Origin of the sequence: Cystobacter fuscus, assembly GCF_044360685.1 — a bacterium.
GTDB lineage: Bacteria > Myxococcota > Myxococcia > Myxococcales > Myxococcaceae > Cystobacter > Cystobacter fuscus_C.
In genome coordinates this window covers 7,992,310-8,049,664 of record NZ_CP043491.1, presented here as the reverse complement: position 1 = coordinate 8,049,664, position 57,355 = coordinate 7,992,310, and the positions used below count along the sequence as shown (strand labels likewise).

General features: G+C 69.1%; 47 protein-coding genes and 1 tRNA gene (2 of these 48 running past the window's edge). 23 read left to right on the top strand and 25 right to left on the bottom strand.

What is annotated here, in order from left to right:
- The 3 genes from serC to F0U63_RS32785 form a co-directional block, all read left to right on the top strand.
- On the top strand, positions 1-664 hold the 3' portion of the coding sequence (gene serC / locus F0U63_RS32795) for a 3-phosphoserine/phosphohydroxythreonine transaminase (protein WP_395836013.1). It extends 425 nt beyond the left edge of the window; 664 of the gene's 1,089 nt are visible here — the last part of the coding sequence; its start codon lies off the left edge, out of view; it ends in the stop codon at positions 662-664.
- Positions 665-696: 32 nt separating this feature from the next.
- Positions 697-1,257 carry a chalcone isomerase family protein gene (locus F0U63_RS32790; RefSeq protein ID WP_395836011.1) on the top strand — a complete coding sequence of 187 codons (561 nt, stop codon included), beginning with the start codon at positions 697-699 and terminating at the stop codon, positions 1,255-1,257.
- A 125-nt stretch (positions 1,258-1,382) separates the two neighbouring features.
- Positions 1,383-3,443: a M13 family metallopeptidase gene (locus F0U63_RS32785; protein WP_395836009.1), complete on the top strand. Its 2,061-nt coding sequence runs from the start codon at positions 1,383-1,385 to the stop codon at positions 3,441-3,443.
- A gap of 21 nt (positions 3,444-3,464) precedes the next feature.
- On the opposite strand, the gene F0U63_RS32780 is transcribed toward F0U63_RS32785, so the two are convergent.
- The 7 genes from F0U63_RS32780 to prfA form a co-directional block, all read right to left on the bottom strand.
- Positions 3,465-4,502 carry a PA0069 family radical SAM protein gene (locus F0U63_RS32780; protein ID WP_395836007.1) on the bottom strand — a complete coding sequence of 346 codons (1,038 nt, stop codon included), beginning with the start codon at positions 4,500-4,502 and terminating at the stop codon, positions 3,465-3,467.
- Positions 4,503-4,611: 109 nt separating this feature from the next.
- A tRNA-Gly gene (locus tag F0U63_RS32775) sits at positions 4,612-4,684 on the bottom strand.
- Positions 4,685-4,750: 66 nt separating this feature from the next.
- Positions 4,751-6,655, bottom strand: coding sequence for an ABC transporter substrate-binding protein (locus tag F0U63_RS32770; RefSeq protein ID WP_395836005.1), 1,905 nt, complete (start codon positions 6,653-6,655; stop codon positions 4,751-4,753).
- Positions 6,656-6,846: 191 nt separating this feature from the next.
- Positions 6,847-7,236 (bottom strand): zf-TFIIB domain-containing protein, encoded by a 390-nt coding sequence (locus F0U63_RS32765; RefSeq protein ID WP_002624025.1) that lies wholly within the window; start codon positions 7,234-7,236, stop codon positions 6,847-6,849.
- 168 nt (positions 7,237-7,404) lie between these two features.
- Positions 7,405-8,670 (bottom strand): UDP-N-acetylglucosamine 1-carboxyvinyltransferase, encoded by a 1,266-nt coding sequence (gene murA, locus F0U63_RS32760; protein WP_395836003.1) that lies wholly within the window; start codon positions 8,668-8,670, stop codon positions 7,405-7,407.
- Between the two features lie 12 nt (positions 8,671-8,682).
- Positions 8,683-9,564, bottom strand: coding sequence for a peptide chain release factor N(5)-glutamine methyltransferase (prmC, locus tag F0U63_RS32755; protein WP_395836001.1), 882 nt, complete (start codon positions 9,562-9,564; stop codon positions 8,683-8,685).
- Positions 9,561-10,652: a peptide chain release factor 1 gene (prfA, locus tag F0U63_RS32750; RefSeq protein WP_395835999.1), complete on the bottom strand. Its 1,092-nt coding sequence runs from the start codon at positions 10,650-10,652 to the stop codon at positions 9,561-9,563. The genes prmC and prfA overlap by 4 nt, the downstream gene beginning before the upstream one ends.
- Positions 10,653-11,096: 444 nt before the next feature.
- On the opposite strand from prfA, the gene F0U63_RS32745 reads away from it, so the two are divergent.
- The 3 genes from F0U63_RS32745 to smc all read left to right on the top strand — a co-directional run bounded on the left by F0U63_RS32745 (position 11,097) and on the right by smc (position 17,272).
- Positions 11,097-11,912 (top strand): tetratricopeptide repeat protein, encoded by an 816-nt coding sequence (locus F0U63_RS32745; protein WP_395835997.1) that lies wholly within the window; start codon positions 11,097-11,099, stop codon positions 11,910-11,912.
- 53 nt (positions 11,913-11,965) lie between these two features.
- Complete coding sequence (locus F0U63_RS32740) at positions 11,966-13,306, top strand: hemolysin family protein (RefSeq protein WP_395835995.1); 1,341 nt, start codon at positions 11,966-11,968, stop codon at positions 13,304-13,306.
- A 366-nt stretch (positions 13,307-13,672) separates the two neighbouring features.
- On the top strand, positions 13,673-17,272 hold the full coding sequence (smc, locus tag F0U63_RS32735; protein ID WP_395835993.1) for a chromosome segregation protein SMC: 3,600 nt from the start codon (positions 13,673-13,675) through the stop codon (positions 17,270-17,272).
- A gap of 102 nt (positions 17,273-17,374) precedes the next feature.
- Here the strand turns inward: smc and F0U63_RS32730 are convergent, their stop codons facing one another.
- From F0U63_RS32730 to groES, 6 genes are all read right to left on the bottom strand, one after another.
- Positions 17,375-18,595 carry a hypothetical protein gene (locus F0U63_RS32730; RefSeq protein ID WP_395835991.1) on the bottom strand — a complete coding sequence of 407 codons (1,221 nt, stop codon included), beginning with the start codon at positions 18,593-18,595 and terminating at the stop codon, positions 17,375-17,377.
- Between the two features lie 36 nt (positions 18,596-18,631).
- Positions 18,632-20,011, bottom strand: a complete 1,380-nt coding sequence (locus tag F0U63_RS32725; protein WP_395835989.1) for a sigma 54-interacting transcriptional regulator — start codon at positions 20,009-20,011, stop codon at positions 18,632-18,634.
- A gap of 262 nt (positions 20,012-20,273) precedes the next feature.
- The gene (locus F0U63_RS32720; RefSeq protein ID WP_395835987.1) at positions 20,274-20,678 is read right to left on the bottom strand and encodes a hypothetical protein; all 405 of its coding nucleotides are present in this window, start codon (positions 20,676-20,678) and stop codon (positions 20,274-20,276) included.
- A 110-nt stretch (positions 20,679-20,788) separates the two neighbouring features.
- Entirely contained in the window at positions 20,789-21,046 is a 258-nt protein-coding gene (grxC, locus tag F0U63_RS32715) for a glutaredoxin 3 (protein ID WP_395835985.1), read from the bottom strand.
- 183 nt (positions 21,047-21,229) lie between these two features.
- Positions 21,230-22,885 carry a chaperonin GroEL gene (groL, locus tag F0U63_RS32710; RefSeq protein WP_395835983.1) on the bottom strand — a complete coding sequence of 552 codons (1,656 nt, stop codon included), beginning with the start codon at positions 22,883-22,885 and terminating at the stop codon, positions 21,230-21,232.
- 39 nt (positions 22,886-22,924) lie between these two features.
- Positions 22,925-23,215: a co-chaperone GroES gene (gene groES, locus F0U63_RS32705; RefSeq protein WP_002624038.1), complete on the bottom strand. Its 291-nt coding sequence runs from the start codon at positions 23,213-23,215 to the stop codon at positions 22,925-22,927.
- A gap of 404 nt (positions 23,216-23,619) precedes the next feature.
- Between groES and F0U63_RS32700 the strand changes: the two genes are divergently transcribed.
- From F0U63_RS32700 to F0U63_RS32690, 3 genes are read left to right on the top strand one after another with little or no spacing between them, the layout of a single operon-like run.
- Positions 23,620-24,213 (top strand): hypothetical protein, encoded by a 594-nt coding sequence (locus F0U63_RS32700; protein ID WP_095988953.1) that lies wholly within the window; start codon positions 23,620-23,622, stop codon positions 24,211-24,213.
- Positions 24,214-24,229: 16 nt separating this feature from the next.
- Entirely contained in the window at positions 24,230-24,871 is a 642-nt protein-coding gene (locus tag F0U63_RS32695; RefSeq protein WP_395835980.1) for a hypothetical protein, read from the top strand.
- A 33-nt stretch (positions 24,872-24,904) separates the two neighbouring features.
- On the top strand, positions 24,905-25,384 hold the full coding sequence (locus F0U63_RS32690) for an NUDIX hydrolase (protein WP_395835978.1): 480 nt from the start codon (positions 24,905-24,907) through the stop codon (positions 25,382-25,384).
- Here the strand turns inward: F0U63_RS32690 and rpoZ are convergent.
- Positions 25,381-25,620, bottom strand: a complete 240-nt coding sequence (gene rpoZ / locus F0U63_RS32685) for a DNA-directed RNA polymerase subunit omega (protein WP_395835976.1) — start codon at positions 25,618-25,620, stop codon at positions 25,381-25,383. The genes F0U63_RS32690 and rpoZ overlap by 4 nt on opposite strands.
- A gap of 157 nt (positions 25,621-25,777) precedes the next feature.
- Between rpoZ and F0U63_RS32680 the strand changes: the two genes are divergently transcribed.
- A complete protein-coding gene (locus F0U63_RS32680; protein ID WP_395835974.1) occupies positions 25,778-27,148 on the top strand; it encodes a sensor histidine kinase in 1,371 nt (456 codons plus the stop codon).
- Between the two features lie 58 nt (positions 27,149-27,206).
- Positions 27,207-28,610: a sugar porter family MFS transporter gene (locus F0U63_RS32675; protein ID WP_395835972.1), complete on the top strand. Its 1,404-nt coding sequence runs from the start codon at positions 27,207-27,209 to the stop codon at positions 28,608-28,610.
- 9 nt (positions 28,611-28,619) lie between these two features.
- Here the strand turns inward: F0U63_RS32675 and F0U63_RS32670 are convergent, their stop codons facing one another.
- From F0U63_RS32670 to F0U63_RS32655, 4 genes are read right to left on the bottom strand one after another with little or no spacing between them, the layout of a single operon-like run.
- On the bottom strand, positions 28,620-29,594 hold the full coding sequence (locus tag F0U63_RS32670; RefSeq protein WP_395835970.1) for a hypothetical protein: 975 nt from the start codon (positions 29,592-29,594) through the stop codon (positions 28,620-28,622).
- Positions 29,595-29,608: 14 nt separating this feature from the next.
- The gene (locus F0U63_RS32665; RefSeq protein ID WP_395835968.1) at positions 29,609-31,210 is read right to left on the bottom strand and encodes a caspase family protein; all 1,602 of its coding nucleotides are present in this window, start codon (positions 31,208-31,210) and stop codon (positions 29,609-29,611) included.
- Positions 31,207-31,962, bottom strand: a complete 756-nt coding sequence (locus F0U63_RS32660) for an ACP synthase (RefSeq protein ID WP_395835966.1) — start codon at positions 31,960-31,962, stop codon at positions 31,207-31,209. Before F0U63_RS32660 ends, F0U63_RS32665 begins: the two co-directional genes overlap by 4 nt.
- Positions 31,959-32,492, bottom strand: a complete 534-nt coding sequence (locus F0U63_RS32655) for an RNA polymerase sigma factor (protein ID WP_395848465.1) — start codon at positions 32,490-32,492, stop codon at positions 31,959-31,961. Before F0U63_RS32655 ends, F0U63_RS32660 begins: the two co-directional genes overlap by 4 nt.
- 400 nt (positions 32,493-32,892) lie before the next feature.
- On the opposite strand from F0U63_RS32655, the gene F0U63_RS32650 reads away from it, so the two are divergent.
- The gene (locus F0U63_RS32650; protein ID WP_395835964.1) at positions 32,893-33,717 is read left to right on the top strand and encodes a hypothetical protein; all 825 of its coding nucleotides are present in this window, start codon (positions 32,893-32,895) and stop codon (positions 33,715-33,717) included.
- A complete protein-coding gene (locus F0U63_RS32645; protein ID WP_395835962.1) occupies positions 33,701-34,405 on the top strand; it encodes a metallophosphoesterase in 705 nt (234 codons plus the stop codon). The genes F0U63_RS32650 and F0U63_RS32645 overlap by 17 nt, the downstream gene beginning before the upstream one ends.
- Positions 34,406-34,421: 16 nt before the next feature.
- Here F0U63_RS32645 and F0U63_RS32640 read toward each other — a convergent pair whose 3' ends face one another.
- From F0U63_RS32640 to F0U63_RS32625, 4 genes are read right to left on the bottom strand one after another with little or no spacing between them, the layout of a single operon-like run.
- Positions 34,422-35,918: a DUF4340 domain-containing protein gene (locus tag F0U63_RS32640; RefSeq protein ID WP_395835960.1), complete on the bottom strand. Its 1,497-nt coding sequence runs from the start codon at positions 35,916-35,918 to the stop codon at positions 34,422-34,424.
- Positions 35,915-37,498: a GldG family protein gene (locus F0U63_RS32635; protein WP_395835958.1), complete on the bottom strand. Its 1,584-nt coding sequence runs from the start codon at positions 37,496-37,498 to the stop codon at positions 35,915-35,917. The genes F0U63_RS32640 and F0U63_RS32635 overlap by 4 nt, the downstream gene beginning before the upstream one ends.
- Positions 37,499-37,522: 24 nt before the next feature.
- Positions 37,523-38,317, bottom strand: a complete 795-nt coding sequence (locus F0U63_RS32630; RefSeq protein WP_395835956.1) for an ABC transporter permease — start codon at positions 38,315-38,317, stop codon at positions 37,523-37,525.
- Between the two features lie 55 nt (positions 38,318-38,372).
- Positions 38,373-39,104, bottom strand: coding sequence for an ABC transporter ATP-binding protein (locus F0U63_RS32625; RefSeq protein ID WP_395835954.1), 732 nt, complete (start codon positions 39,102-39,104; stop codon positions 38,373-38,375).
- A 151-nt stretch (positions 39,105-39,255) separates the two neighbouring features.
- Between F0U63_RS32625 and F0U63_RS32620 the strand changes: the two genes are divergently transcribed.
- The gene (locus tag F0U63_RS32620; protein ID WP_395835952.1) at positions 39,256-40,449 is read left to right on the top strand and encodes an aspartate kinase; all 1,194 of its coding nucleotides are present in this window, start codon (positions 39,256-39,258) and stop codon (positions 40,447-40,449) included.
- 104 nt (positions 40,450-40,553) lie between these two features.
- The gene (locus F0U63_RS32615; protein WP_395835950.1) at positions 40,554-43,088 is read left to right on the top strand and encodes a N,N-dimethylformamidase beta subunit family domain-containing protein; all 2,535 of its coding nucleotides are present in this window, start codon (positions 40,554-40,556) and stop codon (positions 43,086-43,088) included.
- A 62-nt stretch (positions 43,089-43,150) separates the two neighbouring features.
- Here the strand turns inward: F0U63_RS32615 and F0U63_RS32610 are convergent, their stop codons facing one another.
- On the bottom strand, positions 43,151-44,101 hold the full coding sequence (locus tag F0U63_RS32610) for an ATP-binding protein (protein WP_395835948.1): 951 nt from the start codon (positions 44,099-44,101) through the stop codon (positions 43,151-43,153).
- Between the two features lie 160 nt (positions 44,102-44,261).
- Positions 44,262-44,702 (bottom strand): MarR family winged helix-turn-helix transcriptional regulator, encoded by a 441-nt coding sequence (locus F0U63_RS32605; RefSeq protein WP_395835946.1) that lies wholly within the window; start codon positions 44,700-44,702, stop codon positions 44,262-44,264.
- Between the two features lie 199 nt (positions 44,703-44,901).
- On the opposite strand from F0U63_RS32605, the gene F0U63_RS32600 reads away from it, so the two are divergent.
- The gene (locus F0U63_RS32600; protein WP_395835944.1) at positions 44,902-45,921 is read left to right on the top strand and encodes an alpha/beta hydrolase; all 1,020 of its coding nucleotides are present in this window, start codon (positions 44,902-44,904) and stop codon (positions 45,919-45,921) included.
- A 17-nt stretch (positions 45,922-45,938) separates the two neighbouring features.
- Here the strand turns inward: F0U63_RS32600 and F0U63_RS32595 are convergent, their stop codons facing one another.
- Positions 45,939-46,586: a hypothetical protein gene (locus F0U63_RS32595; RefSeq protein ID WP_395835942.1), complete on the bottom strand. Its 648-nt coding sequence runs from the start codon at positions 46,584-46,586 to the stop codon at positions 45,939-45,941.
- A gap of 280 nt (positions 46,587-46,866) precedes the next feature.
- Here F0U63_RS32595 and F0U63_RS32590 point away from each other — a divergent pair, with 280 nt between their 5' ends.
- From F0U63_RS32590 to F0U63_RS32560, 7 genes are all read left to right on the top strand, one after another.
- Positions 46,867-50,490 carry a tol-pal system YbgF family protein gene (locus F0U63_RS32590; RefSeq protein ID WP_395835940.1) on the top strand — a complete coding sequence of 1,208 codons (3,624 nt, stop codon included), beginning with the start codon at positions 46,867-46,869 and terminating at the stop codon, positions 50,488-50,490.
- Positions 50,490-51,926, top strand: coding sequence for an adventurous gliding motility TPR repeat lipoprotein GltE (gene gltE, locus F0U63_RS32585; RefSeq protein WP_395835938.1), 1,437 nt, complete (start codon positions 50,490-50,492; stop codon positions 51,924-51,926). The genes F0U63_RS32590 and gltE overlap by 1 nt, the downstream gene beginning before the upstream one ends.
- 98 nt (positions 51,927-52,024) lie before the next feature.
- A complete protein-coding gene (cglF, locus tag F0U63_RS32580) occupies positions 52,025-52,306 on the top strand; it encodes an adventurous gliding motility protein CglF (protein WP_395835936.1) in 282 nt (93 codons plus the stop codon).
- A 68-nt stretch (positions 52,307-52,374) separates the two neighbouring features.
- On the top strand, positions 52,375-54,327 hold the full coding sequence (gene gltG, locus F0U63_RS32575; protein ID WP_395835934.1) for an adventurous gliding motility protein GltG: 1,953 nt from the start codon (positions 52,375-52,377) through the stop codon (positions 54,325-54,327).
- A gap of 109 nt (positions 54,328-54,436) precedes the next feature.
- Entirely contained in the window at positions 54,437-55,051 is a 615-nt protein-coding gene (cglE, locus tag F0U63_RS32570) for an adventurous gliding motility protein CglE (RefSeq protein ID WP_395835932.1), read from the top strand.
- Positions 55,052-55,063: 12 nt separating this feature from the next.
- Positions 55,064-56,950 carry a DEAD/DEAH box helicase gene (locus tag F0U63_RS32565; protein WP_395835930.1) on the top strand — a complete coding sequence of 629 codons (1,887 nt, stop codon included), beginning with the start codon at positions 55,064-55,066 and terminating at the stop codon, positions 56,948-56,950.
- Between the two features lie 100 nt (positions 56,951-57,050).
- On the top strand, positions 57,051-57,355 hold the 5' portion of the coding sequence (locus F0U63_RS32560) for a tetratricopeptide repeat protein (protein WP_395835928.1). It continues 11,965 nt past the right edge of the window; the window shows 305 of its 12,270 coding nt (coding positions 1-305); its start codon is at positions 57,051-57,053; its stop codon lies off the right edge, out of view.

Genomic DNA, 57,355 nt, shown 5'->3' with positions numbered 1-57,355 from the left:
GGCGGCGTACGTCCACGTGACGAGCAACAACACCATCTACGGCACCCAGTGGCACACCTGGCCCGAGGTGGGGAGCGTGCCGCTCATCGCGGACATGAGCTCGGACTTCATGTGGAAGCCCACGGACGTGAGCCGCTTCGCCTTCCTCTACGCGGGGGCGCAGAAGAACCTGGGGCCCTCGGGCGTGCTCATCGCGGTGGCGCGCAAGGACTTCATCGCCCAGGGCCGCCGGGACATCCCGAAGATCTTCCGCTACTCCCTCCACGCGGAGAACAACTCGCTCTACAACACGCCCCCCACGCTGGCCATCTACCTGTGCCGCAACGTGCTGGCGTGGATGAAGGCGGAGGGCGGGCTCGCGGGCCTGGAGGCGCGCAACCGGCAGAAGGGCGAGCTGCTCTACCGCGCCCTGGACGCGAACGCGGGCTTCTACCGCGCGCCCGTGGAGCGCGAGTCGCGCTCCTTCATGAACGTGGTCTTCCACCTGCCCACCCCGGAGCTGGACGCCGCGTTCGTCTCCGAGGCGAAGAAGGCGGGCATGGTGGGCCTCAAGGGGCACCGTATCTGCGGGGGCATCCGCGCCTCCCTGTACAACGCGGTGTCGGTGGACGACGTGCGCGCCCTGGTGTCCTTCCTGGAGGAGTTCGCCCGGAAGAAAGGCTAGGGTGACCCCTCACCCCTTCCCCAGGAGAGGTCATGAAGAACACCACGCTGTGTGCCGTGTTGTTGACCGCCGTACTCGCGCTGCCCGCCGCCGCCAAGGACGTGGCGGGGGTGGCGTTTCCCGACACGGTGTCCGTCGAGGGCAAGGAGCTGAAGCTCAACGGGGTGGGCCTGCGCAAGAAGCTCGTCTTCAACGTGTACGCCGCCGGCCTCTACCTGCAGAACCCCTCGCGCGAGGGCGCCCAGGCCATCGGCTCGGAGCAGCTCAAGCGCGTGCGGATGTCGATGCTGCGCGACCTGGACAAGAAGACGATCTCCGAGGCCATCGTGGATGGCTTCAAGAAGAACGCGAAGGACAAGCTGCCCTCGCTCCAGCAGCGGCTGGACACCTTCACCTCGGCCATTCCGGACCTGAAGAAGGGCGACGAGCTGCTGCTCACGTACGTGCCCGGCCAGGGCACCACCATCGAGAGCAAGGGAGGACAGAAGATCTCGGTGGAGGGCAAGGACTTCGCCGACGCGCTCTTCTCGGTGTGGCTCGGCAACAACCCGGTCGACGGTGGTGTCAAGGACGGGATGTTGGGCAAGGAGTAGCGGGGGTCGCCCTCCGGTACGAGGTTGAGGCGCGCGTGCCCGTGGCCGGATAGGGTGCGCGCTGCCTCACACCCCACACGGAGAACGACTGGATGAAGAAGGCATTGCTCGCCGCATGTTGTCTCGTGGCGTCCGCTTGCAAGACGGCGGAGCCCGCGCCCACGCCCCCCTCGCCCGCCACGCCCGCGACGCAGCCCCAGCCCCCCGCCGACTCCCGTCCGCTCTCCCCGGGTCTGGATCTGGCCGCGATGAACGAGCAGGCCAACCCCTGCGAGGACTTCTACGAGTTCGCGTGCGGCAACTGGGTGAAGAACACGGAGATCCCCGCGGATCGTCCCCGCTGGTCACGCGGATTCGATGCCATCTCGGCGCGCAACGAGGACATCCTCCGGGAGATCCTCGAGGGAGTGTCCAAGGGCAAGGCGCCCGAGGGGCTCGCCTCCGCGCAGAAGCTGGGGGACTTCTACGGCTCCTGCATGGACGAGGCGAAGCTGGAGGCGTCGCTGCCGGTGCTCAGGGCGGAGCTGGCGAAGCTGACGGCGAAGAACGCGAAGGACCTGGCGCGCGTGGTGGGCACGCTGCACGCGCAGAACGTGTTCCCGCTCTTCCGCATGGGCGCCAACACCGACTTCAAGGACGCCAGCCAGATGATCGGCGAGGTGGACCAGGGCGGCCTGGGCTTGCCGGACCGGGACTACTATTTGAAGGACGACGAGAAGTCGAAGGCGCTGCGTGACGCCTACATCGAGCACGTGAAGAACACCTTCGTGCTGCTGGGCGAGCCGGCCGAGACCGCGGCGAAGAGCGCGGTGTCGGTGCTGGAGGTGGAGACGGCGCTCGCCAAGGCGTCGATGTCGCGCGTGGAGCGCCGCGAGCCGAAGAACCTCTACCACCGCCTGGAGCGCAAGGGCCTGAAGGCGGAGGCGCCGGGCTTCCCGTGGGACGAGTACTTCAAGGCCGCGGGGGCCGGGAACGTGCAGGCGCTCAACGTGTCGCACCCGCCGTTCTTCAAGGAGGTGGAGCGGCTGGCGAAGACGATGCCGGCGGCGGCGTGGACGCCGTACCTGACGTGGAACTACGTGTCGAGCGCGGTGCCGGCGCTGCCCAAGGCCTTCCAGGACGAGCGCTTCCGCTTCTCGCAGAACCTGACGGGCGCGAAGGAGGACGTGGCGCGCTGGAAGAAGTGCGTGCGCTTCACCAACATGGCGCTGGGCGAGGCGCTGGCGCAGCCCTTCATCGAGCGCACGTTCGGCGCGGAGGGCAAGACGACCACGCTGCAGATGGTGCAGGAGATCGAGAAGGCCTTCGAGCGCAACCTGGACACGCTGGCGTGGATGGACGCGGCCACGCGCGAGCAGGCGCTGGTGAAGGTGCGCAAGATCGTCAACAAGATTGGCTACCCGGACAAGTGGCGGGACTACGGCGCGATGAAGGTGGATCGCGAGTCGTTCCTGCGCTCGATCCTGGGCGCGAACGCCTTCGAGCAGGCGCGGCAGATCGCCAAGATTGGCAAGCCGGTGGACAAGGAGGAGTGGCTGATGTCTCCGCCCACGGTGAACGCCTACTACAACCCGCCCTTCAACGAGATCGTCTTCCCTGCGGGCATCCTCCAGCCGCCGTTCTTCGACCGGGAGGCCACGGTGCCGGTGAACTTCGGGGCCATGGGCATGGTGGTGGGCCACGAAATCACCCACGGCTTCGACGACGAGGGCCGGCAGTATGACGCCGAGGGCAACCTGCGCGACTGGTGGACGCCAGCCTCGGACAAGGCCTTCCGCGAGCGCGTGGCGTGCGTGAAGGAGCAGTACGACAACTACACGGCGATCGACGACGTGAAGCTGAACGGGGCGCTGACGCTGGGCGAGAACGTGGCGGACCTGGGCGGCCTGAAGCTGTCCCACGCGGCCATGGAGGCCTGGCTGGCGAGGGATGCCGAGGCCGCGAAGAGGGCGGAAGGCTCGCGCTACACGCCCAGCCAGCAGTTCTTCATCGGCTACGCGCAGTCCTGGTGCTCGAAGTACCGGGACGCCTACGCGCGGCAGCTCGCGGTGGTGGATCCGCACTCGCCGCCGTACTGGCGGGTGAACGGCCCGGTGGGCAACCTGTCCGAGTTCCAGAAGGCCTTCCAGTGCAAGGCGGACGCGAAGATGGTGCGTCCCGCGGCGCAGCGCTGCGAGGTCTGGTAGGCGCTCGGGCGCGTCCGGTGCTCAGAAGAAGCTGAGCTGGGTGCCGGACTTCATGGGGCGGCGAAAGGGGCTCTCCTTGTCGCCGTCCGCCTCCATGGGCTCGCTCGTCTTCAGTCCCAGGCGGCGCGCGGTGGAGGAGAAGAGCTGGTGGAGGGTGTCCGCGTAGATGCCCTCCCCACGCATGCGGACGCGGAAGCGCGAGTCGTTGAGCTCGCCGCCGCGCGTCTCGCGGATGCGGTGCAGGACGCGCTCGGCGCGCAGGGGGAGCTTCTCGCGCAGCCGCTGCTCGAAGACGCCCTGCACGGGGCCGGGCAGGCGCAGCAGGGTGGAGAAGGCCCGGGTGGCGCCCGCCTCCTTCGCCGCGGTGAGCACGCGCACCATGTCCTCGTCGTTGAGCCCCGGGATGAGGGGGGCGACGGCCACGCACACGGAGATGCCCGCGGAGGCCAGCCGCTCGATGGTGAGCAGGCGCCGGCGGGGCGAGGCCACAAAGGGCTCCATGGCATGCGCCACGGTCTCGTCATGGAAGGGCAGGGTGATGGCCACCGTCAGCCGGGCCTGCTGGGCGAGCGTCTGGAGCACGTCCAGGTCGCGCTCGATGAGGGGCCCCTTGGTGATGATGCCCACGGGGTTGCGGTACTCGGCGCACACCTCCAGGCAGGCGCGCGTGAGGCGGAGCGAGGCCTCGAGAGGCTGGTAGCAGTCGGTGACGCCACTGAAGGCGACCGTCTCGCCCTTCCAGCTCTTGCGCTCGAAGGCATCACGCAGCAGCTGCGCGGCGTGGGGCTTCACCACCAGCTTCGTCTCGAAGTCGGTGCCGGCGCCGAAGCCGAGGTACTCGTGATAGGGCCGGGCGTAGCAGTACGCGCAGGCATGGAGGCAGCCGCGGTACGGGTTGACGCTCCAGGTGAAGCCCACGTCGGGGCTGTCGTTGCGTCCGAGCACCTCGCGGCTGTGGTCCTCGAGCACCTCCAGCTTCGTGGGAGGAATCTCCTCCAGGTACTCCACGGCGGTGGTGTCCCAGGGGTTGGGCGGATTGGAGACGGGACGCGGCTTCACCCACTCAGGGTGGGTCTGAAAGGACGTTCAGTCAAGGCCGCCCGTGGCCCGAAAAGGCGAAGGGCCTGGAACCTCTGGAGGACTTCTCCAGCAGTTCCAGGCCCTTCAGAGCGGCGGACCGGGTTCGAACCGGCGACCCCGAGCTTGGGAAGCTCGTGCTCTACCAGCTGAGCTACCACCGCGCGGCGAGCGAGGGGGAAAGTAGAAGGCCCATCGCTGCTTGTCAACGAGAAGTCTCGCGGCCGGAGCTACTCCCCCTCCTCGACAGTGAGTTGGTAGGCATCCTGGAAGTTGGCCTCGCGGTTGCGCGCGTCGCGCACCTCCAGCACGTAGACGTCGGGCTCGGCGCTGTAGCGGATGGTCTCGGCCTGGTCGCCCTTGGCCCGGTCGGACGTCTGCACGAGCGACAGCTTGCCGTCCTCGCCCAGGCGGTGCAGGTACAGGCCCACGTCCACCTTGAGGATGCCCAGGAGCGTGGCCCGGATGGGCGTGCGCACCGGCCGGTCCGACAAGTCCAACCGGTAGTAGTCCACGTCCTTGAGTGGATAGACGGTACCCCGCACCGCCTTGCCGAGGGTGAGCTCGGTGGCGCGATCCGCGCTGTTGTTCGGCTCACGCTCCTGGCTGCCGTCGTCGGGCACGGTGGTGATGGAGATGCGGTAGGGCTGCTCCGCGTTCTCGTAGTCGCGCACCCACTTGCCGTCCTGCTTGCGCGAGGCCCCCTGCACCCGGAAGTAGCAGGTGCCGCTACAGGCCACGTTGTTGAGGCGCTCGGGCTCCTTGATGGCGCCATCGTTGGCGCGCTGGAGCACCGTCTCCTTCTGGCCCTCGCCCTCGGGGGGTTGAATGACGGACAGTTCCACGTCCACTCGCTCCACGCCCGACAGCTCCACCCGGGCGAGCACCGGCTCGGCCGTCTTCAGCACGAAGTTGTCCACGTCGCCCTTGGGCGAGAGGAAGCCCTCCTTGTAGCCCGCGAGCGGCAGGGCCGTGGCCTTGTACAGCTCGTCGTTGGGCTCCAGCTCCGCGTTGGCCCCGGCTTCCTCCAGGGTCACCGTGAGCGAGTAGGCCTTCTCGGTGTTGAAGCCCCGCTTCGCGTCCTTGCCCGTCCCGCTCCAGCCGCTCTTCACGACCAGGTACACCACGCGATCGGTCGCCCGGGCACCCACGTTGCGCAGCGACAGGCCCTCCCCCTCGATGCTCTTGGTGGTGAACAGCGGCGCCTCGGCGGCCGTGAGGACCGAGAGCTCCGTGCGCACGCCCTCCACTCCCACCAGATCGATCTTCAGCGCCACCGCAGGAGGCTCTTCCGGCACGGGTGCGGGCTGATTCGGCAGGGGGAGGGGAATGGGTACCTGGAGCGGCTCGCTCGGCGGGGGCTCCTGCTGGGCGGTGGCGGACGGGTCCTCCGCCGAGGGCTCCGTCGGCTGTCCCGGAGCGGGTTCGGTGGGTGGCACGCTGGGATCTCCGGGCGTGGCCGGGGCCGCCGTCGTGCTCCCGGCGTCGTTCGCGTCCGGGGTGGGCGCCGGAGCGGGAGCGGCCTGGGCCGTCTCGGGCAGCTCCAGCCGGTACCAATCCTCGTCTCCCGCGTGGCCGATGAAGCCGGCCACCGTCTGGCCCAGCTGCAGGGGCGTGGCGTCCACGGCCCGATCATTGGGCTCGCGCTCCACGCCATCCTCGGGGACGTGGTAGCGCACCTCGAGGGTGTAGGCGCCGCCCGTGCCCTTGCGGGCCGAGGCCACGCGCACCCAGCGCTCGCCCTCGACGAAGAGGTTGGGGTAGCGCTCGGGCTTGCCCACCCCGGCGCTGTTGAGGTTGGCGCTGCGCACGCCGGGCGCGTCGTACACCTCCAGCACCACGTCTCCGCCGGGAATGCCGGAGACGCTCACGTCCGCCACGCGCGGGGTGCTCGGGGCGAGCCGGTACCAGTCCTCATCGGGCTTGGAGGGATCCGCGCCGAGGCTGGCGCTCACCGTCGCGTCGCGGGCGAGGGTAAGCGCCTGCTCGGGCCGATCATCGGGTTCCTTCTCCTCGAGCTGATCGGGTCCGGTGACCACGGGACCCGCGTCGGGAACCGAAACCTCTTTGTTCGAGCAGCCATTCGGGCAGCCGGCCAGCAACAGGCACAGCCACACCCCACCCAGACGTCGCATTCCGTTCCCTCTTGGCATTCGCCTGCCTACTCAATCCCCTGGTGGCCGGGTGTCAAGGTCCGCCAACAGGCGGGCTGACGCTTTCATCCCGGCGGAGGGACGAGTGAAGGCACGAGGGGTCGTTTTCGGACCCGTCGGGTGGACGGGAGCCCGGAGAGGCGAGACAGCAGGGGGCCCGGAGCGCGAGGGGCTCAGCCGGCGGCGGTCTTCCTCTTGGCGTTGAAGTGCCGGAAGAAGTCGATGATTTCCTGCTCGGCGACCTTGGCGTCGGTGGCGTCGGCGAACTCCGACTCGAGGAACATGCCGCCACACGACTCGCAGGTGTCGTAGCTCAGCGGATGCTGACGGTCTCCGCCGTCGACCCGGACGAGATCCACCTGGCACTCGGGGCACTGGCCCGTGAGCGCATTCGCGTCGACCTTGCCTCCCTGGCTCTCGAGCCCAGGCAGGTTGTTGTGGAGCAGGATCCGGTTGAGATCCGCGACGTCAATCCAGAGGCCGCCGCAATCTCCACACTTGCGCAACGTCTCGTGGTCCCCTTCGAGATCAACCATCTCGACGCTGCAACCGGGGCAATTCATGGGGTGGATCTATCTCCTGTTGGGGGAGCTGCGCTCCCGTGGGGGGTGCGGTCCGGGTCACGGCTTGCCCCCGGGCGTTCTGGGAATGATAGGTCGCATGATTTTTCAGATGCAACCCAACCCCCGCATTGTGTTCACGCACCCAACCCTCGGGCCACCCCCCGGGGCTCAGGCCTTGACCCGGACGATGTCGGCCCCCAGGTCACGCAGCTTGCGCTCCAAGCGCTCGTAGCCTCGATCCAGGTGGTAGATGCGCTGGACCTCGGTCTTGCCCTCGGCCCGGAGACCGGCCAGGACCAGCGAGGCACTGGCCCTCAGGTCCGTGGCCATGACGGGGGCGCCCGAGAGGGAGCGCACGCCCTTCACCACCGCCGTATGCCCCTGGATGGTGATGTCCGCCCCCATGCGGTGCAGCTCCGGCACGTGCATGAAGCGGTTCTCGAAGATGCGCTCGGAGATGACCGAGGTGCCGTTGGCCACCGTCATCAGCCCCATGAGCTGGGCCTGCATGTCCGTGGGGAAGCCCGGGTGCTCGGCCGTCTTCACGTCCACCGAGTGGATGACCGAGGGAGCCCTCACCCGGATTCCTCCCTCCTCGGTCGTCAGAGTGCAGCCCGTCTCGCGCAGCTTGAGGATGACGGGCTCCAGGTGCTCGGGCACCACGCGCCGCACCAGCACGTCACCGGCAGTGATGGCGGCGGCCACCATGAGCGTACCCGCCTCGATGCGGTCCGGGAGAATGGCGTGCTCCACGGGGTTGAGCCCGTCCACGCCGTCGATGGTGATGACGGAGGTGCCCGCGCCCTGGATGCGCGCTCCCATCTTGTTGAGCACCCGGGCGAGCTCCTCCACCTCGGGCTCGCGCGCGCAGTTCTCCAGCACGCTGCGGCCCTGCGCGAGCACCGCCGCCATCATCACGTTCTCCGTGCCCGTCACGGTGATGACGTCGAAGTTGACGGTGCCGCCGCGCAGGCGCTTCGCCGTCGCCTCGACATAGCCCTCGGTGAGGTGGATGTCCGCGCCCAGGGCCTTGAGCCCCTTGAGGTGCTGATCGATGGGGCGCGCCCCGATGGCACACCCGCCCGGCATGGACACGCGCGCCCGGCCGAAGCGGGCCACCAGCGGGCCGAGCACCAGCACCGAGGCGCGCATCGTCTTCACCAAGTCATACGGCGCCTCGGGGTGGATGGGCCCCTCGACCGCCACCTCGCACTCGTCCGAGCGCTCGCCCGTCAGCCGCCCCGTGCCACAGCCCATGGTGCCGAGCACCTTGAGCATGGTGGTCACGTCCGCCAGGTCCGGCACGTTGCGGTAGACGCTCTTGCCGTCCGCGAGCAGCGCCGAGGCGAGGATGGGCAGCGCGGCGTTCTTCGCGCCCGACACGGTCACCTCACCCTTGAGGGGGTGACCACCCTTCACGACGATCTTGTCCATCTGTCCCGTCTCTCACCCCCGTGGCTGGTTGGCCACGGGTTGTGTCCCGAAAGCGAGGCGATCCCGCCGCTCCAAGTCCTTCTCCACCCGCGCGTTCTCGTAGCCCGCGGCCTGGAGGAGGGCCTGAACGGCGGGGCCCTGTGTTTCGCCGATTTCCATTGCAAGCAGCCCGCCAGGCACGAGGACGCGGCGGGCCCCTTCGATCACCTGGCGCAGCAGCACGAGCCCATCCGGCCCCCCGTCGAGCGCCATCCGGGGCTCGCGGCGCACCTCGGCCGACAGGCCCGGAATCTCCCCCGAGGCGATGTAGGGCGGGTTGGACACCACCACCTGGAAGCGCGCGTCCGGGGGCAGGGGGGTGTAGAGGCTGCCGTGCAGCACGCTCACCCGGTCCGCCACGCCCAGGGCCTGGGCGTTCTCCCGCGCGAGCGCGCAGGCGTCCGAGGACAGGTCCGTGGCGAGCACGGTGGCCTGGGGCCGCTCGGCCGCGAGGCTGATGGCGATGCAGCCCGAGCCCGTGCACACGTCCAGCGCGGTGCCGGGGCCGTCCTTGGGCAGCGCGTGCAGGGCGGCCTCCACCAGCAGCTCCGTCTCGGGCCGGGGGATGAGCACGCGCGCGTCCACCTTGAAGGGGCGGTTGTAGAACTCGCGCACGCCGGTGAGGTACTGGGTGGGCTCGCCCGCCATGCGCCGCGCGATGAGCGCCTTGAAGGCGGCGAGCTCCTCCTTCTCCAGCGGCCGGTCCAGGTCCACGTACAGGCGCACCCGGGTCGCCTTGAGCACGTGGGCGAGCAGCACCTCGGTGGTGAGCCGGGGCGCGTCCACGCCCTTCTTCTCGAAGTGCTGCGTCGTCCAGGTGAGGACCCGGCGGATGGTCCAGATCTCCTCGCTCATGCGCCCTGCGAGCCCGCCCCGCCGCCCGTCTGCTGCTTGAGGGCCTCGGCCTGGTAGTGGGTGCGGCAGGCGGTGATGATGTCCTCGACGCCGCCCGCCATGATGCCCGGCAGGTTGTGCACCGTGAGGCCGATGCGGTGATCCGTCAGCCGGTCCTGCGGGAAGTTGTAGGTGCGGATCTTCTCCGAGCGGTCGCCCGTGCCCACCTGGCCGCGGCGCATGGAGTCGCGCTCGTTGCGGATGCGCTCCTGCTCGATCTCATAGAGCTTGGCGCGCAGCATGCGCTCGGCCATGGCGCGGTTCTTCCCCTGGCTCTTCTCCTGCTGGCACTTCACCACGATGCCCGAGGGCTTGTGGATGAGGCGCACCGCGGAGTCGGTGGTGTTCACGCTCTGGCCGCCCGAGCCCGTCGAGCGCATCACCTGCATCTCGATGTCCGCGGGGTTGAGCTTGATGTCCACGTCCTCGGCCTCGGGCATCACCGACACGGTGATGGTGGAGGTGTGGATGCGCCCTTGCGCCTCGGTGGCCGGCACGCGCTGCACCCGGTGCACGCCGGACTCGTACTTCATGGCGCTGTAGATGCCCTCGCCCGACAGGGTGATGGTGACGTCCTTGACGCCGCCCGCACCGCCTGGACTCATGTCGAGGATGTCCGCCTTCCACCCCTTGCGGTCGGCGTAGCGCAGGTACATCTGCATGACTTCCTCGGCGAACAGACCCGCCTCGTCGCCGCCGGCGCCCGCGCGGATCTCCAGGATGACGTTCTTCTCGTCATTGGGATCCTTGGGCAGCAGGAGCAGCTTGAGCGCCTGCTCCTGCTCCTCGCGCTGGGCCTTCAGGCCGGGCAGGGCCTCGCGCGCGTAGGCCTTCTCGTCGGCGTCCGAGCTGGACAGCCAGGCCTCCACTTCCTTGAGGTCGTCGAGCACCTTGCGGTAGGAGCGGAAGGTCTCCACCAGCTTCTCCAGGCTCGCCCGCTCCTTGGAGACCTTCTGTAATTTCGCCGAGTCGGCGATGACGTCCGGGTTGGCCAGGTCGGCGGTGAGGCGCTCGAACCGGCGCTCCACGTCTTCGAGTTTATCGATCATCGGTGTGGGCTCGGGGTTGTGCCCCGTTGTCTGGCCACTGGCAAGGCCGGACGGGGCCGAGAAATTCCGTGGACTTCCGGTCCCGGAGCGTGAAAAAAGGGCGGTTCGCCGCCTGTCCGTGCGGCTCCATTCCGCCGAAACGGAGTACCAGAAGATGCCTGCCCAGAAGGGAAATCGCAGCAAGAAGAAGCTGTCCAACCGCGCTGGCTCGAAGAAGGCGGCCCTCAAGCGCCGCCGCGCCCGCGAGCGCCGCAAGTAGTTCGCCGTCCGCCTCCTCCCCTGGTCCGAAGGGGAGGGGGCAAGCCTTCCCCACCCCGCGCGCTGGATCCCTGGGGAGCTGGTCATTAGGTCTTCCCTGGATAGGACCCTCCGGGCACTTGCCGGGAGGGATGGCTCTTGCTTGCGCCGTGAAAGTGGCGGCGCGTAGATTGATTTCGCGAGTTCATGGCCCGGGAAAAGGACAACATCGCTCTCTCCGACGAGCACAACTCACGTGGCATCGAGTTGGCGGATCGCGGGTGGCTGGACGAGGCCATCAAGGAGTTCAAGAAGGCGATCGATCTCGATCCCGACTCCGCTCACGCCCACGACAACCTCGCCACCGTCTACGCGGAGAAGAAGCTCTATCGCGAGGCGCTGGGCGAGTACCTCACCGCGCTGAAGCTGGAGCCGGACAGCCCCACCGCGCACTACAACCTCGCCTGCTTCCTCTCCACGCACGCCGACGAGATGGCCGTGGTGGAGTACCGCGAGGCGATCGAGCTGGATCCGGAGTACCCGGACGCACACCTCAACCTGGGCCTCACCTACGCGGACCAGGGCCGCATCGAGGAGGCCATGCGCGAGCTGCAGACGGCCATCGAGCTGGAGCCCCAGGACGCCTTCCCCCGGCACGAGCTCGCCGCGCTGCTGATGGACGAGGGCGACTACCGCTCGGCCATCACCCAGCTCAAGGAAGTGGTGCGGCTGGAGGCCGACAACTTCGAGGCGCACCTGGACCTGGGCATCTGCTACGCCCAGAAGGGCTTCTACGCCGAGGCGGAGCGCTCCTACGAGAAGGCGAGCGCGCTCAACGCGGATGACTTGCTGCTCAACTACAACCTGGCCGCGCTCTACGCGCTCTGGGGCCGCCGGGCCGATGCGTTGAACTTCCTGCAAAAGGCCGTGGCGGCCGATCGCACCAAGGTCCAGGGTTGGCTGGCGACGGATACGATGTTCGACTCGTTGAAGAGCGATCCCGGGTTCGAGGCGCTCTTCTGAGTCCTCCCCCGAGCCCTCTCCAGGGCTCTTCTTCGAGCCCCTGAGTTCCCACCATGGAATGGGTTTTCCTCGGCCTGGCGCTGCTGCTGGTGGTCGCCAACGGCTTCTTCGTGGCGACCGAGTTCGCCATCGTGAAGATTCGTCCCACGCGCCTGCAGGCGTTGGTGGACGACGGACGGCCGGGGTCGGCCACCGCCATGAAGATGGTGGACAAGCTGGACGCGTACCTGTCCGCCACGCAGTTCGGCATCACCCTCGCGTCGCTGGGGCTGGGCTGGCTCGGGGAACCGGCATTCGCCCACCTGCTGGAGCCCGTGCTGCTCAAGGTGGTGCCCGAGGCGGCGGGGCCCACGCTGGCGCACTCGATCTCGGTGGCCGTCGCCTTCGCCATCATCACCTTCCTGCACATCGTGCTCGGGGAGCTGGCGCCCAAGAGCCTCGCCATCCAGCGCGCCGAGGCGACGACGCTCGCGGTGGCGCTGCCCATGCGCGCCTTCTACTTCGTCTTCTATCCGGCCATCTGGCTGCTCAACGCGCTGGCCGGCTGGGTGCTCAAGGCGTTCGGCATGCACACCGCGCACGAGTCCCAGGACGCCCACAACGAGGACGAGCTGCGCGTCATCCTCCACAGCTCCGCGCAGGCGGGCGCCATCACCACCGCGCGCGCTGAGCTGCTCGAGCGCTCGCTGGAGATGGCGCAGAAGACGGCGCGCCAGGTGATGGTGCCGCGCCACCAGGTGAAGTTCCTCGACATGGAGGAGCCCCTGGACAAGTGCGTCGCGGACGCGCGCGCGGCGGGCCACACGTGGCTGCCGGTGTGCCGCGGCAACATGGACGAGGTGGAGGGGGTGGTGAACGTGAAGGACCTCTTCTTCCTCCTGTCCCGCGGCGAGCTGCGCAGCCTGTCCCAGGTGCAGCGGCCGGTGCTGTACGTGCCGGAGCACGTGACGCTCGAGCAGCTGCTCAACGAGTTCCGCCGCCGGCGCCGGCAGACGGCCCTCGTCGTGGACGAGCACGGAGGCACCTCGGGCCTGGTGACGATCGCGGACGTGGTGGCGGAGATCGTCGGCGACGTGGCCGAGCTGGGGCGGCGCGTGGACGAGGTGCGCTCGCTGCCCGGTGGGCGCTTCGAGCTGCCCGGCTCGGCGCAGCTCGATGACCTGGAGGACCGGCTGGACGTGTCGTTCAAGCTGGATGACGAGGACGTCGAGGTGACGACGATCGCCGGCTACCTCATGGCGAAGCTGGGCCGCATCCCCCTCAAGGGCGACGTGCTCAAGCTGGACATGTGGCGCATCCAGGTGGAGGAGGTCGAGGGCCCGCGCGTGGTGAAGGTGACGGTGGAGCCCCAGGCCAGCCCCAAGCCCCCGGTGACGGCGGCCCCGGAGGCCTGAGCCCCGGAGGCGCCCGTCGCGCCCGCCCACCCCGACACGAGCTGGCGGCGCCGCCGTGTCAGAGGGGGGTGCTACACCCTCGTGGCACGCTCCCGTGAGGAGCGAGAGGGCGAGCAGGGCCTTGATCGAGGGATGCCTCCAGGAAGCGCGGAGGGAAGGTAGCGTCTGTTCCCGTTCCCACAACCCATGGGTTGGCGGGTGGGGACGAGCGCGTCCGCCCACGCGAATGCAGGGGCCGGGTGGGCGTCATGCTTGATCGGTCGAAAACTTGCGTGCTACTCGTCCGGAATCGCTCCGGAGCCGATTTTTCGGCCTCGGCGCCGTTTCTCGTCCGTCCGCACCTTCTTCTCGGGAGCCCGTTCCCTCATGCGAATCAAGCGCCTGGACATCACCGGCTTCAAGTCGTTCATGGAGCGCAGCGTCTTCTCGTTCGATGAGGGCGTCACGGGCATCGTCGGCCCCAACGGCTGTGGCAAGTCGAACGTGGTGGACTCCATCCGCTGGGTGATGGGCGAGCAGAGCGCCAAGAACCTGCGCGGCCGCGGCATGGAGGACGTCATCTTCAACGGCTCGGAGTCCAAGCCGCCCCTGTCCATGGCCGAGGTGTCGCTCACCTTCCACGTGGACGAGACGGACACGCTGCCCGCGCACCTGGGCGGCATCCCCGAGGTGACCGTCACCCGCCGGCTCTTCCGCAACGGCGAGTCCGAGTACCTCATCAACAAGACGACCTGCCGCTTGCTGGACATCACCGAGCTGTTCCTCGGCACCGGCGTGGGCACGCGCGCCTACTCCATCATCGAGCAGGGCCGCGTGGGCCTCATCGTCTCCAGCAAGCCCGAGGACAGGCGCCACCTGATCGAAGAGGCCGCGGGCGTCACCAAGTACAAGTCGCGCCGCAAGGCCGCCGAGCGCAAGCTGGAGGCCACCCAGGCCAACCTCCTGCGCGTCACCGACATCACCAACGAGCTGGAGCGCCGCCTGGAGAGCCTGTCACGCCAGGCGAAGAAGGCCGAGAAGTACCGCAAGCTCAAGGCGCGCATGCGCGAGATCGATCTGCACTCGGCCTCGCACCGCTTCCTGGCGCTGCACGCGGAGGCCAAGCAGCTGCAGGAGAAGCTGGGCGGCGTGGTGGGCGAGGAGCGCGAGGGCCTGGAGAAGATGCGCGAGCAGGAGGCCGTCATCGCCGAGCGCCGCGCGGGGCTCGAGGCGGAGACCCAGGCGTTGCAGAAGCTGTCGGCCGAGGTGCACGCCCTGGAGAGCGCCGTGCAGCGCGCGGACCAGGACCTGGCCTACTGGCAGAAGGATCTCGAGGAGACGAGCGCCCGGGTGGCCCAGTCCGAGGTGGAGCTCCAGGCGCTCAAGGCCCGGCAGGCCGAGCTGTCCGAGACCATGAGCTCGCGCGAGGCGGAGCTCAGCAACATCGCCGGCTCGTGGAAGGAGGACGAGGTGGCCATGCGGGTGGCGCAGGAGGAGCTGCGCCGGGTGAGCCAGTTGCAGGCGGAGATCGGCCTGCGGCTGGAGCAGGAGCGCGCCGCGCTCGTCACCGTGGCCAGCCGTCTGGCCAACCACGAGAGCAACCTCGTCAACCTCGCCCGCCAGAAGGCGGACCTGGAGGCCCGCCGCGCGCGCAGCCGCGCCGAGGCGGACGGCTTGCGCGAGCAGGAGAAGCAGCTCGAGGACGCGCGCCAGTCGGTGGCCCGCCAGGTGGAGGATCGCCGCCACCTGTCGATCGAGATCGCCGAGCGCAGGGGCCAGGAAGAGGAGGCGCTGCGCCGCACCCGCCAGGCGTTCACGGAGAACGAGGTCCAGGTCATCGGGCTGCGCGAGGAGCTGAGCGACAAGCGCACCCGGCTCGCCTCGCTGGAGGCGCTGCAGAAGGACTACGAGGGCTTCGACAAGGGCGTGCGCGCGGTGATGGTGCGCGCGGGCGAGGAGGCGCGCACCCAGGGCATCTTCGGCCTGGTGGCGGACGTGCTCTCCACCACGCCGCGCTACGAGCGCGCGGTGGAGGCGGTGCTCGGCGAGCGGCTGCAGCACGTCGTCGTGGAGAGCCGCGCCAAGGGCGTGGAGCTGGTGGAGTACCTCAAGGACGCCGCCGAGGGCCGGGGCAGCTTCCTGCCCGTGCCTCCCCCCGAGCGGCTCCCCCCCGAAATCCAACCGGACCGCTCCCGCCCGGGCGTGCTCGCGCGCGCCCTGGACGAGGTGACGTGTGAGCCGGCGCTGCTGCCCGTGGTGCGGCTGCTGCTCGGGGACGTGATCATCGTGGAGGACCTGGCGAGCGCGCGCTCCTACGCGGAGGCCGAGAGCGAGGCGTGCACGCTCGTCACCCTGGACGGCGAGGTGTTCCGCTCGGACGGCACCATCACCGGCGGTGAGCGCGAGGGCGCCGCGGTGGGGGCCCTGCAGAAGAAGCGGGAGATCGCCGAGCTGGCCATCGAGGTGGCCCGGGTGGAGGAGCGCTACAACGAGATCCTCACCCGGCACTACACCCTGCAGAAGCAGATGGGGGACACGGAGGACGTGCTCAAGGGGCTCTCGCGCAACCAGCACGCCGAGGAGCTGAGCCTGGCCAGCCAGGAGAAGGATCTCCACAAGGCGAGCGAGGACCTGGCGCGGGTGCGCGATCGGATCCGCGCCGTGGACGCCGAGGAGACCCAGCTCGCGCACATGTACGAGGGCCTGGCGCACGAGGAGGAGAACAGCCGGGGCGAGGTGGCGCACGGCCAGACGGACCGCGAGGCGCGCGAGGAGCGCGTGAAGCAGCTGCTGGGCGAGCTGGAGTCGCTCAGGCAGCGCGCGGACGCGGCCACCGGACAGCTCACCAGCCTCAAGGTGAAGGTGGCCGCGGGCGGCGAGCGGGGTGAGGCGGCGCGCAAGGAGCTGGAGAGCCTGCTCGCCCAGCGCGAGGAGATGGCCAGCCGGGTGCGCAAGCTGGAGTCCACGGTGCGCGAGGGCGCCTCGCGCGTGGAGGACTTTAACCGCCGCATCAGCGAGACGGAGGCCCTGCGCGCCGAGAAGGCCGAGGCGCTGCGCGGCGCCACCGAGGGGCTGGAGGGCCGGCGCGCGGCCCATACCGCGGCCACCGGCGAGGTGCGCGACCAGGAGGCGGCGCTGCGCGAGCTGCGCACGAAGCTGGATGGGCTTACCCAGGGCCTGTCGCAGATGACGCTGCGCGAGCGGGAGATCTCCCTGGAGCTGGAGCACCTGGTGTCGGGGGTGCGCGAGCGCCACGCGGTGGAGCTGCCCGACGAGGTGCACCACTACCACCTGCTGCCCTCGCTGAGCGAGGAGGCGGAGCAGGAGCTCAAGGAGCTGCGCGCCCAGGTGGAGAAGATGGGGGAGATCAACCTCACCGCCATCGACGAGCACGAGGAGCTCACCCAGCGCTCGGCGTTCCTGCTCGGGCAGAAGAAGGACCTGAGCGAGTCGATGGAGAAGCTGCAGGAGGCCATCCGGCGCATCGACGCGTCGAGCCGGGAGCGCTTCAAGCAGACGTTCGACATCGTCAACGAGAAGTTCCAGGCCATCTTCCCGCGGCTGTTCGGTGGAGGCCGGGCGAGCCTGGTGCTCACCCAGGAAGGGCAGGGGAGCGAGCCCGGCGTGGAGATCGTCGCCCAGCCGCCCGGCAAGAAGCTGCAGAGCATGAACCTCTTGTCCGGCGGCGAGAAGGCGCTCACGGCCGTGGCGCTCATCTTCGCCATCTTCCTCATCAAACCCACGCCCTTCTGCCTCCTGGACGAGGTCGACGCCCCGTTGGATGAGGGCAACGTGGGCCGCTACAACGACATGGTGAAGGAGATGAGCAAGCAGTCGCAGTTCATCCTCATCACCCACAACAAGCGCACCATGGAAGTCGCCGACACCCTCTACGGCGTCACCATGGAGGAGCCCGGCATCTCCAAGCTGGTGAGCGTGCGGCTGCGCGAGGCCACCGCGGCCAACGACAACACCAGCGTGGCCTGAGCCCCGCCCGCGGCCCTGGGAAAACAAGAAGGCGCGGCTCCTGGGGCTCCAGGGGCCGCGCCTTCGGTGTTTCAGGGCCTCGGGTGCTTCAGACGCCGGGGGCTACTTCTTCTTGGCGTCCTTCTTGGGCGCGGCTTCCCGGGTCTCCTTGGGGCAGGCGCCCTGGTCGGCCTCGAGGCGCTTCTTGGCGTTGTCCAGGTCCTGCTGGGTGTTGTTGATGACCTCCTGGGCCTTGGGCTCCAGGTCGGCCCAGGACGCGTCCTTGGCCTTGAGCTCCTGGGCGAGCCCCAGGGTGCTCTGGTCCACCTTGAGCTGCGCGTCGATGGCGTTCACCCACGCCTGGGAGGCGTCGACGAGCACCTTGCACTTGCTCTTGAGCTCGTCCACCAGCTTCCAGTCCTTGGTCTTCTGGTACTGGGCGACGACGGCGTCATAGACCTCGGCGGCGTTGGCGCGGTGGCCGAAGGCGATGGCCGCGTCGGCCGAGCGCTGGTTGCGCACCAGATCCAACTGGAAGAAGCGCATCTCGGGCTGGAGATCCGCGGAGGGCTCGGTGGCGCGCGAGTTGAAGTGGACGAAGCGGTAGGGGAACTTCAGCTCGTCCACGTCCAGCTTCGCCGGCACCGCCGCCATCTTGCCCTTGAGGCACGCGGCGAGCTGCTCGCCCTCGGGGGTGCCCACCGGATCGAAGGTGATGTCGGCCGCGGTCGTGGCGGTCTTCTTCAGGGTGATGTTGGCACGCACCGTGGGGGGGGCCACGGTGGTGAAGCCCGCGTAGCAGTCACACCACTGGGGCTGGGCGAGCCGCACGGCGCCCGAGTAGTCCGAGCCCGGGTTGCTGCCGAACTTCACGCTGGCGCTGTTGGCGCGCTCGTGGACGAAGACGCTCTCGGACTCCACCGGCTGCGCGCCCTTGGCCAGGGCGGTGAGCGGCACGAGCGTGTCCACCGTCTTCTGCACGCACGCGGTGCCCTCGGGGGTGAGGTTCTCGCCAGAGACGGCGTGCGTGCCGCCCTGGTCGTTCACGGTCGTCTTCACCACGACGCGCGTGGTCTCCGCGTCGCCGCGGGACTTGGGATCCACCAGGCACTCCATCACCTGGGGACGGGCGAAGAGCAGGCCGCCCACCAGGCCGCCCTGGTTGGCGGGCTGGGGCAGGGCGGGCAGCTGCGTCTGGCACACCGACACGTCGAAGGGCGGCTGGTTGCTGATGCGCATCCGCTCTTCTTTCGTGGTGGCGCCCTGGGTCTGGGCCTGCTGCGTGCTGGCGCAGCCCGCGGCCGCCGAAGCGAGGAGGGAGGCGATGGCGATACGGCGCATCATGTGGAGGTCTCCGTTGGGGTCAGGACAACGGAGGCGTCATTTATCAAGTCCCTCGGCGTTCTTGAGATCCTTCAAGCGCAGACCGTTTTTCTTGAGCAGTCGGTAGAGGCTCTGCATGGACAGGCCCGTGTGCTGCTCGGCCTTCTTCATGTCGAAGTTGGACTCGCGCATGACCTCGGCGAAGTAGAGGCGCTCGAAGTCGGCCACCACGCGATCCTTGGCCTCGTGGTAGGGCATGTTCGTCACCAGGGCGGCCACGCTGGTGGTGGGCTGCTCGCCCTCGGTGCGCCGCTGGTTCTGGGCCATGAAGTCCAGCCAGCTCGAGTTGCCCGTTTCCTGCATGAGCGCGCCGCGCTCGAGCACGTTGCGCAGCTCGCGCACGTTGCCCGGCCAGTCATAGCCCTCGAAGAGGGCGAGCGTCTGGGGCGTGAGCTCGAAGGAGGACTTGATGCCGCGCAAGAGCGACTGGGCCAGCACGGGGATGTCCTCACGCCGGGTGCGCAGCGGGGGCAGGCGCACGCGCGCCACGGCCAGGCGGAAGTAGAGATCCGCCCGGAAGCGGCCCTGGCGCACGTCCTCCTCGAGGTTGCGGTGCGTGGAGGCGATGACGCGCACGTCCACGGGGGTGGGGGCTCCGGTGATCGAGGGCACCTCGCGCGACTCGAGCACGCGCAACAGCTTGGGCTGGAGCGACAGGGGCAGCTCGCCCACCTCGTCCAGGAAGAGGGTGCCGCCCTGGGAGGCCTCGAACACGCCCTTGGCGCCCTTGTCCTCGTCGGCGCGCAGACCCCCGAACAGCTCTCGCTCGGCCTTCTCCTCGGTGATGAGGTTGCAGTCCACCACCTTGAAGGGGCCATGGCGGCGCATGGAGTGCTGGTGCACGGCGCGCGCGGCCAGCTCCTTGCCGGTGCCCGTCTCGCCCTCGAGCAGCAGGTTCATGTCCTCGCGGGCGATGCCGCGCAGCTGCGCGAAGACGACCCGCGTCTTCTCCGCGGTGCCCACCAGCGAGCCGAAGGCATCCGCTCCGCCCGAGACTTCCACCTCGGTGGCGCGCGACTCCTGCTTGATGACGAGCTTCGTCTTGCCCAGCTGCACCTTGTCGCCGTGCTGCAGCAGCACCTGGATCACCCGGTGGCCGTCCAGGAAGGTGCCGTTGCGGCTGCCCAGGTCGCGCAGGAGGATGCCTTGCGAGTTGCGCTCCAGTTCCAGGTGACGGCGGCTCACCGTCTGATCACTGAGCACCAGGTCGCTCGCGGGGTCGGAGCCCACGCGCAGCAGCGCATCCTGGGTGGTGACCTTCTTGCCCTTGTCCGGCCCTGCGTTGACCTCCACAGTCCAGTCACGCACCTGGATGCGTGTCGGCGGACTGTCTCCCACCTGCACGGTCAACGTGGACTCGGCTCTGTCGTCGATCATGGGCGTAGTCCCTCCAATCCGCGCGGCGAGCAGGAGGCTCCGCCAGCTTCACGGAAGCTCCTGTTTACGGGGGCTTCCACAAGGGAGCAAGCGTTTGTCTCGCTCCGCGGCCTGCCCACCAGGAATCAAGCCCCCCAGGAGATTTCCACCCGGGGCGGGAGTCGGGGAAGGCGGCACGGGTTGTCCCTCTCGGGGGGCGCCCACGCACGACGGCCCGGACACGAGGGACGTGCCCGGGCCGTTCCCCTCCGAGTGGAGGCCGCTAGTACTTGGCGGGCGAATCACTGGCCGGGAACGACTCCTTGGATTGTTCGTCCACGATGTCGTCCTGGGCCTGCCCACCCGACTTGATCTGGGCGTTGGTGGGTGCGCCGGCGTCCTTGCGCAGGTGCTCGGCATCCACCACCAGCTTCTTGCCGGACTGCACGCGGGCCTCACGCGGCGCCCCGTTGCGAGCCATCCGGGCCCCGAGCAGGTTCTTGGCGCGCTCGGCCAGGTCCTTCTGGGACTCCTGGTAGTCGCGCAGGAACTCGACCACTTCCCGGTCACCCTGCTGCTCGGCGTCCTGGATGTACTGGTCCACGTCCGATGCCGCCTGCAGCCGTTGGTAGATCACACCAATGACGTCGTCCTTGATCCCCGGGGACTTTCCACCTGTCTTGGCCATCGTCCACCTCCCCTGTGTGAGAACCCTGAGTGGGAAATCGCTCGGGGTAACCTGCTCATGGTGGAGGCGAGATGCTTGCCGGGGGCGGGGCTCGCCCGCCCGCCCGCCACTCAGGCCTGGAGCATGGGCTCCAGCTTGCCGTCCCGGTCCAACTGGGCCAGGTCGGTGTAGCCCCCGACGTGCGTGCTGCCGATGAAGATCTGCGGCACCGTGCGCTGGCCACCACTCATCTCCACCAGCTTCGAGCGCATCTCGTCGTCACCCGTCACGTCCACTTCCTCGTATGCGACGCCCTTGCGCTTGAGGAGATCCTTCGCCCGGACGCAGTAGCCACAATAGGTGGTGGTGTAGATCTTCACGGGTTGCACGTGTGTCCTCCTGGTTGTCTGTGGGCTGAAATTAATCGCGAGCCGGGTCCCGTGCCATCCAGGCGTGCGTTCTGCCGGGCCCCGCAAAGCGGACGGCCCCTGGCTCCACGAGGGATCCAGGGGCCGTGATGGCCAGGCCCGGGGCGCGGGGACGCCGCGCCCACGGACCTGTGCGGGAGGGAATTACATCCCCATGCCGCCCATGCCGCCCATGCCGCCCATCCCACCCATGCCACCGGCGCCGCCGGCGGGCAGGTCCTTCTCCTCCTTCGGACGCTCGGCCACCATCGCCTCGGTGGTGAGCATCAGGGAGGCGACCGACGCCGCGTTCTGCAGCGCGGTGCGGCTCACCTTGGCCGGGTCGATCACGCCCGCGGCCAGCAGGTCCTCGTAGACGCTGGTGGCGGCGTTGAAGCCGTACGCGCCCGAGCCTTCCTTGACCTTGTTGACGATGACGCTGCCCTCGAGGCCGCCGTTGGCGACGATCTGGCGCAGCGGCTCCTCGACGGCGCGGCGGATGATGTCCACGCCGAACTTCTCACCGGCCTCGGTCTTGATGCCCTCGAGCACCTTGGAGCAGCGCAGCAGGGCCACGCCACCGCCAGGAACCACACCCTCCTCGACGGCCGCGCGGGTCGCGTTGAGGGCGTCCTCGACGCGAGCCTTCTTCTCCTTCATCTCGGTCTCGGTCGCGGCGCCCACGTTGATGACGGCCACGCCGCCCACGAGCTTGGCCAGACGCTCCTGGAGCTTCTCGCGATCGTAGTCGCTGCTGGTCTCCTCGATCTGGGCGCGGATCTGCTTCACGCGCGCCTCGATCTCCGTCTGGGCACCGGCACCGTCGACGATGGTGGTGTTGTCCTTGTCGATGGTGATGCGCTTGGCGCGGCCCAGGTCGGTCAGCTGCAGCGTCTCCAGCTTGATGCCCAGGTCCTCGGCGATCATCCGGCCGCCCGTCAGGGTGGCGATGTCCTCGAGCATGGCCTTGCGGCGGTCACCGAAGCCCGGCGCCTTCACCGCCGCCACGTTGAGCACGCCGCGGATCTTGTTCACCACGAGCGTGGCCAGCGCCTCGCCCTCGATGTCCTCGGCGATGATGAGCAGGGGCTTACCCGAGCGGGCGACCTGCTCGAGGATGGGGAGCATGTCCTTCATCGAGGAGATCTTCTTCTCGTTGATGAGGATGAGGGGGTCGTTGAGGACGACCTCCATGCGCTCCGGATCCGTCACGAAGTACGGGGAGAGGTAGCCGCGGTCGAACTGCATGCCCTCGACCACGTCCAGGGTGGTGTCCAGGCCCTTGGCCTCCTCCACCGTGATGACGCCCTCCTTGCCCACCTTCTCCATCGCGTCGGCGATGATCTGCCCGATGGTGGTGTCGCCGTTGGCGGAGATGGTGCCAACCTGGGCGATCTCCTTCTTGTCCTTGGTGGGCTTGGCCAGGTTCTTCAGCTCGGCGGTGATGGCCGCCACGGCCTTGTCGATGCCGCGCTTGATGTCCATCGGGTTGTGCCCGGCGGCCACCAGCTTCGCGCCCTCGCGGAAGATGGCCTGCGCCAGCACGGTCGCCGTCGTGGTGCCGTCACCGGCCACGTCGCTGGTCTTGGAGGCGACCTCCTTGACCATCTGGGCGCCCATGTTCTCGAACTTGTTCTCCAGCTCGATCTCCTTGGCCACCGTCACGCCGTCCTTGGTGATGGTGGGCGAGCCGAAGGACTTCTCGATCACCACGTTGCGGCCCTTGGGCCCCAGGGTGACCTTGACCGCGTCGGCCAGGATGTTCACGCCGCGCAGGATGGACTCGCGCGCGCGGACGTCGAAAAGAATGTCTTTTGCCATGGTCTTGATTCCTTGAAGGGAAGAGGAGGGAGCGGGGGATTACTTCTCGATCACGCCGAGCACATCCTCCTCACGGAGGATGAGGTGCTCCTCACCGTCGAGCTTGATCTCGGTGCCCGCGTACTTGCTGAACAGGATGGTGTCGCCGGCCTTGATGTCCATGGCGCGCACCTTGCCATCCTCCAGCACCTTGCCATTGCCGACGGCGATCACCTTGCCCTCGAGCGGCTTCTCCTTGGCGGTGTCGGGGATGAACAGACCGCCCTTGGTCTTGTTCTCCTCGGCCACGCGCTTGATGATCAGACGATCCTGCAGGGGACGAATCTTCATGGTCGGTCTCCTCGAAAGGGGGACGAGCCGGGGATCCGGCGCGCCCACGGGGTGGATGAAGGGCCTCAGGCCCGGGCGATTAGCACTCGCACCTCACGAGTGCCAACCGCCAAGCGCGCGGGATAATAACCAGGGGACTCGACCCGTCAAGCGCGCCTGGCGACGCGCCCGGAAAGGTGGCAACCGCCCGGGATGACTCGGTTTTCCGGGGTTTGTCCACCAGTGGATTCCCGGCACCCCGGGGCTCTTCCATCGGGGACTTTCTGGCAGTCGACACCGGGGAGTGCCAACGTAAGCCCTTGGAATGATTGGATGCCGCTTTGCGGCATTGCGGGCGCATTGGTATTCTGACCTGTACATCCCCCGCCGCGATTTCCGGGGGAAGGAAGGGAGGTCGAGCGTCCATGAGTCAACTGGTCACGTCCCCGTCATTGAAGGAATTCTTCAAGACGCTCCTGGAAGAGGTCATCCGGCGCCAACGGGTCGCGGTCGCGGAGACGACCGAGTTCTACCTGGTGAACCTGCTGGCGGAGTTCGCTTCGTCCGACAAGCTGTTCAGCAAGGGAGAGGACGGGCGCTCGGAGCAGGAGCCCCTCGCGGTGCTGTATCACCGCTCGCTCCAGCAGCAGCGCGACGAGCGCATCCGGACCCTGCGGCGGCTGGGGGACGTGTCGCTCTATCAGGCGGGCTTCTTCTCGGGCGCGCTGCGCGAGGGGCCGGTGGGGCAGGACTACTACATCCAGATGGGCGGGGCGGCGTACGGGCAGCTCGCCGACCTGGCCCCGGCCGCGGGCTTCGCCGCCGTGTACCGCGAGCTGAGCGCCCGCTTCCGCGCGCTCGTCGAGGTGCTCGGGGAGATCGCGGCGCGGGGGCTGGTGAGCAATGGCCCCTCGGGCGCCCTCAAGGTGTACGAGAGCTGGGTGCGCACCGGGGATGATCGGCTGGAGCGCGTCCTGGTCGACGCGGGCCTGGTGTGCCCCAAGGGGATGCCCAACTGAGCCCGGGGGTCGGCGCGTGATCGACCGAGTGCAGGCCCACCTGGAGGCCATCTACGGGCTCACCTGCGAGGCCCGGGCCGAGGTCTTCCTGGTGGACTCCGAGGCGGCGGTCCTCCTGGGCTCCACGGGCCGCTCCGAGGAGGAGCTGCTCGTGCGCGAGGAGGACGGGGAAGTGGAGGTGGCCCTCTACCTGGCGCCCGCGCTGCTGCGGCGGCTCGAGCCCTACGCGGGCGCGCCGGTCCATGCCCTGATGGAGCGCGAACTGGACGGCTTCTGCCAGGTCGCCGAGGGCGTCTCCCACTTCGTCTACCTGGCGCATACGGCCACCCAGGAGCGGACCGTGTCCCTGCTGGAGCTGGAGGCGCAGGCGGAGGTGGACAAGTTCGCCCTGTGCCTGCTGCACCGCTGGGGAACGGGCGTGCGGGCGTGGGCCGAGGAGCTGCGCTGGCGGCTGTTCGACCGGGTGTCCTACCGGGCGCGACTGTCCGAGGAGGAGCGCTGGCGCTACCAGGAGGCCAACCGGCTCTCGCGCAACTTCTGCTCCCGGCTGATGGGGCACGTGACGTCCCGGCGGCTGGAGCGGCTGTTGTCGGATCTGCGTTACGCGTACCGATTGGGCGCGGAAGCCAAGTTGCGCCACTTCGCGCAAGTCTCCTGACCGCGGCGCGCGCTCATCGGTTACGGTGGCATCATGCCCCGTGAGGCCTCCGCCGGAGGAATCGTCGTTCGAGAACAGGCAGGAGAGCTGGAGGTGGCCGTCATCCGCCCCCATGGCCGCTCCCTGTGGGCACTGCCCAAGGGACACGTGGATCCCGGGGAGTCCGCCGAGCAGACCGCGACGCGCGAGGTGTGGGAGGAGACGGGCTTGCGGGCCACGCTCGTCGCGCCGCTGGGGGAGATCCGCTACGTCTACCAGTTCCGTGGCCAGCGCATCTTCAAGCGCGTCCACTTCTTCCTCTTCCGCTATCACTCGGGCGTGCTCGGTGACATCCAGCACGCGGGACAACGGGTGGAGGTGGATGAGGCCCGCTGGGTACCGCTCGTGCGCGTGGCCTCGTTGCTGGGCTACAAGGGCGAGAAGGCCATCGCCGCGCGCGCGGCCCGGATGCTGCTGCGCGCGGGCGGCCCCCTCGCCGTCTCCGGACGACCGCCGGAGCAGGGCGACGACTAGAGGCCCTTGGGCTCCTTGGAGTACTTGCCGGTGAGGGCCTCGCGCACGTCGCGATCGAACTTCACCCGGCCGGTGGCCACCTCGCGCAGCGACAGCACGGGCGGCTTGTTCTTGGAGATGTCGATGATGGGGCGGGCGCCGGCCATGAGCTGACGGGCGCGCTTGGCCGCCAGCAGCACGAGCGCGAAGCGGTTGTCGACCAGGGGGAGGCAGTCTTCGACTGTGACGCGAGCCATGGTACAGGGGTCCTTCGCTGAATTACCGAGGGGAAGAGAGCCAACCTAGAGAGTGACTCCCACCGAGTCAAGGACGGATGCCCGGGAGGGCAGGCGGGTGGGGCGGCCCCTGCTCGGACTCGAAGTGTGTTATTCTTTCCTGTTTTCGAGGGAAGACATGACTTCCTCCGTCGCCTCCGCGTTGGCCACCGAGACGGTCACGACCCACACGGGCGGGTGGCGGGCGGTGTGGACTCCGCGCTCGCTCTGGGGGCTGGTGGCGCTCCTGCTGGGCACCGGCTGGGCCGATGTCCTCTACCTGGGCCGCTTCAGTGCGTGGGCGCTGGGCCTCCGCCTGGCGTGGGTCGCCCTCATCGTGGTGATGAGGTTCCTGCCCGACAGCTCTCCCGCCTGGAACCGCGCGACGCTGTACCTCTTCGTGCTCGGCTCGGCGTGCTGCATGGTGGGGCTGGCCGGCGTCATGGGCGGGGTGGGGACGCCCTACTTCGTCCTGGTGGCCACCATGCCCCTGAGCGTGGGCATCGCCCTGTCCCTGTGGCAGGACCGGGGCGCCATCTTCCTGAGTGGCGCGGTGTGCTGCGCGGGCACCCTGCTGCTCGTGCGCCACGCCCAGCGGCCCTGGGTCGAGTCGGCGTTCTGGCTGATGCTCATGGTGTGCACGACGCTCGTCGCCGACTTCCTGTGTGTCCGCGTGTCCCATGCCTTGAACGTGGAGCAGGACATCCGCAGCGAGCGCGCCCGCCGCGAGGCCCTGGAGGCGCTGGCGCTCAGTGAGCACCGGCGGGCCCAGGCCGAGAAGCTGGCGCTCGTGGGGCAGTTGTCGGCGGGGGTGGCGCACGAGATCAACAATCCCCTGGCCTACGTGGGCGCCAACGTGGACCACGTGCGCGAGGAACTGCTGGCGCCGCGCGAGGTGGACCGCGAGGCGCTGGCCGACGTGCTCGCCGAGACGCGCCTGGGCGTGCGCCACATCCAGCAGATCGTCGCGGACCTGAAGGGGTTCGCGCGCATGGAAGCCCAGGAGCCCGCGGAGTGCTCGCTGGCGGAAGTGGTGGCCGATGCCATGAAGCTGGCCTCGCTCCGGCTCAAGCACGTGGCGTGGCTGCACATCGACGTGCCCGTGGAGCTGCCGAGGATCTTCGCCGTGCGCCAGCGCCTGGTGCAGGTGGTGCTCAACCTGCTCGTCAACGCTGGCGATGTGCTGGAGACACACCGGGCCGGTGAGGGCGAGGTCCGGGTGACGGGCCGCCTCGGGGCGGCGCACGTGGCGCTGCTCGTCGAGGACAACGGGCCCGGCATCCCCGCCGAGGTGCTGCCCCGGCTCTTCGAGCCCTTCTTCACGACCAAGGGGCCCGACAAGGGCATGGGCCTGGGGCTCAACCTGTCGCGCGAGCTGGTGGCCCAGTTCGGCGGACGGCTCACCGCGACCAACCGCCCGGAGGGTGGGGCTCGGCTGTGCCTCGAAATGCCCGTGGGGGACACTGCGGGCGCGGCTTCTTTCCAGCGGCCGACACCCTCCCGCGAGTGAGGGGATGACTCGGTGCCCGGCGTGCGGATGATGAGAGCGCGTTCCGGGAGGTGTGTGGATGGGGCATGTGCGCGAAGGCGCGATGGCCGCGGATGGGTCCGTCTCCAAGGTGGTCTTGATCTCCTCGGTGGCGGCCCTGGGGGGCTTCCTGTTCGGCTACGACACGGCCGTCATCAACGGGGCCGTGGGGGCCCTGGCATCCACCTTCCAGGCCAGTGACACCGCCATCGGCCTGACCGTGTCCTCGGCGCTGCTCGGCTCGGCCGTGGGGGCGTTCGTGGGCGGTCAGCTGGCGGACCGCCTGGGACGCATCCGGGTGATGGTGGTGGCCTCCATCCTCTTCTCCGTGAGCACGGTGGGCTCGGGGCTCGCCTTCGGGCTCGTGGACCTGAGCCTGTGGCGGCTGGTGGGCGGCATCGCCGTGGGCATCGCCAGCGTCATCGCTCCTGCCTACATCGCGGAGATCGCTCCCGCCCACCTCCGGGGCCGGCTCGGCTCGCTGCAGCAGCTGGCCATCGTGACGGGCATCTTCGCCGCGCTGCTCGCCGACTATGGCATCGCCGCCGGGGCGGGCTCGGCGGAGAACCCCTACTGGTTCGGGCTGTCCGCGTGGCGCTGGATGCTCCTGTCCGAGCTGCCCGTCGCCGTGGCCTATGGCGTGGGCGCCCTCATGATTCCCGAGTCTCCACGCTACCTCGTCGCCAAGCGCGACGAGGCCAAGGCGCTCACCGTGCTGCGCACCGTGCTGGGCCGCGGCGCCGAGGCGAAGATGGTGGAGATCCGCCGCACGCTCTCCTCCGAGGAGCGCGGTCACTTCAAGGAGCTGCGCGGACGCTTCGGCCTGTTGCCCATCGTCTGGATTGGCATCGGCCTGTCGGTCTTCCAGCAGTTCGTGGGCATCAACGTCATCTTCTACTACTCGAGCGTCCTCTGGCAGGCGGTGGGGTTCTCGGAGCAGAACTCGCTCATCATCACCGTCATCACCAGCGTCACCAACATCGTCACCACGTTCATCGCCATCGCCACGGTGGACCGCTTCGGGCGCAAGCCCCTGCTCATCATCGGCTCGGTGGGGATGATGCTGACGCTCGGGACGATGGCGTTCGTGTTCGGCTCGGCGCCGCTGGATGCCTCGGGCGCCCCCGTGCTCCAGGGCTCCGCGGGCCCCATCGCCCTCGTCGCCGCCAACCTCTACGTCTTCTGCTTCGGCCTGTCGTGGGGTCCCGTGGTGTGGGTGCTGCTCGGGGAGATGTTCAACAACCGCATCCGCGCCCAGGCCCTGGCGCTCGCCGGCGCCGCGCAGTGGGTCGCCAACTTCCTCGTCTCCGCCACCTTCCCCAGCCTGCGCACCGTGGGGTTGGGCCTCGCCTACGGCCTGTACACCGCGGCCGCGGTGGCCTCGCTCCTCTTCGTCGTCTTCTTCATCCGCGAGACCAAGGGCAAGGAGCTGGAGGACATGTGAGCCGCGGCCTCAGGGCCCCAGCGCGGAGACGTCCGGACACGCCTCGGGACTCCCTTCCGGGGCCGCGTTCCAGCTGCGCTGGCGGTAGGTGAGCTGGAAGCTCGTGTTCCAGCACTCCACCTGTTTCTCCTCGAGGCCCTCGGTCACGTCTCCCCCCGTCACCGCCGCGCGCGCCACCCCGGCCCCGTCCCGCGTCCACCGGCTGAGGACGGACAGATCCTCGCGCTGCTCGCCCGGCACGAGGTTGGTCCGGATGAAGAACCTCATCTCCCCGAGCCCGTCCGGCAGCTTGCGGTAGGTGTACTGGAACTCCTGTTTGGCCTGGGCGGAGACGAAGTTCATCTCCACGCGCAGGGGCAGGGTGCGCGTCTGATAGACGATGTCCAACCGCTCCTGGGTCGACAGCCACTCCCGCCCCTGTTCCGAGATCCACCCCAGATCGAAGCCGTTGGCCACCGCCGCTCCGATCTGAAGGTGCACCGCTCCCGCCCCCCGGCGCATGCCTCCGTCCGCCTGGAAGACGCCCTCCAGGAAGGTCCACCAGCCCGCATCGCCCGAGCCGGTGCGCCGCACCTCGAGCCGGTAGTCGAAGACGCGGCCCGTCCGGGTCATCAACAGGCGCACCTCGTGGGTTCCGGACGCGTCGAGCGTCATGGGCCCCCAGCTCCGCTTGCCCAGGGCGCGCGTCGTCGGGGGCTCGGTCTGGATCAGCTCCAGGCGCGACAGCAGTGCCTCCAGCCCCGCGTTGAAGACGTCCGAGGCATCTTGGGTGTTGCGATAGAACTGCGCGGCCTCTCCCACGGCGAGCCGGGCCACGCGTTGCCCCGGGCCCCTGGTGCCGGCGCGCTCCTCGCTTCCAGGCAGCCGGGCCATCAGATCCTCGCGCGCGGGCAGGGCGTTGAGGAACTCGAGGTCGTCGTTGGAGAAGTTGCCCACACAGGCGCTGGCGGCACAGCCCAGCAACAAGAGCCAGAGGGTTCGCATGACACGCTCCTGGTTCAGAGACGGAACGTGACGAGTGCCCCGAGTTCCCAGTAGCCCAGGGAGCGTTGCTCGTCGACGTTGTAGAGGAGGTAATGGACGCGGGCGCGTCCGGTGAGTTCGATGTGGTGGGTCAGCGGCCAGCGCACTCCCGCCATCAGTCCGGGGGTGATGACCCCGTAGAACTGGGTGGGCAGGCCCGTGTCCGTGAAGTCGCGAACCATGACCGAGTAGGCCAGACGCGCGCCGAGGAAGGGATTCACGCGGCCCAGGGGCCACTCGCGCACGAACGACGTGCCCGCGTTGAGCAGCGAATAGCGGTAGAGCGGCCCCGACAGCGTGGGCAGCGCCAGCGTGGCCTGCCGCGAGCCGAAGGACAGATCCACGTCCCAGCGCCAATCCTCGTGGAAGTAGTGGTGCAGGCTCGCCTCCAGTCCCAGCATCGGAGTGGAGAGGAAGAGGTTGTCGCGCGTGGGCGTGTCGAAGAAGGAGTGGTAGCCGCCGCTGAGCCCCAGCGTCCAATAGGCGCGCCGCGTGCGTGTCTGGTAGGGCACGCCCTTCACCGGATCATCCGAGAAGGGCGCATCGCGCAGGCTCGACTCGTCGAGCACCGTGGTGCCCCCGCGACGCACCTCCGCCTCGCCGATGCGCAGCCGGTCCGCCAGCCGGCGCTTCACCGTGTAGCGGCCCGGCGCCAGCGCGAGCCTGCGCTCGGTGTCCGCCGCCTTGTCCACCTCGGCGACCACCAGGCCCAGGGGGCTCACGAAGTAATAGGCGCCCGCGGGCGCGCTCCCCGGCAACAGCACGCCCTCGTCGTGTCCACGCAAGTCCGTCAGCACCAGGTCTCCCTGGCCCGCCAGGTCGTAGCTGAAGGTGGGGTGCTGCGCTCCGGCGCCGCTGTCGGCGGTGTCCGCCACCGTGCGCGCATAGGCATGGGAGTACGCCTCGAAGAGCGTCACCTGCCCGTCCCCGGAGCGATCCGCGTCCCCCAGCAGGCCGCTGAAGAGGTGGTGGGTGAAGTAGCTGCCCCCCAGCAGATCCGACTCCTGGGAGTCCTCGTCCGCCGAGCTGGAGGTGAGCAGGACGAGCCCCCGCGCCGTCTGGGCCGGGCCCGTGTCGATGGCGAAGGCGGGCGCGCGCCGGGCGCCCTTCGCGCGGGTGAGCGACCCCGAGCGGCACGCATCCAGGATGGCGATGCGGATGTCCACGGGCGAGGCCTCCAGCCGGCGCTTGAGCGCCTCCAGCTCCAGCACCCCCTCGCCCATGCGCAGCGCGCCGTCCTTCGCGTGGCCCGAATAGTAGAGGATGAGCTCGGTGCGCTCGCCCCGGGCCCGCGCCACCCGGGCCTGGGCCTCCACCTCGGCGAGCGCCCGCAGGAAGTCCTCGGGCTCCTCGTCCAGCAGCAGCCGCGAATCTCCGGGCGCCACCCCGCCCAGCCGCGACAGCAGGCTCAGCATCGTCCGGGCATCCTGCCGCGCGAAGCGCAACGGCCGGGTGCCCGCGCCCCCCTCGTCATTGCCCGCCGCCAGCGCGAAGCGGCGCGTGGGGACGGCGCCCGCGGCGCTCGCCAGGAGCAGACCCAGGAGCACACCCCAGGCGGACAGGCCCGGACGCCTCATGGCTTGTGCAGCACCCAGTCGATTTCCTCCCCACCCAGCTCCAGGGGCCCCATCTCCGAGACCTGGTTGCCCGCCTCCTCCCAGGCGCGAAGCGCTCGCGCCGCCACCGCGTCCAGCTCCAGGGGCTCGCTGGACAGCAGCACCATCACCCGCTCGTTCCCCGTCCCCGTGAAGCGCACGCTGTCGGGCAGCCAGTGCCGTCCGTCTCCCGGCTCCACGCGCAGGCTGCGCCGATCCTCGGTGGCGTACAGCGGGGAGACCTCCCCGGTGTCGTCCAGCGAGAGCGCGAGGATGAACGGGTAGGGTCCCGCCGTGTAGCCGATCCGCACCCGCTCGTTCGGCAGCACCGTCTCCGTGTCCCCGGGAAGCACGGCGCGCTGGGGGCCCTCGCCGCCAATGCGCAAGGTCGCCGAGGCACCACCACCCTTGAGCCGGTTGGCGGACTCGGGCTCGAGAAAGGGACGCACCACCACCGTGAGCAGCACCAGGGCCGCCGCCGCCACCAGCAGCCCGTTGACGCGCGGCCGCGAGGCGGGCTCCTTCTTCTCCTTCAGGGCGCCCTCCACCCGGGCCTCGAAGCGCTCGAAGGGCACCTGGGCCTCGAAGCGCGCCTGTTCCTCCTCGAGACCGTGGAGCACCCGCTGGCACTCACCACAGGTGGCGACATGGCTCCGGGCCTGTTGGGCGTCCCCGCCGGACAGCTCCCCGGCGCGCAGCCGCCGCAGCATCCACTCCGTCAGATGCGCGCTCATGGGACCTTCAGCTCCTCGTTCGTCAGGGTCGCGAAGCCCTCCAGCCGCTTGCGCACCGTGGGTACCGAGCGGCCCAGCAGCGCCGCCACCTCTTCCAGCGTCATTCCATCCACCCAGTAGTGCACCACCGCCGCCTGCGTCTCCGGGTCCACCCGGGACAGGAGCGAGCGCACCAGGTCGCGCGTCTCCAGGGTCCGCTCGCCTCCGTCCCCCTCGGGACGCGCCTGCTCGTCCCGCTCGAACGCGCGGCGCCACGGGGCCTGCTCCGCGCGCAATTGGTTGAGGCAGTGGTGGGTGGCGACCTTCATCAACCACGCCAGGGGCGAGTTCGCCGTGTGCAACGACGCCGGTTGCAGCAGGACGCGCACGAAGACCTCCTGCGCCGCGTCCTCCGCCTTCGCGGCGTCCTTCAAGAGGAAGCGGCAGCGCCCGTACACGCTGCCGCCGTAGTTCTTGTACAGCTCGTGCAGGAAGGCATGCCGGTCCTGCTGGCCTCCGTCGATGACCTTCAGGTCCGGTGGGATCTTCACTGCCAAGAACTGCCTCGTCTCGCCTCGGGGGGGAGGTCCGAGCCTACCCGTACCGTCCTCGTCACCGTGAGCGGCCAGGCGTCCCGCTGGAGCGGCTCCTGGGCTCCTGGACGGAGGTGTTTCCGGCCACGGCCATGGGTGGGTACTCGTCACGAGCGTATCCCCTCGAAGTCTGCCCGGCCCTCGGGTGCGCGAGGCTCGTTCGCTGGAAGTGACACCGTGGCTCCGAAAAACGGAAAGCGGCCCGGACGAAAAACGAAAGCACAAGGATTTCAAGCCCTTGCGGCCCGGCCTGCCTGCCCTCCAAGCGGACCTGGGTCCGATTTCGACGGGGATCCGCCCCGTCCCTAGCTTCCCCCCTATGGAAATGGAAAAGCGAGACTCCAATCATCCAGGAGAGATGGGAATCGACGCCTCGCTCGCCGAGCGACAACGTCATCCCGAGGAAATCAACACGCGCGGGCGCGCCATCGAGGTGCTGTTGGACGCGGGCGTGCCATTCCTGGTGGGAGGGGCCTACGCGTACTCCGCCTATACAGGCATCTACCGCGACACGAAGGATCTGGATCTGTTTCCGCGCAAACGCGACGCGGAGCAGGCGCTGATCGTCCTGGAGAAGGACGGCTGGCGCACCGAGCGCACGGACGAGGCGTGGCTCTACAAGGCCTGGCGGGGTGACTACTTCGTCGACTTCATCTTCTCCTCGGGCAACGGCGTGGCCACGGTGGACGACGAGTGGTTCGAGCACGCGCGCAAGGCGCCGGTGTTCGGCCGCGAGTGTCTGGTGTCCCCCGCCGAGGAGACCATCTGGTCCAAGGCCTTCGTCACCGAGCGCGAGCGCTACGACGGCGCGGACATCAACCACCTCATCCTCAAGATGGGGCACGGCATGGACTGGGCGCGGCTGCTGCGCCGCTTCGATCGGTACTGGGAAGTGCTGCTCAGCCACCTGATGATGTTCCGCTTCGCCTACCCGTGCGAGCGCGATCTGGTGCCCACGTGGCTCATGACGGAGCTCATGTCGCGCACGCTCGACACCCTCAAGGAGGGCAACTGGCAGGAGCGCTTGTGCCGCGGCACGCTCATCTCCAAGGTGAACTACATGGTGGACATCCATCACTGGGGCTACCGGGATGGCAAGTCCTGGGACGAGCGGGATCGAGAGAAGGGGGACACACGTGGCGCGAGATGCGAGCTCGAAAATACGCTTGGCGGCGGTCGGTGATCTCCATTGCCGGGATGATCAGCACGGACGCTTCCGCCAGTTCGTCAAGCAGATCAACGCGGAGGCGGACATGCTGGTGCTCTGCGGGGACCTGACGGACCGCGGCATGGTGGAGGAGGGCAAGGTGCTCGCCGAGGAGCTGTCCGCGCTGCGCGTCCCGGTGGCCGCGGTGCTCGGCAACCATGACTACGAGCACAACCAGGCCAAGGAGATCTGCGGCGAGCTGGCGCGCGCCGGCGTGCACATCCTCGACGGGGACCACTTCATCTTCGAGAAGACGCTGGGGGTGGCGGGCGTGAAGGGCTTCGGCGGAGGCTTCGGCAACGCCACGCTGCAGGCCTTCGGCGAGGGGCAGACGAAGTCCTTCGTCCAGGAGGCGGTGCACGAGTCGCTCAAGCTGGAAGCGGCGCTCAGCCACCTGGATACGCCCAAGAAGGTCGTCATCATGCATTACGCCCCCGTGCCGGAGACGCTGGAGGGGGAGAACATCGAGATCCGCCCCTTCCTGGGCACCAGCCGGCTGGCGATGCCGGTGGACCACTACGGCGCGGAAGCCGTCTTCCATGGCCACGCGCACCATGGCGCGCCCCAGGCGAAGACGAAGAGCGGCATTCCCGTCTACAACGTGGCGATGCCGCTCATGACGAAGATGCACCCCGAGCAGCGCTTCCTGCTGCTCGAGGTGTGAGGTCTCGCGCGCCCGCTCAGGGGGCGTTGCCCTGTCCCTGATCCAGCACTTCCTCCAGCTTCAGGGGCAGGGCCTCGAGCGCGGCGGTGCTCAGCTCGTAGATGTCCTCGGACGAGCCCCGCCCGTAGGTGTGCTGCGAGTTGTTCGGCACGGGGTTGCCAATCCACAGCCGCGCGAGCTCCTGGCCCGAGCCATCCATCAGCGTGACTCCACGGGAGCTGTCGGTGATGCCGTAGCGCGCCCCGAGCTTCGCCCCGGTGGCGACCACGGCCTCCGCCTCGAGCTTCTCCAGCGCGCCGAGGAGCGAGGCCACCTTGAATTGCCGGGCCCGGCCGGGCAGGGGGGTCACCACCTCCCACTGGTTGGTCTGCTGGCCCTTCTCCAGGGTGATGGGCTCGCCGCGGCCACCGGGGTGGATGACGAGCTTCTCCACCTGGCCGGCCTGCACCTCGAGCACCTTCTTGCTCTTGAAGTCCAGGGGCGGGGGCTCCAGCACGGTGAGGGTGTGGGTGTCCACCTGCGCCAGCATGGGCTCCTTCACGCCGCCCTCGGTGCTCACGAACGCCCGCTTGTAGCCGCCCACCTCCAGCTCCGCGAGCCGGATGCGCATGGGCTCGCCATTCTTGGGCACGAGGGTGGCCTCCACCGCGGGCTTCTCCAGCGCCCGCTGCACCTGGGGCAGCCACTCCGGCTCCGGATAGCCGATGGCCTTGTAGAGCTTCAGGTCGGAGAAGATGCGCGCCACGCGCCTGGTATCCGCGCGCATCACCATCGGCTGGGCCATCTGCCAGGGCTTGTCGGTGGTGGCGCGCTCGAGCACCAGGGTGCTCTTGCGCCCCTTGAGCTCGATGCGCAGCAGCGAGGACTCCTCCAGCGTGTCGAACACGTCGTGGTTCCTCCATCCGGAGGTGTCCTTGAGCAGCAGCACACGCAGCGCGCCGCTGGCGAGGTACACGTGGGGATCTCCCTCGCGGCGCACGTACACCGAGCCGTCGAAGACGTTCTCGATGCCCAGGTGGAACGTCACCGAGCGCTGTCGCGAGGCGTCCTGCGCACCGCCTCCCTGGGCGTCCGGCACGTAGGCCCGGGCGGAGACGGTGGCGCGAGGCGGCTTCAATCCGAAGCGCTCCAGCTCCTCGTCGGTGGGCTTGTCGGTGACCGTCGCGCTGAACTGGGCGTCCGCGAGCTCGCGGACCAGGTCGAGCACCTCCTTGCGCTCGGCCCGCGCGGACACGGGCGAGGTGATGCGCCAGGCCCCCTCGCGCAGCTCCAGCACCGTCTTGCCCTGGGGCAGATCGATGGAAATCCAGGTGAAGACGGGGGCGGCTGGGGTGCCCGCATCCGTGCCGGGCTCGCCGGGGGACGACGTGGGGAAGATCGCGCCGGGCTTGTCCGGCGAGGGGGGCTGCTCGGCCTGGGGCTTCATCACCCCGAAGTACACATAGAGGCCGAGTGCTCCGACCACCACCGCGGTGGCCAGCAAGGTGACGAGGTTCTTCTGCCGGGCGTTCACTTGTTGCGCCTCGAGAGCCAGATGGCCAGCCCCACGCCGAGCAGCGACAGGGGCAGCACATCGGTGGCGAGGAAACGGATGCGGCCGAGCAGGGCCGCGTCCAGGGTGAGGGTGGAGGTCGCCCGATCGGGCGGGCGGATGGTGACCTTGTCGGCTTGATGGGTGGCCCAGCCAAAGGCGTTCATCACCAGGTTGCGGTTGCCCTCGTGGCCCCAGTTGGAGTCGAAGAGCAGCTCCGAGTCGCCCACCACCACGAGCCGCGACTCATCGAAGCGCTTGTCCTGCGCGTCCTTCGTCACGCGGGTGCTGGCGGTGACGAGGGGAATCTGCCCCGTGCGCTCGCCCGCGCCGGGGGTTGGGTTCTCGTCGGGCGCCGACTCCTCCCAGCCATAGGGCGAGGTGCGCAGCACGCTTTCCACTTTCACGCCCGGCGCGAACCCCTCCGTGAGCACGGTGAGGCCCCGGGCGGTGGGCAGCTCGATGTTGAGCTGCCGCTGGCGCAGCAGCCGGGAGATCTCATGCTCGCCGTAGAAGAGGGACACGACGATGTAGGGGCTGCCGCCGTTGAACTGCGAGTCGGCGACCACGCCCGCGTCGAGCCCCACCCCATACTCCGCGAGCAGCCTCCTCATGTCGGGCCCCGGTTCGCCGTAGACCTCGGCGAAGTAGATCATCCTCCCCCCGGCGGCGAGATACTGGTGCAGCGACTCCACCTCGGGCGTGTTGAAGGGCGCCTTGGCTCCCGCGATGACGACCAGCGCGGCATCCCGGGGCACCGGCGTGCCTCCTCCGAGGTTGAGCTCCCGCGGGGCATAGCCCTCCTGGGTCAGCTGCCGCTTCAGCTCGGAGAGGCTCGTCGTGCGGCCCTGCTGGCCGGGGCGGGGGATGTCGCGATCCAGGGGCCACTCGCCATGGCCGATGACGAAGTACACCCGCTGGTCGCTCGCGCGGTTGAACTGGAGCAGGGCGTTGGTGAGATCCTGCTCGCTGATGACGTTGAGCGCGGTGTGGGCCTCGTTGGCGCCCTCGCCGCGCACGAGCACCACCGTCGTCTGGCCACCGCGCAACGAGTACTTCTGGGTGAGATCCGGACGGCGCTGTGGATCCTCGAAGGAGTAGGAGAAGCGCTCGGGTGCCTCGAGGCGGTAGCGCTCGAAGGTGGCGCGCAGGGCCTCGCGCGCGGGGTGCTGCGGGGCGAGGAAGGCGATGGCCCGCACGGGCTCGCGCAGGGACCGCAGCACGCTCACCGTCTGGGGCGACAGCGTGAAGACCTTGCGCTCCGTGAGATCCCAACGCTTGTTGTGCACGTGGGCGATGGAGTTGACCGCCCCGAGCCCGAGCAGCGCCAGGAGCACCAGCAGCGCGCTGCTGCCGAAGAAGAAGCTGGAGCGGCGCGAGGCGAACTGGCCGAGCCGCTTGAAGTTCGTGGCGAAGTACACCGCCACGAGCACGAGCCCCAGCACCGCCTTGATGACGAAGAGGGAGGTGGAGCCCGAGGTGACGAAGAGGGTGAAGGGGCTGGACAGCAGCAGCAACAGCCCGAGCCCGCCCAGGATCCTACCGAGGTTGGCCGCTTTCATGGTGGGTACCGGAGTCCTGTCCGCTCAGGCCCACCGCTGGGCTTCCACCGTGCGGTGGCAGAGCAGCAGCGCGAGCAGGATGACGGACACGAAGAAGATGGGGGTCTGGAGATCCAGCACGCCGCTGAGCAGCCCGGAGAGCTGCGAGGAGAAGGACACGTAGGCGAGCAGGGAGCGCACGGGCTCGTCGGTGCTCTGGGCGAGGCTGCCGAGCATCAACCAGGGCAGCAGCACGGCGAAGGTCACCAGCGCGGCCACCATCTGGCTCTGGGTGAGCGCGGAGATGAACAGGCCGATGGCCATGCAGGTGGCGCCCCACAACAGGAGCCCGCCGTAGCCCAGCAGCACCGTGCCCCACTCCAGCGCGGCGCCGGACTCCCCCTGGCCGAGCCACGAGAGCAGCGCGGGGTAGAGCAGCGTGAGCCCGAGCGTCGCCGTGACGATGCCCAGCCCCCCGAGGTACTTGCCCAGGACGATCTCCACGGGCCGGATGGGCGCCGTCATCAGCAGCTCGAACGTCTTGTTGCGCTTCTCCTCGGCGAACAGCCGCATGGACAGGAAGGGCACCACGAAGAGCGTGAGCGTCATCACCGTGTGCCAGAAGGGCACCATCACCCCGTCGGTGAGGTTGCGGAACTGCGGGGGGACCTGCTCCCAGCCGAACTGGCGCGCCATGTCCTGGGCGCGCTGGAACTCGGAGAGGGAGTTGATGAAGAAGAACGACGCCATGGTCTGCATCGCCGTGAGGACCGCGTAGGCCCACGGCGTGGTGAAGTAGAGGGACAGCTCCTTGCGGGCGATCGCCAGGGCGGTGCGCATCCGGGAACCTCCAGGGGGAAAATCCAGGGGAAAAGAGCGTGGAACGCGCGGCGCTTCAGGCCGCGGTCAACCGGATGAAGATCTCCTCCAGGGACGCCTTGCCGTCCGCGCCCGAGTGCTGCCGCTCCAGCTTGCGCAGGGTGTCGTACGCCACGACGCGGCCCTGGTGGAGGATGAGCACCTTCTCGCACGTCATCGTCACCTCCGGGAGGATGTGCGTGGACAGCAGGATGGTGTGCTTGCCGGCGAGCCCCTTGATGAGGGTGCGCACCTCGGCGCGCTGGGTGGGATCCAGGCCCTCGGTGGGCTCGTCGAGGATGAGCACGGGCGGGGAGCCGAGCAGGGCCTGGGCCAGGCCCACGCGCTGCTGGTAGCCCTTGGACAGGTTCTGGATGAGCCGGCCCATCACGTCCGCCAGCCCGGTGAGCCCGGCCACCCGCTCCACCTCGGCGTCGAGCCCCCGGCCGGGCACCTGCTTGAGCCGCGCCACGAAGCGCAGGTAGCCCACCACCGTCATCTCCGGGTAGAGCGGCGGCGTCTCCGGCAGGTAGCCGATGCGTCGTTTGACCTCCAGGGGGTGCTCGAACACGTCGAAGCCGGCCACCCGGGCGGTGCCCTCGGAGGGGGGAAGGAAGCCGGTGAGCAGCTTCATGGTGGTGGACTTGCCCGCGCCGTTGGGGCCGAGGAACCCGAGGATTTCGCCCTCGGCGAGGGAGAAGTCCAGGTGGTCCACCGCGACGCGCTCCCGGTAGCGCTTGGTGAGCTGGCGCACCTCGATCATGGCCATGTGGGAGTTCCTGCGAGCGGCACGGGGGAGGAGAGGGGCGAGCGGGGGCGGGCCTTGTGCATGGGGTGCTTCCAGAGTGTCTTGGCGGACGCGCCGGGTCAGGTTACCTGTGACCTTTTCGGGTCTCTAGGAACAAAGCATCGGATTCCTTATGCCAATCGTGGTGCAGAAGTATGGTGGCTCGTCGGTCGCCGACGTGGAGAAGCTTCGCCGGGTGGCGCTCCGGGTCCAGCAGACGCGCGAGCGGGGCTATCAGGTGGTGGTGGTCGTCTCCGCCCGGGGGGACACCACGGACGAGCTGCTGGCCCTGGCCAAGCAGGTGTCGGCGGATCCCCCGCGGCGCGAGTTGGACATGCTGCTCACGTGCGGCGAGCGCATCTCCATGGCGCTCTTGTCCATGGCGCTGCAGGAGATGGGCGTGCCGGCCATCAGCTTCACGGGCAGCCAGAGTGGCATCATCACCAATGACGTGCACTCGCAGGCGCGCATCGTGGAGGTGAGGCCCTACCGCATAGAGGAGGAGCTCGCGCGGGGCCAGGTGGTGATCGTCGCGGGCTACCAGGGCGTGTCCTCCAAGCGCGAGGTGACGACGCTGGGACGGGGCGGCTCGGACACCACGGCGGTGGCGCTCGCGGCGGCGCTGGGGGCCGAGTCGTGTGAAATCTACTCGGACGTGGACGGCATCTTCAGCGCGGACCCGCGGGTGGTGCCCGACGCGCGCAAGCTCGAGTCGCTCTCGTACGACGAGATGCAGGAGCTGGCGAGCGCGGGGGCCAAGGTGCTCAACGCCCAGGCGGTGGAGTTCGCCAAGGCGCGGGGCATCGTCATCCAGGCGCGCACGGCGCACGGCCAGGGCACGGGCACCCGGGTGGAGCAGGGCAAGCCCGGGGACACGGGGGTCAAGGGGGTGACGGCGGAAGGGGACATGGCGGTGCTGGCGGCGGTGGGAGGGCCCGCCCAGGTGGCGCGGGTGCTGGAGTTCCTGGACGCGCGGGCCGTGCGGGGCCGGGCGCTCGCCTTCGATGGCCTGTTGGGGCGCGAGGGCCGGGCGTTCATCGCGGTGCCCCTGCAGGACGTGCACGGGTTACAGGCGCTCCAGCGCGAGCTGGGCGAGCGCTTCGGCGAGTCGGTGGCCCTGCGCGAGGAGGTGGGCGCGGTGACGGCGGTGGGCGCGGGCATCAACGCCGACTGGAGCCTCTTGCGGCGCGCGTTGGGGGCGGCCGAGGAGCTGGGCGCCCGGGTACATGCGGTGCACACCTCGCCGCTCCAGCTCACGCTCCTGGTGGATAAGCAACACTTGAAGGGCCTGACGTCCCGATTGCACCGGGAGTTCCTCGGAGCGTGAGTGCTCCCTACTGTGTCCAAGGAGCTACTCACGCCGGGTGCTGGCACTTCCCCATCCAGTCCGGGTGCTTACCCTCGAACCCGCGAGGGGTACGGGAGACAGGCATGGGACTGGGTCGAAACGTCAGCTGGCAATCGTTGTTCGCCATGGGGTGTCTGCTGGGACTCCTCATGGGATGTACGCAGAGTCCTTCCCCGCCTCTCGTTCGAGGGGGGGAGCAGAATCCCATTCAGGATCCAGACGCGGGCACGCCCATCCTGGTCGACGGAGGGGTGAAGCCGCCCCCTTCGGGTCCGGGAGACGTGGGCACGCCCCCCGAGCCCCATGACGCCCAGCGCATCCGCAAGGAGAACGCGCGTCCGGGGACGAGTGCCTGGCGCATCACCAAGGGCGCCAACCAGAACGAGATCGAGGGCTACGCGCTCGAGTCCACGGTGTCGCCGGGGCAGCGGGTGTCCATCGCGGTGTCGGTGAAGGACGGGCCGCGCAAGTTCTCCTGGGAGGTGTACCGGCTGGGCTACTACGGCGGGCTGGGAGGCCGGGAGATGGCGCGTGGAGGTCCGCTGCAGGCGGTGCCTCAGGGCGAGTGCCCGCCGCAGCGGCCCACGGGGCTGGTGAGCTGCACCTGGCGGCCGACGTTGGAGATTGAAACGGACGCGAAGTGGGTGCCGGGCGTGTACCTGGTGAAGCTGGTGCGCGAGGACAACCTGCAGCGCTACGTGCCGTTCTTCGTGAGGGATCCGCGGCCGGGCGCCGAGGTGATGGTGATCATCCCCACCCAGACCTGGCAGGCGTACAACGCCTGGGGGGGCACCAGCCTCTACGACGACAAGCACAGCATCACGGGGGTGGGGCGTGCCTTCCAGGCCTCGTTCGATCGGCCCTACTACCGCGGCCAGGGCTCGGGCCACCTCCTGGACGATGATCAGGGGCTCATCCTGTGGCTGGAGGCGCAGGGGCTGGACGTGGCGTACGTCACCGACGAGGAGATGGACCGCAGCGGAGAGATCCTCGATCAGGCCAAGGTGTTCATCATGTCGGGGCACGATGAGTACTGGACGCGCGCGCAGCGCGACCGGGCCGACAAGGCGCAGGCCGAGGGCCGCTCGCTCATCAACCTCGGGGCGAACCAGGCCTACTGGCAGGTGCGGTTGGAGCCGTCGGCGGATGGCCGGCCGCGGCGGATCGTCACCTGCTACAAGGGCGACAAGCGCGACACGGTGAGCCTGAAGAGCCCGGACTGGACGGGCAAGTTCCGGGACCTGGCGCCGAAGCGGCCGGAGAACGAACTGCTGGGCGTGATGTTCTCGGCGCGCTGGCACCAGTTCGCCCACCCCACGGTCATCACCCAGGCGGACCACTGGGCCCTGGAGGGCACGGGGTTCAAGAATGGCGACATCATCTGGCGCGCCAACGGCTACGAGCAGGATCAGCTGGTGGAGAATGGCAGGTCGCCCGGGAACGTGGCGGTGCTGGCCGAGTCTCCCGCGCTGTCGCTGCAGGGAGGCTTCGGCTTCGGGCAGATGGTGGTGTTCCGCAAGGGCAAGGCGTGGGTGTTCTCCGCGGGCGGCATCGACTTCGTGCACGTACTGGGCAGCAGCGACTCGGGTGATCCGCGCGCGGCGCGCATCGTGGCCAACGTGCTCTACAAGGGCCTGGGCCGGGAGGTGCCGGACAACCTGGTGACGATCACGCCCAAGCCCCTGCCGCCGCCGAGGATTCCCGCGCCCGCCACGGTGCGCACGGTGGCGGGACTGGCCGGCAAGCGGGGAGATCAGGATGGGCCTCCGGGCCGGGGCCTGCTGGCCGCGCCGGTGGCGGTGGCGGTGCTGCCCGGGGGCGGCTGGGCGGTGGCGGACGCGCTGGCCAACAAGGTGAAGCGCGTGTCGCCGGATGGCTCCGTCTCCACGCTCTCGCACGTGCGGCTCAATGGCCCGCTGGGAATCGCCGCGGACGCGCAGGGCAACGTGTACGTGTCCGACTCGGACAACTACTGCATCCGCCGCATCACCCCGGACGGCACGACGACGGTGTTCGCCGGAGCGGAGATGCAGCCGGGCGGCATGGACGGCAGCGCCCAGCAGGCGCGCTTCAACCAGCCCGCGGGGCTCTTCGTCACCCCGGCGCAGGAGCTGCTGGTGGCGGACCTGGGCAATGGCGTCATCCGCCGCATCGATCTGCTCGCGCCGGGCAACCCCGTGTCCACGCTTCCGGCGAACCTGTGGATGTACCGGCCCTCGGCGGTGGCGCAGGCTCCGGACGGCACGGTGTACGTGGTGGAGACGGGGATGATGCGCGTGCTCAAGCTGTCCAACGGCACGGTGAGCGTGCTGGCCGGCTCGCCTCCGGGCGGCTTCGCGGACGCGAGCGGTGAGAACGCGCGCATGCTGCCCTACGTGGGCATCGCGGTGATGCCGGACGGCAGCGTGGCGTTCTCGGATCCGGGCAACTACCGGGTGCGGCGCATCTCCCCCTCGGGCGAGGTGACGACGCTGGCGGGCTCGGGACGCTTCGGCGCGCGGGATGGCCGGGGCGCGGACGCGGACTTCGTGGTGCCCGGTGGGCTCGCCGTGGGCACGGATGGGACGCTGTACGTGGCGGACTCGGGCAACGCGCTGCTGCGCGCCATCACCCCGTGAGTCCGTGAGCTCTCCGCGAGCCCTCGTCCCCGGCATGGTGGGGGGCGGGGGCTCGCGCCGTTTCAACGGCCCGGGCCGCGCGAGCCCGTTGGTGGAGGGCCCGGGCGCATGTCGGCCTCCTGGATGAGCCGGCGCCGATCGGGCGTGTCCTTGGGCATCTCCACGAAGGTGCACATCTCGCACAGCCGGCTGTAGATGCGCTCGCCCACGCGCTCGCGCAGCAGCTCCTGCTCGCGCAGGGCGCTCTTGGCGTCCTCGGCGGGGCGGTGGTAGCCGGGAGGCGCCGCCGCGCGCGAGGCCCGGCGCTCCGGCTCCAGCGAGTAGTTCGTCGCGAAGAGCGTGGTGCGGCCCGCGTTGTAGCGCCGGGCGATCAGCTCATCGAGCGTCTCCATCTCGAACTGGCTGCCACGCCCCTTGCCCATCTCGTCGATGGCCAGCACGGCCACGTCCGACAGGGGGCCGATGATCTCCCCGCCGCTCTTGCCCTCCTGGAAGCCGCGCCGGATGGTGGCGTAGAGCAGGGAGATCTCCACGTAGCGCGCCGCCAGGCCCAGCTCGAGCACCAGGTGCTTGAGCGTGGCGGCCATCAGGTGCGTCTTGCCGGTGCCCACCGGGCCGCTGAGCATGAAGCCCTTGTTCACCCCCACCTTGTCGAAGTGGTGGGAGAAGTGCATCGCCAGGTTGCGCGCGCGATCCTGCGCCTCGTTGGCGGCGCGGTAGTTCTCGAAGCTCGCGTGCGAGGTGACCCCGGGCAGGCCGATCTCGTTGAAGAGCGCCACGCGCTTGGCTCGGTGCTGGCACACGCACGGCACGAGCACCTCGTAGCGCTTGGGGCCCACCTTGGCGCTGAAGGTCTGCTCCTTCACCTCGTACGTGAACCCCCGGCCCTCACACAGGGGGCAGCGCACGGAGCACGAGCACACCCGCGCGTGCGCCCGGTCTCCCTGACGCTCGATGACGTACGTCCGGCCCTCGCACGTGCCGCACACCTCGCCGCTCACCTTGCTCGCCATGACCCCGGGCCATAGCAGAGCCACCTGACGCGCGTCAGCAGGCGAGACAGGTGTTCAGCGCGGCGACCACCCCGGAGCAGGGAAGCAGGCGGGGGTTCAACCGCTCCCCCGTCGCCAGGCGCCGGGCGTGCGCCGCCGCGAGCCACTTCTCGTGCGGCGCTCACTCGAGCACCGCCGCGTTGAGCATGTCCCGCAGCCGGATGATCTCCCGCTGGAGCGAGGCGCGATCCTCGTCGCTGCGGCCGATCGCCTCGGCCATGGCCTGGGGCACCTTGGCCGCGCGGGCGCGCAGCTCGTGTCCCGCGGGGGTCAGCGAGATGAGGACCACCCGCTGATCCCGCGCGTCCCGCTCGCGCTTCACCAGCCCGGCCGACTCGAGCCGCTTGAGCAGGGGCGTCAGCGTCCCCGAGTCGAGGAACAGCCGCTCCCCCAGGTCCTTCACCGCCATCCCATCCTGCCGCCAGAGCAGGAGCATGATGAGGTACTGCGGGTAGGTGAGCTCCAGTTCCTGGAGCAGGGGTCGATACGCGCGGTTGAACGCGTGTCCCGCCGAGTAGATCGCGAAACACAGCAGGGCCTCGGGTTCGAGCAAGGGATCCATGGTCATCGTCCTGGGAGGGCGGAGGCCAAACGCCTCAATCTAGCTCAAGCACGATTAAATTGCACACAATGCTTTTTCATTCCTGGGGTGGCTCTTTTGATTGCGCGCAATTGAATTGTGCGCGATTTATTCGCCATCGACGCCGAGGCGTCGCCGGGACGCGGAGGTAATCGCGCTCCCCTCTGGAAGGGAAACGACCATGAATCCGAAGAAGCTCGCTGTCGCCGCCACCACCGCCGTGATGACCCTGGCCAGCGCCGCCGGGGCCGCGCCCGTGCTGGAGCCCACGACCCAGAAGTTCCTGGACGGAGTGGCCGCCGCGGGGGGCCCGCCGCTCTACACGCTCTCGCCCGAGGCGGCCCGGGGCGTGTTGAGCAAGGTCCAGGGAGGCAGCGTCCCCCTGCGCCCCGCGGACATCCGGGACACCACCTTCCCGGTGGGGCCCAAGGAGTCGGTGCGCGTGCGCATCGTGCGCCCCAAGGGGGCCCGGGAGGCGCTGCCCGTGGTGATGTACTTCCACGGGGGCGGCTGGGTCCTGGGCGACGCGGCCACCCATGAGCGCCTCGTGCGCGAACTCGCCGAGGGGGCCCATGCCGCCGTGGTCTTCGTCGACTACGACCGCTCGCCCGAGGTGAAGTTCCCCGTCGCGAACGAGGAGGCGTATGCGGCGACGAAGTATGTCGTCGAGCACGCCAAGGCCCTGAACGTCGACGGCTCGCGCCTGGCGGTGGCGGGTGACAGCGCGGGCGGGAACATGAGCGCCGCCGTGACCCTGATGGCGAAGGAGAGGGGCGGGCCGCGGATCGCCTATCAGGTGCTGTTCTACCCGGTGACCGACACCGCCATGGACACGGGCTCCTACGAGGCCTTCCAGGAGGGGCCGTGGCTGACGAAGCCGGCCATGAAGTGGTTCGCCAACGCCTACTGGCCGGACGAGGCGGCCCGCGCGTCCATTCTCGCCGCGCCGCTCAAGGCGTCGCTCGAGCAGCTCCGGGGACTGCCCGACGCCCTGGTCATCACCGCCGAGAACGACGTCCTGCGGGACGAGGGCGAGGCGTATGCGCGCAAGCTCACCCAGGCCGGCGTGCGCGTCACCTCCACCCGCTACAACGGCACCATCCATGACTTCGTCATGCTCAATCCGCTCGCGCAGACGCCCGCCGCCCGCGGCGCGATCGCCCAGGCCAACGCCGCGCTCAAGGCGGCGCTGCACAAGTAGCCGGGCTCCGCGGGCGCCTAGGCCTCGCCCAGGCTCAGGTGCCGGCGCACCGCCACGAGCAGCCGGAAGCGGCGCGACAGCCGCCGCGCGCGCCCGGACATGAACTGGGTGTCGGACTCCCCGCCCCGGGCCTGCCGCCACAGCTCGCGCCGCTCGGGGAAGGGCAGGGCGCGCAGCAACACGAGCCCCACGAGCGCCTCCTGGGTCTCCATCGCCGTGAAGTCCTGGGGCACGCTCTGGGCCAGTGTCTCGCGCAGCCGGTGCACGCGCGGCGCGAGCTCGGGCCGGGTCTCGGCCAACCGCTCCAGCGAGGCCAGCAACTGCGCGTGCCGCGTCTCCTCCCAGGAGCGCGTCCGGGCGGAGCGCTTGCCCTCGCTGCCCGCGCCCGCCATGCGCTCGCGGTACTTCTTGATCTCCGCCTCCACCTGCCGGCGGCAGGCGCGCAGGCTGCGCAGCACGGGCTCTCCGGGGCGCGCATCCCACATGGCCTTCTCCGCGGAGCGGGAGATGCCACGCGCCACCACCTCGAAGGGCACCGCCTGTCCGGCCCACGCGCTGAGCAGCTCCGTGTCCAGCGCCGACAGCATCAAGCCGCTGCCGCGCAGGGCCAGGAAGTAGTCGTGCACGCGCTCTTCGAAACTGGCGCTCTCGGGGAGGAGACTCATGTCGCTACAGGTCCGTTGCGGAGGGGAGGCGGGCGGCCGGGCCCACGTGCCCCCTTACCAGGGGCGGCTGACAGCGCAAGCGGACTCCTGTTTCCGTCACAGCGTGCGTGGAATCTTTCCAGTGGCACCAAAGCAAGCCGACGTGCCCTGAGGGCCCTGTTGACCGGGTTCGACGCACCACGCATAGTGCCGGGCCTCCCCGATGGAAATTCCCGAAGAGTCCCGGACACTTGCCGAGCAAGCAAGGCAGCCGGCCGGCAGACCCCCGCAGAGGAAACCCATGCGCCGTACGCTTCTTCTCAGCCTCCTGCTCCTGGCCACATCGGCCCCCGCGCAGGACAAGAAATCTCCGCGCGACGCCAGCCTTGGCAAGAAGAGCAGCACCGCGGTGATCGACAAGTCCCTCGCCGGTGACATCAGCCGCAAGAAGGAGAAGGCGGAAGCCGCCGCTCCCGCGCTGCAATACGATCAGTTCCGCCTGGGTGTGGAGGGGCAGGTGGCCTCCAAGCGGCGCGAGCAGATCGAGTCGCTCAAGAAGATCATCTCCCTGTCGGCGGACTCGAAGGAGCAGCCCTCGCTGCTCTTCCGCCTGGGCGAGTTGTACTGGGAGGAGTCGAAGTACTACTTCTTCGAGGCCAACCGGAAGGACGACGATCTGCTCGTGGCGATGAACGCCAACGACGCGGCGGGCCAGAGCAAGGCGAAGGCGGCCAAGGCCGAGTTGACCGCGCGCTCCAAGCAGTACGGCAAGCTCGCGCTCGAGCAGTACACGAAGATCGTCCAGAACTATCCGGACTTCGAGCGCTCGGACGAGGTGCTCTTCTTCCTGGGCACCAACCTCATGGAGGACGGCCAGGACCGCAAGGCGCTGGTGGCCTTCAAGCGCCTCATCGAGAAGTTCCCCCAGTCCAAGTACATGCCGGACACGTACTTCGCCTTCGGCGAGTACTACTTCAACAACTCCAAGGGCAAGCGTCCGGACCTGGAGCGTGCGCTCGCGGCCTACAAGAAGGCCGCCGAGTACACCGAGAGCCAAGTGTACGCCTTCGCCCTCTACAAGCAGGGCTGGTGCCACTTCAACCTGGCGGACTACCAGAACGCCAAGGACAAGTGGAAGGCGGTGGTGCTCTACGGCGAGCTGGCCGGCCCCGCGGCGGGGACGGACAAGGACGCCCCGGTGAACAAGAAGGGCAACTCGCTGGTGCGCGAGGCCCGTCAGGACTACGTGCGCGCCTATGCCCGCGAGGGTGACGTGATGCTCGCGCGCGAGGACTTCTCCAAGGTCGCGACCAATCCTGAGGACCGCTTCACGATGATGAAGGGTCTGGCCAACCTCTACTACGCGGACGGCAAGGACCGCGAGGCGGCCATCACCTACAACACCCTCATCAAGGAGAAGCCGCTCTCCCCCGAGGCGCCCGGCTTCCAGGGCCGCATCGTCGACATCGTGCTTCGCATGGGCAACAAGGATCGCACCGTCACCCAGGTGCGCCGGCTCGTGAAGATCATGAAGGAGGTCGAGAGCTCGGGTGTCATCAAGGAGGAGAAGGACAAGAAGGCGCTGGCCGAGGCGAAGGACCTGGCCGAGCGCACCCTGTCCAACCTGGCCGTCACCTGGCACAACGAGGCGAAGAAGACGCGCGAGGAGGCCACGTTCGGCTACGCCGACATGATCTACTCGGACTACCTCACGCTCTTCCCGGACAGCCCCAAGGCGTATGACCTGCGCTTCTTCTGGGCGGAACTGCTCAACGACAACCTGCAGAAGTACGACAAGGCCGCGGCCAACTACACCCTCGTCACCCTGCAGGACGTGAAGCTGCTGGAGGCCAAGGACGAGCAGGGCAACCCCAAGCCGGGCAAGCCGGGCAAGTGGCTCACCAACGCCGCGTACAACGCCGTGCTCGCCTATGACGAGATGGTGAAGGATGCGGAGAGCAAGGGCCTGTTCAAGGACGAGGTCAGCAAGGACATCCGCAAGAAGGCCACCATCCCCCAGGCCCGCAAGGACCTGCTCGAGGCGTGCGAGCGCTACCTGAAGTACGTGCCCAAGGGTGACAAGCGGGTGGAGATCGCCTTCAAGGCGGCCAACATCTACTACCGCCACAACCACTTCGACGAGGCGGTCTTGCGCTTCAGCGAGATCGCGCTCGGCTCGCCCGAGTACAAGTTCGAGACCGGCGAGCGCGCGGGCGAGGTGGCGGCCAACCTGGTGCTCGACTCGTACAACCTGCTCGAGGACTGGGCGAAGGTGAACGAGTGGGCGCGGCGCTTCTACAACAACGACAAGCTCGCCACGGGCAAGTTCCGCGACGAACTGTCCAAGGTCATCGAGCAGTCGGCGTTCAAGCTGGTGAGCGCGCTCGAGGCGAAGAACCAGTTCGCCAAGGCGGCCGAGGCCTACCTGTCCTTCGTGGCCGACTTCCCCCAGACGGAGATCGCCGACGTGGCGCTCTTCAACGCCTCGGTGGACTACTACAAGGCGAAGATGCTGGATAAGGCCATCCAGGTGCGCAAGGACATCATCGAGCGCTACCCCACGTCGCGCTTCGTGCCGGAGTGCATCTACAACAACGCGGAGGCGCTGGAGGCCATCGGTGACTTCCGCGAGTCCGGCGACGTGTACGAGCAGTACGTGGACGGCTACGAGGCGAGCAAGAGCGGCAAGACCGTGGCGCGCGCGGCGCCCGCCAAGAAGCCCGCCAAGGCCAAGAAGGGCAAGAAGGGCAAGGACAAGGACGATGACGTGGTGGTCTCCACCCGGCCCGGCGCTCCCCAGAAGTGGGAGGAGTCCAAGGCCCAGGTGGCGCTGTTCAACGCGGCCACCTACCGCGAGGGTCTGGGCGAGTACAAGGCGGCCCTCGCCCTGCGCGAGCGCTACCTGACGCTCTGGCCCAAGGCCAAGGACGCCGAGGACGTGTTCCTCTCCATCGTCGACCTGCACGAGAAGTCGGGCAACTACATCAAGGCCATGAGCCTGCTGGAGGAGTACGAGCGGCAGTACCAGAGCAAGCCGAGCAAGTTCCTCATGGCCGAGGGCCGCATCGTCGACATCTACGAGAAGAAGCTCCAGCGCCCGCGTGATACCGAGCGCCTCTACACCCGCATCCTCGAGTACTACGAGAAGCTGCCGCGCCGTCTGCAGCAGTCGCTGGAGAAGAACGCGCTGCCGGCCGTGGCCCGCGCCCAGTTCCGCAGCGTGGAGCCGGACTACCAGTTCTTCTCCCGCCTGAAGCTGTCCTGGGGCCGTCCGCCCAGCCCCGACAAGCTCAAGGCCTCCATCGCGGAGAAGAACAACTCGCGCGAGGTGGTGGAGAAGAAGTACGTGCAGACGGTGTCCATCGGCGCCGCCGAGCCCGCCATCTGCGCCCTGCACCGCCTGGGCATGGTCTACGACAACTTCGCCGACAGGATCGGCAACGCCCCCATGCCGCCGGGCATCGACGAGGAGACGGAAGGCGCGCTGCGCGAGGAGTTCGGCAACCAGGCCCTGCCCCTCAAGGAGAAGGCCGCCGAGGCGTTCATGACCGCCGTGGCCAAGAGCCAGGAGCTGAGCGTCTACAACGACTGCGCGGCCGAGAGCCTCAAGATGCTGCGCACCACCTATCGTCCGGAGCAGTTCCCGACGATGGTGGAGGAGAAGGTGGCCCTCACCAAGGGCCGTGACTTGGCCATCGGCGGGGACTTGCTCGCCAAGATCCAGGACATCCCGCCCCCGCCGGTCGAGGTGGCCGAGGGCGAGAAGGACAACAAGCAGGAAGTCGTCGAGGACGTGTCGGACCTCGCCAAGCGGCTTCAGCAGCAGACGGCTACCCAGGTTGACGGTCCGGCCGCGCCCACCAAGGAGGGCACGCCCAAGACCAAGGCCGGCACGGACGAGCAGGAACCCGAGGACTTCCTCTAATGAATCGCCCCACGACGAATCACCCTTCCATGATGCGCTCACTCCTCGTGGCCGTGACCGCGGCGCTGTTCGCCGCGGGTTGCGCGAGCACCAACGCCAACAAGAACTCGGTGGTGGACTCGGGCAAGACGACGAAGTCCAACGAGCCGCAGTCCATCTCCAACCGCGCCAAGCTCCTCTTCGAGGACGCGCTCTCGGCGTATGAGGCCCAGAAGAAGGGCGGCGCCATCGACTACCCGTCGCTCGAGCGCAAGTTCAAGGCCGCGCTGGACGCGGACAACGGGCTGGCCGAGGCTCAGTACAACCTCGGTGTGCTCGCCGAGCGCCAGGGCAAGACCCCGGAGGCGGTGGGCTACTACCAGGCCGCCCTCAAGACCAAGCCCTCGCTGCGCCAGGCCTCGGAGAACCTGGCGGTGCTGGCCCAGAACGCCGGCGACGTACAGGGCGCGGTGAACATCTACCAGGGCATCCTCAAGATGTACCCGGATGATGCCAACAGCCGCGCGCGTCTGGCGGAGATCTACCGGCAGACGGGCGACCACGAGAAGGCGATGGAGTTCTCGCGCGCCGCCCTCATGCGCGAGCCCCAGTCCGTCACCGCCTACAAGGTGATGATGCGCAGCTACCTGGAGCGCAAGCAGCTCGCCATGGCCAAGCTCGTGGCGCTGCGCGCGATGAAGATCGACCAGAACGATCCCGAGCTGCACCACACCATCGGCCTCATCCTCCTGCAGGAGGAGAAGAAGGACGAGGCGCGCTTGGAGTTCAATCGCGCCGTCGAGGTGCGCGCCGACTACGTGCCCTCGCACGTGATGCTGGCGCAGCTCGCCCTCGAGGTGGAGAACTACCCCGGCGCCGAGACGCACCTGCGCCGCGTGCTCCAGGCCGACAGCAAGAACGCTCCCGCGCACCTGAACCTGGGCGTGGCCCTCAAGGGCCAGGGCCAGTACGACAAGGCGATGCAGGAGTACGACGAGGCCGAGAAGCTCGACCCGAACCTGGCCGCCGTCTACTACAACCGCGCCGTGCTGCTGCACCGCAACAAGGGCGCTCCGGACCGGGCCGTGGTGCTGTACAAGAAGTACATCGCCCTGTCCGGTGACGAGATGGCCCTGAGCGCCGAGCACCCCATCTTCGGGCTGCTGCGCGAGGCGGAGTCCATCGTCCAGGCCCAGCGCGACGCCGTCCTCCAGGAGGAGCAGGCCAAGAAGCTCGAGGAACTGCAGAAGCAGCAGCAGGAGCTCATGAAGGCCGAGGAGGCCAAGCAGGGAGGCGCGGCCACCCCGGCCGGGGGCGCGCCGGCCCAGAAGCCCGCGGCCCAGCCCGCCTCGGGGGTCCAGCCCGCGGCGCCCGCCCAGAAGCCCGCCGACACCGCCGCACAGCCGGCTACTCCGCCCAAGGCGGATCCGGCGGAGCCGTCGGACGACATCTTCTAGATGTGGGATGAGGTGGCGGTGGCGGGGGAGGGGGGATTGATGCGAACCTTCATGACGTATCGCGGCCCGCCGGACAGGCGGGCCGCCCGGAGACAGTGATGCGCAAGCTCCTGATGCTGTGTGGGATGTTGATCGTGACGCCGGCCCTCGCCCAGGACGAGGACTCCCCGCCCCCGACGAGGGAGGCCGGTGGCGGCGGTGGCAAGGCGGGCAAGGGCGGCCCGCAGACCATCGACTTCGAGGATGACACCATCGAGGGCGACCTGACCAAGCCGGACGGCGAGTACGTCGAGGCCCGCAAGAAGGTCGCGCACTCCAACCTCATCCGTATCCGCGAGGACTTCGAGGACAAGGTGATGCAGTCGGTGGGCGAGCTGTGAAAATCGCCGGGAACCCCTCGCCGTCCACGTTGTCCTAGAGATCGCCGCAAGCCTACCGAGGAATTGAAATGCCTGTGCCTTTGACACTCAGGGTCTTCAAGGGTGACACCCTGGTCACCTCGAAAGACTTCGAGCGCGACATCATCAAGATCGGCCGTCTCGCCTCGGCGCACCTGTGCCTGGACGACGAGAAGGTCAGCCGTATCCACTCCGTCATCGAGGTGGCCTCCGACGGCAGCCTGTCCATCATCGACATGGGCAGCGTCGAGGGCACCTACGTCAACGGCAAGCGGGTCAACAAGGGCCAGCTGTCGTTCGGCGATGAGATCAAGGTGGGCGGCACCACCATCCGCCTGGAGGACACCACGGCCATCGCCGCGGCGAACCTCGCCTCGGCCGCCGCGAGCACCGCGCCCGCCGCGGCCACGCCCATCGCGCCCCAGCCGGACGCGGCGCTCGCCGCCGGGCTGGCCCAGGCCGCCATCTCTCCGGCCCGCGCCGCCACGCCCGCTCCCGTCGCCGCCGTGACGCCCGCTCCCGTGGCCGCGCCCGCCGCCACGCCCGCGCCCGCCGCCACGCCCGCTCCCGTCGCGGCTCCCAAGGCCGTGGCCCAGCCCGTGGCCGCCGCGGAGGAGGCACCGGCCGAGCAGCCCGCGCCCCGCGTGCGCCGGGTGCCCTCCAAGTCCAAGGGACCGCTCGGCCTGGGCCTGCACTTCATGTGGGGCGACCAGCGCGTGGGCGACTTCTTCTTCGCTCCGGGCCAGAAGCGCTCCTTCACCGTGGGCAGCGCCAAGGGCGTCGACTTCGTCATGGGCGACGCCAAGCTGGGCGGCGAGCGCTTCGAGGTGATGCGCACGGACGGCCAGTCCTTCACGGTGCTCTTCACGGGCAAGATGAAGGGTGAGCTCGTGCGCAAGGGCGAGACGCTGGACCTCAAGGCGGTCATCGAGTCCGGCAAGGCCTCGCACGAGGGCGACTCCTACGCGCTCACCCTCAAGGACGACGACTTCCTCTCGGTGGACCTGGGCGGCGTGACGCTCGAGGCCTGCTACGAGTCCGTGCCCAAGCGCGCCTGGGCGCCGCTGGGCGAGTCGGTGGACTTCGCCGTCATCAACGTCTTCCTGGTGCTCTTCTTCCTCGCGTCGCTGTTCGTCATCAGCGCGTCCAACCTGGCCGCGGCCGGGGATGTCTTCGCGGATGAGCTCGCGGGCAACAACTCGCGCATCGCCAAGCTCATCGTGAAGCCTCCGGAGACGCAGAAGAACAAGTTCCTCGAGAAGCTCAACGAGCAGAAGGCGGAGAAGGCGGCCAAGAAGGAAGCGGCCAAGAAGAAGGACGACCAGAAGGTGGTGAAGGAGACGCCCAAGGCCGCGGCTCCGGCCAAGTCGGACAAGAAGGCCGAGGCGAAGAACATGGCCGCCAAGATCTTCGGCGGCAAGGGTGGCGCGGCGAGCCTCTTCGGTGGCGGCCTGAGCAACAACCTCAAGGGCGCCATGGGCAACATGTTCGCCGGGAAGACGGCCGCGACGAGCTTCGGCGGCCTCGGCCTCAAGGGAGGTGTCGGTGGCGGTGCCGGTTCCGCGGACGTGGTGGGCATCGGCACGGTCGGCACCAAGGGCCGTGGCGGCGGCATGGGCTCCTATGGTTCCGCCACGGGTAGCCTCGGTGGTACCAAGCAGAGCGTGGAAGTGGGCATCGCGGCCGAGGAGGCCACGGTGAGCGGCTCGCTCGACAAGGAGCTCGTGCGCCAGGTCATCCAGCGCAACCGCGGGCAGATCCGCTTCTGCTACGAGAGCCTGCTCAACCGCTTCCCCAAGCTGGGCGGCAAGGTGGCCATCCGCTTCACCATCGCCACCGAGGGCAACGTCGTCACCTCCTCCGTGGCCCAGTCCACCGCGGGCAACTCGGAGCTGGAGCAGTGCGTGGCCGGCCGCGTGCGCACCTGGACGTTCCCCAAGCCCAAGGGCGGTGGCTCCGTGGTCGTCACCTACCCGTTCATCTTCAAGGCGGCCGGAGAGTAATCCTCCGCTGACAGGAAACATCCAATGTGGGCGGTTCCGCCTCGCGGAGCCGCCCACTTGCTTTTTGCCTCTGGCGTCCGGGAGCGCCTGGGCTAACTTCCAGCCCTGAATGAAAGCCCTCCGCCCTTTTGTCGTTTGCGCCGCACTCGCCCTCCCCGCGCTCGCGAATGCGCAGGCCGCTGGTGACCGTCCCGCCGAGACCTACGAGGAAATCGAGCGTGGTCTCTACTTCTCGGTCCTCGGTGGTCCCCTGTTCATCGTCAATCCGCCCGCGTCCTCTGGACCCCGGCCCTTCTCGCCCGGACAGATGGCCGAGGTGGAGCTGGGCGTGGACATCGGCGATCGCCTGTCGATCGGGCTCTTCCTCCGAGGCGCCGTCAACCGGGCCGGCTCGGAGTACACGGGCAACTCCAACGGGAATGCCTCGGGTGACTTCTCCACGCTGGTGCCCGGCGCGGTGGCGCACGTGCGCCTGGTGAGCTTCCCCGACGCCCAGGACGTGCCGCGCACGTGGTTCTACGTGCGGGGCGGCGCGGGCTATGCCCTGTTCTGGCCGAAAGCGCTCCTGCCGGAGTCCGACATTCTGGTATTCGCCGGACCGGGAGTGGAGTACTACACGCGCCTCCGGCACTTCTCGATTGGTGTCGAGGTGACGGCGAGCTTCTTCGTCAAGTCTCAGTCTTTCGGGTTCGCGCTGACGCCGAACCTTCGCTACGCGTTCTAGCGGGAGAATCACGTGCCTCAGGAGAATGGAAGCGGTGGGCCGCGCGGTGGACGGGGCCCGGGTGGTGCGCCCGGTCAGGGTCCTCGCCGGGATGGCCCGGGTGGTTTTTCGTTTGGTGACCGCGAAGGCGGACGGGGCGGTGGCCGGGGTCGGGGCCGGGATCGCGAGGAAGGGCCGGTCGGTCCCGGACAGCGCGTCATCGCCGAGCTGAGCGCCCTGGAGAAGGCGCTGGGCAAGAACGACCTCGCCGCCGAGAAGCAGCCCCTGGAGTCGATCGTCCGCTCGCTGCGCGCCCTGCGCGCGAAGTCGCTCGACGATCTGGATCTCAACGTGAGGGGCCGGCTCATCACCACGCTGCTGCGCGTGCAGCGGCAGACGAAGCCGCCCGCGCCCGAGGCGGCTCCGGCGGCGGATGCGGCTCCGGCTCCCGCGGCGGATGCGGCGGCCGAGACCGCGCCCGCCGAGGGACAGGCTTCGCCCGCGGCTTCCGGCGAGGGCGCGGAGGCAGCCGCCGGTGGCGCGCCCGCGGCGCCCGCGGTGGATCCCGCCAAGGAGAAGTTCCAGGCCTATACGGACGTGCTCTACCTCGTGGGCCGCGCCTGGCGTGCCGCGGGAGATCAGGAGCGCGCCTCGGCGGCTTTCGGCCTGAGCGGCCGTCAGCCCGAGCCGGAGCGCGAGGAGCCCGCCGCGCGTCCCGCGGCGGAGCGTCCCGCGGGCGAGCGCCGGGAGCGTCGCGAGGGCCGGGGCGAGGGCGAGCGCCGGGAGCGCCGTGAGCGTCCCGAGGGCGAGCGCCGTGAGCGTCCCGAGGGTGAGCGCCGGGAGCGTCGCGAGCGTCCCGAGGGTGAGCGCCGGGAGCGCCGGGAGCGTCCCGAGGGCGAGCGCCGGCAGCAGCCCCTGCCGGAGCTGACGGGGGACTGGCAGGAGCAGTCCAAGCAGCTCGAGGGCATGGGCCGCACCCGCGACGCGGCGCGCATGCACGAGCGCAACAACTCCTTCGCCGACGCCGCGCGTCTGTTCGAGGCGGGGGGAGACATCCGCAGTGCCCTGCGCTGCGCGCTGGCGGGCAAGGACAACGACACCGCCCGGCGCCTCATGGCGACGGTGCCCGCGGAGCAGCTGTCCCAGGTGCTCGAGAAGGCGGGCGCGTACGAGCTGCTGATGGAGGTCTACATCGGCAAGGGCGACTTCGAGAACGTCGCCCGGCTGTACGAGCGGGCCCGTCAGTTCGACCAGGCGGCACTCGCCTACGAGCGCGCGGGGAAGTTGTCGCTGGCGCGCAAGGCGTACGAGCGCTCGCGTGACTTCGCGTCCGCCAACCGCATCCGGGACCTGGAGGTGAAGGCCCTGGTGGAGCGTGGAGACAGGCTGGGCGCCGCCACGCTGCTGGTGGCCGCTGGCCGCCGTCAGGACGCGGTGGAGGTGCTTGGCTCCCTGCCTCCGCCCAAGGCCTTCTACTTCCTGCAGCGGCTGAAGCTGGAGGACGAGGCCAAGACGCTCGCCCAGAAGGAGCTGGCGCGCGCTGAGGCGGAGAACAAGCCGGCCGGCCGCGCCCGGTGGCTGGAGCTGCTCGGCGAGTCGGCCACCGCCGCCGCGCTCTACGAGGAGATCGGCCGCAAGGAGAAGGCCCTCGGGTTGTACGAGCTCATCGGCCACCTGCCCAAGGCCGCCTCGCTCGCCGAGGAGTTGCAGTTGCGCGACCGGGCCGTGGCTCTGTACACGAAGCTGGGTGACGAGGCGGGCGTGCAGCGCGCCCAGGCCCTGCCAGCCACGCCTCCCGCACGGCAGCCCGCGGAAGCCGCCGCCGCGGCCGAGGAAGCGGAGGACGCCGCGGTGGGACAGGCTCCTACTGCCGAGCAGAGCTCGTCCGCCTCTACTACGGACGGGCAAGAAAGCCAGTAAATCTCCACAGTTGGCGGGATTTGCGAGATTGCGAGGGGCGGGGAGCGGACGATAGAGTGCCGCTCTTCCGCCCCTTCTTTTTTCGCGAGGCTTTTTCTTCATGGATTCGTCGAACCTCCGCCGACCCGCCGAGCGTGTCGTCACCGAGCGGCCCTTCGCCGAGGTTGAGGCCTCGCTTGAGAAGGCAGGCCGGGTCGAGGAGCTCATCCGTCTCTACGAGGGCCGTGCGCGCGAGACGACGGGCGCCGAGGCGGCGCGGGTTCTGGTGCGCGCGGGCCAACTCGCCCACGAGCGTTTGCGCAACCCCGCGCGTTCCGAGGAACTCTTGCGGCGCGCGCTGCTCATCGCCGAGGACACCCGGCCCGCGCTGCTCGGACTGAAGGCCGTCTACGAGGCGCGCCAGGA

Coding starts and splice junctions, on each gene's coding strand:
- groES (WP_002624038.1), bottom strand. CDS start 23,215: ATGAAGATTCGTCCCCTGCAGGATCGTCTGATCATCAAGCGCGTGGCC.
- F0U63_RS32725 (WP_395835989.1), bottom strand. CDS start 20,011: ATGATCGACGACAGAGCCGAGTCCACGTTGACCGTGCAGGTGGGAGAC.
- rpoZ (WP_395835976.1), bottom strand. CDS start 25,620: ATGGCTCGCGTCACAGTCGAAGACTGCCTCCCCCTGGTCGACAACCGC.
- F0U63_RS32790 (WP_395836011.1), top strand. CDS start 697: ATGAAGAACACCACGCTGTGTGCCGTGTTGTTGACCGCCGTACTCGCG.
- groL (WP_395835983.1), bottom strand. CDS start 22,885: ATGGCAAAAGACATTCTTTTCGACGTCCGCGCGCGCGAGTCCATCCTG.
- F0U63_RS32675 (WP_395835972.1), top strand. CDS start 27,207: ATGGGGCATGTGCGCGAAGGCGCGATGGCCGCGGATGGGTCCGTCTCC.
- cglF (WP_395835936.1), top strand. CDS start 52,025: ATGCGCAAGCTCCTGATGCTGTGTGGGATGTTGATCGTGACGCCGGCC.
- F0U63_RS32650 (WP_395835964.1), top strand. CDS start 32,893: ATGGGAATCGACGCCTCGCTCGCCGAGCGACAACGTCATCCCGAGGAA.
- F0U63_RS32670 (WP_395835970.1), bottom strand. CDS start 29,594: ATGCGAACCCTCTGGCTCTTGTTGCTGGGCTGTGCCGCCAGCGCCTGT.
- murA (WP_395836003.1), bottom strand. CDS start 8,670: ATGGACAAGATCGTCGTGAAGGGTGGTCACCCCCTCAAGGGTGAGGTG.
- F0U63_RS32720 (WP_395835987.1), bottom strand. CDS start 20,678: ATGGCCAAGACAGGTGGAAAGTCCCCGGGGATCAAGGACGACGTCATT.
- F0U63_RS32630 (WP_395835956.1), bottom strand. CDS start 38,317: ATGCGCACCGCCCTGGCGATCGCCCGCAAGGAGCTGTCCCTCTACTTC.
- cglE (WP_395835932.1), top strand. CDS start 54,437: ATGAAAGCCCTCCGCCCTTTTGTCGTTTGCGCCGCACTCGCCCTCCCC.
- F0U63_RS32740 (WP_395835995.1), top strand. CDS start 11,966: ATGGAATGGGTTTTCCTCGGCCTGGCGCTGCTGCTGGTGGTCGCCAAC.
- F0U63_RS32700 (WP_095988953.1), top strand. CDS start 23,620: ATGAGTCAACTGGTCACGTCCCCGTCATTGAAGGAATTCTTCAAGACG.
- F0U63_RS32730 (WP_395835991.1), bottom strand. CDS start 18,595: ATGATGCGCCGTATCGCCATCGCCTCCCTCCTCGCTTCGGCGGCCGCG.
- F0U63_RS32770 (WP_395836005.1), bottom strand. CDS start 6,655: ATGCGACGTCTGGGTGGGGTGTGGCTGTGCCTGTTGCTGGCCGGCTGC.
- smc (WP_395835993.1), top strand. CDS start 13,673: ATGCGAATCAAGCGCCTGGACATCACCGGCTTCAAGTCGTTCATGGAG.
- F0U63_RS32590 (WP_395835940.1), top strand. CDS start 46,867: ATGCGCCGTACGCTTCTTCTCAGCCTCCTGCTCCTGGCCACATCGGCC.
- F0U63_RS32745 (WP_395835997.1), top strand. CDS start 11,097: ATGGCCCGGGAAAAGGACAACATCGCTCTCTCCGACGAGCACAACTCA.
- gltE (WP_395835938.1), top strand. CDS start 50,490: ATGAATCGCCCCACGACGAATCACCCTTCCATGATGCGCTCACTCCTC.
- F0U63_RS32610 (WP_395835948.1), bottom strand. CDS start 44,101: ATGGCGAGCAAGGTGAGCGGCGAGGTGTGCGGCACGTGCGAGGGCCGG.
- F0U63_RS32605 (WP_395835946.1), bottom strand. CDS start 44,702: ATGGATCCCTTGCTCGAACCCGAGGCCCTGCTGTGTTTCGCGATCTAC.
- F0U63_RS32665 (WP_395835968.1), bottom strand. CDS start 31,210: ATGAGGCGTCCGGGCCTGTCCGCCTGGGGTGTGCTCCTGGGTCTGCTC.
- F0U63_RS32635 (WP_395835958.1), bottom strand. CDS start 37,498: ATGAAAGCGGCCAACCTCGGTAGGATCCTGGGCGGGCTCGGGCTGTTG.
- gltG (WP_395835934.1), top strand. CDS start 52,375: ATGCCTGTGCCTTTGACACTCAGGGTCTTCAAGGGTGACACCCTGGTC.
- F0U63_RS32620 (WP_395835952.1), top strand. CDS start 39,256: ATGCCAATCGTGGTGCAGAAGTATGGTGGCTCGTCGGTCGCCGACGTG.
- prmC (WP_395836001.1), bottom strand. CDS start 9,564: ATGAGCGAGGAGATCTGGACCATCCGCCGGGTCCTCACCTGGACGACG.
- F0U63_RS32615 (WP_395835950.1), top strand. CDS start 40,554: ATGGGACTGGGTCGAAACGTCAGCTGGCAATCGTTGTTCGCCATGGGG.
- F0U63_RS32680 (WP_395835974.1), top strand. CDS start 25,778: ATGACTTCCTCCGTCGCCTCCGCGTTGGCCACCGAGACGGTCACGACC.
- F0U63_RS32600 (WP_395835944.1), top strand. CDS start 44,902: ATGAATCCGAAGAAGCTCGCTGTCGCCGCCACCACCGCCGTGATGACC.
- F0U63_RS32660 (WP_395835966.1), bottom strand. CDS start 31,962: ATGAGCGCGCATCTGACGGAGTGGATGCTGCGGCGGCTGCGCGCCGGG.
- F0U63_RS32595 (WP_395835942.1), bottom strand. CDS start 46,586: ATGAGTCTCCTCCCCGAGAGCGCCAGTTTCGAAGAGCGCGTGCACGAC.
- F0U63_RS32625 (WP_395835954.1), bottom strand. CDS start 39,104: ATGGCCATGATCGAGGTGCGCCAGCTCACCAAGCGCTACCGGGAGCGC.
- prfA (WP_395835999.1), bottom strand. CDS start 10,652: ATGATCGATAAACTCGAAGACGTGGAGCGCCGGTTCGAGCGCCTCACC.
- F0U63_RS32690 (WP_395835978.1), top strand. CDS start 24,905: ATGCCCCGTGAGGCCTCCGCCGGAGGAATCGTCGTTCGAGAACAGGCA.
- F0U63_RS32765 (WP_002624025.1), bottom strand. CDS start 7,236: ATGAATTGCCCCGGTTGCAGCGTCGAGATGGTTGATCTCGAAGGGGAC.